The organism is Streptomyces sp. NPDC058274 (assembly GCF_042881375.1).
Classification (GTDB): Bacteria; Actinomycetota; Actinomycetes; order Streptomycetales; family Streptomycetaceae; genus Streptomyces.
The window spans coordinates 368,792-424,661 of sequence record NZ_JBHVXW010000003.1 but is presented as its reverse complement, the minus strand read 5'-3'; the positions used below and the strand labels follow the sequence as shown (position 1 = coordinate 424,661).

Below are 55,870 nucleotides of genomic sequence, written 5' to 3'. Positions count from 1 at the left end.
GCCACGAGCGGAGCCCGGAGCCGCGTTGACGGTCACGCCACGTCGGTGAGTGCCTCCTCGCGCAGCCGGTCGCAGCAGCCGCTGAGCAGCCGGGAGACGTGCATCTGTGAGATGCCGAGCTCCTCGGCGATCCGGCTCTGCGTCATTCCGCAGAAGAACCGCAGGTAGAGGATGGTCTGCTCACGCTCCGGCAGCGCCCGCAGACAGGGCTTGACCGTCTCGCGGTCGACGACCAGGTCGAATCCGGCGTCGGGCGCGCCGAGGGCGTCGCTCAGCGCGTAGCCGTCGTCACTGCCCGGGAGTTCGGCGTCCAGGGAGAGCGCCGTGAAGCTGTCGATCGCTTCGAGGCCCGTACGGACCTCGTCCTCGGTCAGCTGTGCCTCGGCCGCGATCTCGGCCAGGGTGGGGCGACGCCCCGGAGTCGTCTGCGACAGGTCCTTCACGGCCGTACGGACGCGATTGCGCAGGTCCTGGACCCGCCGCGGCACATGCAGCAGCCACATGTGGTCCCGGAAGTGCCGCTTGATCTCTCCGGTGATGGTGGGGATCGCGTAGCTCTCGAAGGCGTTCCCCAGAGCGGGGTCGTAGCGGTCGACCGCCTTGACGAGGCCGAGGGCCGCGACCTGGCATAGGTCTTCGGCGGATTCCCCCCTGCCGCGGAAACGGCCGGCGATGCGCTCGGCCATGGGCAGCCAGTCCCGGACCAGTCCGTCCCGCAGGGCCTGCCGCTCGGGGCCGTCGGCCAGTTCCGCGAGGCGCGCGAACGCGGCGGCGGTGTCGGGGGCGTCGTCGTGCGGGTGTTGCTTCGTACCGGCAGTGAGGTGCATGGCGCTGCAACTCCCTTCGAAAAGGTGAAACGTCACCACGGGAGGGCGCACACACGAACAGCTCGGGGACACACCCGGGATTCTGGTGAGCCAGCTCCCGCGGACATGCCTCCTGTCCGAAGCACTAAAGCCGCAATGCCCGCTTATCGGGCAGCCGAAACGCATTCCGCGAGGGGTTGACCGAGGGAAATCAATTGACCCTGGAGCGTAAGCGAATTCTCGAAATGGACCCACTATCCCGGGTGGAATATCAGGGGCGGAAACACCCGGGCGGACCGGGCGCACGCATCGAAGCGCCGCACAGCCGGCTCGCAGGTACCCCTGAGCCATTTCGCAGGAATGTGGGCCGAACGATCGACTGTTCGGCTCCATTGTTACGGTGCACCGGTGTCTGACTCTTCACGCGATACCCCCGACGGCGCCGGCTGGGGACCCGAAGACCGCGGCGACTACCGGCAGTTGATGCCACGTCAGGTGGAGAAGCTGTCGTGGCTCGACCCCAGGCTGCTGTGGCGGGCCCGCAACGGCGTGCTGGCCTCGTGGTTCGGGGACCCCACCGGCGGAACCCGCAACCGCTGGGTGGAGCAGCGGAGAACGGCCGGCGCACCCGCCGACGCGGTGATCCGGCGCGACGATCCGGACCACTTCTCGTTCATGGTCATCGGGGACACCGGCGAGGGTGACGACCCGCAATACGCGGTCGTACCGGGCTTCTTGAAGGCCGGAGAGGGCACGAAGTTCGCTGTCCTCGCCAGTGACGTGGTCTATCCGGTCGGCAGTACCGACGAGTACGGAACCAAGTTCTTCCGCCCGTACCGGGATTACCAGGCGCCCATCTATGCGATACCGGGCAATCACGACTGGTACGAAGACCTCCAGGGCTTCATGCGCGTCTTCTGCGAAGCGCCGCCGCTCGCGCCGCGGCCCGCGCCCCGTCGGCTGACGCCCGCCTGGCTGCGGTCGCTGCTGTGGCACACGGCGCGCACACCCGACGAGCAACGCCTAGCCGAGGCACGGACGTTGCGCGCGGCACCCGCCCAGCAGTCCGTCCAGCCCGGCCCGTACTGGGCACTCGACGCCGGGCCGGTGCGGATCATCGGCATCGACACCGGCCTGCTCGGCACCCTCGACGCCGAACAGGGCCGCTGGCTGCGCGAGGTGTCCACGGGACCCGCCCCCAAGATCCTCGTCACCGGCTCACCCCTGTACGTGGACGGCGAACACCACCCGTGCGCCATCGAGGGCGGCGGCACGGTCGACGACATCGTCCGCGATCCCGCCCATCACTATGTCGCGGCGATAGGCGGCGACATCCACAACTACCAGCGCTATCCCGTCCCGGTGGACGGCCGCACCATCCAGTACGTGGTCGCGGGCGGTGGCGGAGCGTTCATGCACGCCACCCACACCATTCCCCGGGTCGGCATCGCCCGGGTCACCGAGGAGGACTTCCGCTGCTATCCCCTGCGGGGCGACTCGCTGGCCTTCTACAGCAGGCTCTACGGTCGCCGGCTGCGCATGCGCCGGTTCTTCACCCTGACCGAGGCCGAGGCGACCGCCGTCGTCGCCGAGCGCCTCGGCATCACCCCGACCCGCGCCCAGGGGCAACCCGTGCGCCTCACCGCGCGCATCCGCCTGGTGGCCGCACTGCTGGGCGCGGGGCGGCGCACCGAACGCCGTGCGCGTTTCCGGCTGCCCGTCCGCAAGGCCTACACCCAGCTCTTCTCGCCGGGCTCGGCGACCTACAGCCCGCCCTTCTTCAAGTGCTTCCTGCGCCTGGACGTCACCCCGGACTCGATCCGGCTGCGCTGCTTTTCGGCCACCGGCAACCGCCGCGCGGAGGTCGAACCGCCCGTCGAGGACGAGGTGACCATCCCCCTGCGCTGAGGCGACCGTACGCCCGGGCGGGAGTGCGCATTGCCTGCCGAACCGTGCGCGACCGACCGGTCCGGGCACGCTCACGGGGCCCGCGTGATCGAAACGGAACATCACTGTCCGGTACCTGTCCTGTATCCGCCGGAAGACATCACAGTTTCCACTGATAATTTATGGGGGCCGCGATGTACCGAAAGGTCGGGGAGGGGGGCTCGCAGCCGCGTTCGCGGCAGCTGCATCTACCCACGCGAGCAAGGTTGAGTGCGGAGGGAGAAGCAGGCATGTTCATGCCATGGCGGTGCATATCTGAGGTGTGCCCCATAGGGGTTTCAGGCCCGGCAGCTGTCCATGGCTAGGCGCGACGAAGGCGACGACGCACCCGGTCGCCAGGCCGGCCCGGAACAGTCCGGATTCCGCCGCTTCCCGAGCGATTCCGACAGCGAGGACACGGCACCGCCGCAGCCCGGTACCGCCGATGAAGCCGACGCCCGTGACGCGGCCGGAACCGGCGCCCGTGACGCAGCCGCGTCGGACCCGAAGGAACGCACCGACCCCGAAGCCACCATGGCGCTGAGGTTCCCCGCCGACCCGTCCCGGACCATGGCCCTCAGAGTCCCCGCCGACCTCGCGTCTCTCACACCGCGCGCCATCCCGAAGGACCGCGACGCCAGGGACCGTAACGCCAGGGACCGCGACGCGAGCCACCGTGACTCCCGAGACCGCGACGCCAGGGAACGCGACTCCGGCGACCGCGACGCGCCCGACCGGGACAGAACCGGCCGCGCCGCGGCCGACCGCAGTTCGACGGACCGGGACGCGACGGACCGCGCAGCCGCCCACCGCGCCGCGGCCGAGCACTCGACCACCAGCCCCGTCGCGCCCGACCGGCGTACACCCGACCGCACCTCGACCGAAGACGCGCCGTCGGAGAGCCCGTCGGCCGATCGCGCATCGGCCGGCCGCGACTCGACCATGGCCCGCGGTGTCCCGGCCGACCCGGAGGCCACGATGGCGCTCCGGGTGTCCGACATACCGGCGCCGGCACCCGCTCCCGTGGCGCCGCGCAGCGGCCCCCGGCGCAAGCCCGGCCGCCCCACCGTCGCGGCCGGTGTCACCGCGCGGCTCGCTCCCCTCGTCGAAGGCATCAAGCCGCTCGCCCGCCGCCTCCGCCCGCATTACCCGCGCCCGGGGCGCAGTGGCTGGCGGCGCTGGGTGCCGTCGTGGCGCCAGTCGCTGGGGGCCTTCCTCACGCTCTTCGCCGTGACCGCTTCGCTGTTGGGCGTCGCGTACGCCACCACGGAGATCCCGGACGACCTCAACACGTACGCCACCCAGCAGGACAACGTCTACTTCTGGGCGGACGGCACACCCATGGCCCGTACCGGCTGGGTGCAGCGTCAGGAGATGCCGCTCAAGGACATCCCGGAGCAGGTGCGCTGGGCCGTACTGGCCGCGGAGAACGAGAGCTTCTACTCCGACCCCGGCATCTCCGTGAGCGGAATCACCCGGGCGCTGTGGCGCACGGTCGGCGAGGGCGACACGCAGGGCGGCTCCACCATCACGCAGCAGTACGTCAAGAACGTCTACCTCTCGCAGGACCGGTCGGTGAGCCGCAAGCTCACCGAGGCCATGATCGCCATCAAGCTCGACCAGCACATGAGCAAGGACCAGATCCTCGAGGGCTACCTGAACACCAGCTGGTTCGGTCGGGGCACCTACGGCATGCAGCGGGCCGCGCAGGCCTACTACGGCAAGGAGGTCAGCGAGCTGAACGTCAGCGAGGCGGCCTTCCTCGCGTCCCTGCTGAAGGGAGCCGGCCTCTACGACCCCGCGCTGAGCGCCAACAACCACAAGCGGGCCGTGGAGCGGTGGAACTGGATCCTCGACCGCATGGTGAAGATCGGCAAGCTGTCGGCGACGGAGCGCGCGAAGTACACCCACTTCCCCGAGCCGCTCAAGCAGTCCAAGGTCTACGACACCGGCCACCAGAGCGACTACCTCGTCGAGCTGGCGACGTCGTACGCCAAGAAGGCCGCGGACATCTCGGACCAGGAGTTCGACCTCGGCGGCTACCAGATCTACACGACCTTCGACCGCAAGCGGGAGAACGCCCTCACCAAGGCCGTGACCAGCGCCCGCAAGGACGCCAAGGAGAGCGACGCCGACCAGGCGAAGACCGCGCACTACGGGGCTTCGTCCGTCGCCGACGACGGCCGGATACTCGCCGTCTACGGCGGCCCCGACCACCGCAAACAGGGCTTCAACGAGTCCAACGCGACGACCGTCCCGGCCGGTTCGGCGTTCCTGCCGTTCGTCTACGCCGCCGGTCTGGAGCACGGCGTGCGCAAGGAGCGCGGGACGTCGACGACCGTCCCGGTCGGTCCGGACTCCGTCTACAACGGTGACGACGACGTCCCCGTCACCACGCCGGAGGGCCCCTACTGGGACCGCAGCGGGAAGAAGGTCACCGCCCACAACGACGGGAACAAGTCCTGGGGGCAGATCCCGCTGCACAAGGCGCTGGCCTCCTCCGTGAACGCGCCCTTCATGCAGCTCGGCATGGACACCGGCCTGGACAAGGTGCGCCTGACCGCGCAGGCGACCGGCATGCTCGCGTCCAGCATGGGCCCGCAGGTACCCGCGCTGACGATGGGCAGTTCCACGCCGAGCGCCATCCGCATGGCCAGTTCGTACGCCACGTTCGCCGCCGACGGAACGCACACCGAGCCGTACTCGGTGCGCCGCATCACCCGCAACGGCACCCGCGTCGAGCTGGACACCCCCGCCCCCCACCGCGCCGTCCGCACCGAGGTCGCCCGCCAGGTCACCGCGGCCCTGACGGAGGCCTTCCGCACCCAGCACCCCGACGCCGCCCCCGCCTCGGCGCAGATCGCGGGGAAGGCCGGCACCACGGACAAGGACACGGCGGCCTGGTACGTCGGCACCCAGCGGTCGGTCTCCACGGCGATCGTCGTCTACCGCATGGACCTGACCAAAAGCCTCGAGCCGCTGCCGCTGAAGGGCCTGGCCGGCTCACCCGCCTCCACCGTTCCCTACGACATCTGGTCGAGCGCCTTGAGTCCGCTCAGCTGACGCGAGCGGCGACGGCACCCTCCCGTCCCGCTCTCCCTCCTCGCAGAATGCGCCACCGATGAACTCCAACGCCCACCGCCGTCGCCGCCGGGGATTCAGCCGCGCCCGCGTCCTGGCCCGCCTCACCGCCCGCCCCCGGATACTGATCGCGGCGATCGCCTTCGTCCTCGCCTGCACCGCCGTTCCCCTGGTGGTGCAGGCGAACTCGGACGACGCACCGCCCTCGGACACGACGGCCGGCACGTCCTCGGAGGACGGAAGCGGCAAGGGGGAGGCGGAGCCGCAGTGGGACGGCAAGACCAAGGTGATCGGGGACGGTTCGACCTCGTACACCGGGCCGCAGCGCGACGAGCTCAAGCCGGTGCCGCTCAAGCCCGGCGAGAAGCCGCCGCAGTTCGTCGTCTTCTCCTGGGACGGCGCCCTGCAGGGCGACGACAAGCTCTTCTCGCACTACCGGGAGCTGGCCAAGGAGTACAACGCCCATATGACGTTCTTCCTGACCGGCATCTATCTGCTGCCGAAGGACAAGAAGACGCTCTACCACCCGCCGATGCACGACCCCGGCGACTCGGCCATCAGCTATCCGACCGACGAGCACATCCGCACCACGCTGGCGGAGCTGGGCAAGGCCTGGGAGGAGGGGAACGAGATCGGTTCCCACTTCAACGGCCACTTCTGCGGCTCGAAGGGCGGCGGGGACTGGAGCGTCGCGGAGTGGAAGAGCGAGATCAAGCAGTTCTACTCGTTCGTGGAGAAGTGGAAGACCAACACCGGGTACACCGATCTGTCGCCCCTTCCCTTCGACCCGCAGCGGGAGATCATCGGGGGCCGTGCGCCGTGCCTGGAGGGCCAGGCGAACCTGCTCAAGGCGATCAAGAGCTTCGACTGGCGCTACGACGCGAGTTCGGCGGGCGACTTCCAGATATGGCCCGCCAAGAAGAACGGCATCTGGGACTTCCCGCTGCAGATGCTGCCGTACGAGGGCGGCAAGTACCAGGGATTGTCCATGGACTTCAACTTCCTCTACAACCAGTCCGACGGTGAGACCGACGGTGACCCCGCCGACTACGAGAAGTGGCGCAAGGAGACCGCCGATTCCTATCTCGCCGGCTTCGACCGGGTGTACTACGGCAGCCGGGCGCCGCTGTTCATCGGCAACCACTTCGAGGACTGGAACGGTGGCATCTACATGAAGGCCGTCGACGACGTCATCAAGAACGTGTGTGTGCGCAAGGAGGTCCGCTGCGTGTCCTTCCGCGAGCTGGCCGACTGGATGGATGTGCAGAAGCCGGAGGTGCTGGAGCGGTTGCGCAGTCTGGACCCCGCGCAGTCGCCGGACTGGTCGACCGTCGTCAAGTAGGTCCGGACCAGGGGGCCCTGCCGGAAGTGAGCGGGCACACGCAGGTCCGCGGTCTCCACAGGATCTTCATCAATGAGGTGTACATGCGAAGATTCCCTCCCCGGGATTCCCGCCCGGGGGTCAAGGAGAATCCCTGTGAGATCAAAGAAGTTGAGCCGTAGCTGCTCAGCCCTGGCCGCGGTCGCGTTGTCGAGCGTGCTGCTCCCGATATCCGCCGCCCACGCCGCCGGTGCGCCGACGTCCACCCCCCCCCCCACCGTCGACCGGGTGACCCTCGACGCCTTCGGGCGCGTGGCGGACGCCGTGCTGAGCGAGCGCACGGACGCGCTGGTCGACCGCGAGCAAGGGGCGGGTACGGCACCGCACTTCGCGGGTGGCGTACGGCTGTCCTCCGCGCTCGCGCGGACGGAGGACTCCGCGGTGTCCTCCCTGCACGGCAGGAAGTCGCGGCTCGCCGCGCTGGGCGAGGCCTACAGCGCCGCCGACACCAAGGTGGCGGTGAACGGGACCCGCGTCGAGGGCAACCACGCCAAGGTCGAGGTCACCGAGACAACGACCTTGACGTACAAGAGGATCCGGGGCGACGAGCCCGCCACGACGGGCTTCACGGCGCACCACGAGCTGACCTTCACCGCCGGCTCGAACGGCACCTGGCAGCTGTCGGGTCTGCGCTCCACGGACAAGGGTCCCCGCGCGGTCAACGAGCCCGCGCCGGTGGCCACGAAGGCCGCCACGGCCCAACCCGAGGCGACTCCGGCGTCCACCGCGTCGCCGGCTCCGGCCAACCGCAAGGACCTCGGCGGCACGTCGGGGTACAACTACACGGCGATGGCCACCTACGCGGAGAAGTACTGGAAGAACTACAACCCCGCGTACCGCAACTTCAACGCGGCGGGCGGCGACTGCACGAACTTCGTCAGCCAGTCCCTCAACGCCGGCGGCTGGACGTTCGTGTCCGGTACGACCACGGACTACACCAAGTGGTGGTACGACTCCGCGAACCAGTCCGACTCGTGGGTCGGCGCCAACGAGTGGTCGTGGTTCACGCTGTCCGCGAAGCGGGCCACGAACCTGGCGTACGTCTATCAGCTGGACGTCGGTGACGTCCTGCAGATGGACTTCGACAAGGACGGGTCCAAGGATCACACGATGCTCACGACCTACCGCAGTTCGAGCGGCGTCCCGTACGTGACGTACCACGCGACGGACACCTACCGCAGGTCGGTGGCGAGCCTCATCTCGTCCTACCCGAACTCCGCGTACTACGCGTACCGCACCTGACCCGGCCGGCGGTGCCCGGTCCGGCGAGGCCGGGCACCGCCGCTCGGACGCCCGTGAGACCCCTGGCGTCACGGACGACCCCGCACAAAAGGCGTAACCCCTCCAAAGATGGAAACCTGGAGACAACGGTCCCACGCGTACACACCGAGAACACCGGGTTCCCCTGGAGGGATGCATGGCGGCACGGCATCAGCTCATCAAGACACCTCCCCACCGGGTGTGGTCCGTGCTGGCCGACCCGACGTGCTACAGCAGGTGGGTGGTCGGCACCGCCAGCACCCGGCCCGGTGAGGGGCAGTGGCCCGAGGTGGGCTCGTCCTTGAGTTTCGACGTACGGCTGGGCCCCTGGACCGTGAGCAACGAGACGGTCGTACGGCGCTGTGAGGCCCCGAGCGAGCTCGAGCTGGAGGCCCACTCCGGCCCCCTCGGCACGGCCCGGATCGCCATCGAGGTCCGCCCCTGGGGCGAGGACACGCTGGTGATCGTCGACGAGCACCCGTTGCGGGGCGCGGGCGGCACCCTGCACAACGCGCTCTTCGAAGTGCTCTTCCAACTGCGCCACCGCGCCATGCTGGGCAGGCTGGCCAAGCTGTGCGAGAGGCGCTGAACAGGAGCGAGTCATGCCGGAAGCGGTGGTGATCGGCGCCGGGCCCAACGGTCTCGTCGCGGCCAACCTGCTGGCCGACGCCGGCTGGAGCGTGGAGGTTCTGGAGGAGCAGAGCGAACCGGGCGGTGCGGTCCGCCACGACCGCGGTGTGCACCCCGACTACGTCAGCGACCTCTTCAGCTCCTTCTATCCCCTGGCCGCCGCGTCACCGGTGCTCGCCCGTCTGCATCTGGAGCGCGAAGGGCTGCGCTGGAGCCATGCCCCCTACGTTCTGGCCCATCCGCTGTCCGACGGCCGCTGCGCCCTGCTCGGGCGGAACATCGACGACACCGCCGCGGCCCTGAGCGCCTTCAGCCCGGGCGACGGCGACGCGTGGCGGGAGCTGCACCGGGTCTGGGAGCGGCTGGGGCCGGACCTCGTCGAGGCATTGTTCACCCCCTTCCCGCCGGTGCGCGCCGCCGCGCGCCTGGCCGTACGGCTGCGTGGATCGGGCGGGCTGCGCCTGGCCCGGTCCATGATGCTGCCGGTCAGGCGCCTGGGCGAGGAGGAGTTCGAGGGCGAGGGCGGCAGGCTGCTGCTCGCCGGGAACGCCCTGCACGCCGACCTGGCGCCGGAAGCGGCCGGCAGCGGCGGTTTCGGCTGGCTGATGTCCATGCTGGGCCAGACGCACGGTTTTCCCGTGCCGGTCGGAGGCTCCGGGGTCCTCACCCAGGCGCTGGTCCGCCGGCTCCGGAAGCGCGGCGGCGTGGTCCGCTGCGGTGAGCGCGTCAGCCAGGTCGTGGTGCGGGGCGGCCGGGCCGTCGCCGTACGGACCGCCGGCGGGGAGACGGTCCCCGCCCGCCGGGCCGTGCTCGCCGACGTGTCCGTCCCCCTGCTGTACGGCGGCCTGGTGGACGAGGTCCATCTGCCGCCCCAACTGCTCGCCGATCTGCGCCGGTTCCAGTGGGACTTCGCCACCTTCAAGGTGGACTGGGCCCTGAGCGGTCCCGTTCCGTGGAGCGCGGCTCAGGCGGCCACGGCGGGGACCGTCCATCTCGCGGACGGGGTGGACGAGTTGACCCGGTTCGCCGCCCAGATCGCCATGCACCTGATCCCCGACCGGCCGTTCGCCCTCTTCGGCCAGATGACCACCACCGACCCGACCCGCTCCCCGCTCGGCACCGAGTCCGCCTGGGCGTACACGCACATCCCGCACGAGGTGACCGGTGACGCCGGCGACGACGGCCTGACCGGCAGCTGGGACACGCGGGAGCAGGAGGTCATGGCCGACCGCGTCGAGGCGCAGGTCGAGCGCTTCGCCCCGGGATTCCGGGCCCTGGTGCGCGCTCGCCGGATCCTGGCGCCGCCCACCCTGCAGAGCCTGAACGCCAATCTGCACGGCGGCGCCATCAACGGTGGCACCACCGCGCTGCACCAGCAGCTCGTCTTCCGTCCCGTCCCGGGCACCGGCCGTCCCGAGACGCCGGTCAGGGGCCTGTACCTCGCCTCGGCCGGCGCGCACCCGGGCGGCGGCGTGCACGGAGCGCCCGGGGCGAACGCCGCGCGTGCCGCGCTGCGCGGACACCTGCCCACGGGGCTGAGCCGGGCCCAGCGCGTCCTCACCCGCCGCGACCGGAAGGGCGTCCGGCCGTCCTCGCAGTGATATGACGCGGCCACGGGAGCGCCCCCGCTCCCGATGTGACGCAGGCCCGGCGACCCGGGACAGGGCTCCGTCGGCCCACCGTGACATGCTGGAACCGCGGATCATGACAGCGAGCGAGGACGTACGGCAGGGTGAGGACAGCGACACGGCCGAGCTGGAAGAGGACCTGGGACCGGTTCACGGCATCCGACCCCGGGCTGCTCCGGCTGATGGCGGGACTGCGGACCGTGGGTGCCATCGCGCTCACGCTGCTCGTCCTGGCGCTGCTCGGGGCCGATGTGACGCACATGGTGGCGGGCTCCATGGCGGCCATGGTCGCCACCTTCGCCATCCGGGAGAAACAGCGGCGCGCACAGGCCCTCACCCTCCTCCTCGGCCTGCCGGTGGCCCTCGCGGCGATGTCACTGGGGGCGCTGCTGAACACCCGTGTCGTCGCGGGCGATCTCTTCTTCCTGGCGCTGATCTTCGCCGCGGTCTACAGCCGTCGGTTCGGCGACCGTGGCACGGCGCTGGGCCTGATCGGGTTTCAGATCTACTTCGTCTCCCTGTTCGTCCGCGCCTCCGGCTCCACGCTGCCGGGGCTGTGCGGCACGCTGGTCATCGCCTTCGTCTGCAGCGCCGCGGTGCGCTTCGGCCTGATCGCGGAGTCACCCGAGCGCATCCTGACGCGGCTGCGCGCGGCGTTCCGGGCACGGCTGGCCCAGTTGGTGGACGCGCAGATCGAGCTGCTGGACGCCGGACCCGACCGCGTCGAGAAGGCGCTGGAGGAGCTGCGGCAGCACACCGCCCGCCTCCATGAGACGGCCATGATGATCCAGGGCCGGCTGGCGGACGGGACCAGCGACAGCGCCACGGCCTCGCTCGTGCAGCGCCGTATCGCGGATGCCGAGATCGCCGCGGAGCGGCTCGGTGTCCTGCTGCTCACCGCGCGCAGCGCCGAGCGTGCCGACACCCTCACCCTGCATCTGCCGAACGCCCCGGTGCCCGCGCCGGGCAACCGGCTGCGGGCGCAGGACGACACCACCGCCACCCTGCGACGGGACCTGGCCGCGCTGCGGGTGCTCGTCGCCCGCCCGGTCGCCGACGATCGCGGCACCGCCGTGGCCCATGTGCGCAACCGGCTGCTCGGCTACCGCGACGAGGAGAACCTGCCGCGCACCTCGGCCGCCGTCCAGGACGTCTTCCGTGGCATCGGTGAGGCGGCGCGCTCGGTGCTGGGCCTGCGCATGGCTCTCGACGGGCCCCAGGACGAGTCCGACGACACCCCCTCGACGACCCGTTCCCGCGAGGAACTGGACGCGGAGGACATCGCCGTCGCCGCGGCCGAGGGGAGCGAGACCAAGGACGACGACCGCACGGGGCTGGAGCGGCCCACGACCCGCGCCGCGGTGCAGGTGGCGGTGGGGTCGGCCCTGGCCATCGTCGGCGGCGAGTTCCTCTCCAGCCAGCGCTGGTACTGGGCGGTGCTGACCTGCTGGGTCGTCTTCCTGAACACGGCTTCCACCGGCGAGATCCTGGTCAAGGGCTACCGGCGGCTGCTGGGCACCGTCTTCGGGGTCGTGGCCGGAGTCCTGCTGGCGGGCGTGGTCGGCAACCACACCTGGACCGCGTTCGCACTCGTGCTGCTGTTCATCTTCGCGATGTTCTTCACCGCGCCGCTGTCGTACGCCCTGATGTCCTTCTTCGTCACGGCGATGCTGGGCCTGCTGTACACGCTGCTCAACACCTACAGCGCCGAGGTCCTCGTGCTGCGCATCGAGGAGACCGCGCTCGGCGCCGCCTGCGGTGTCATCGCGGCCGCGCTGATCCTGCCGGTGCACACCGACCGCCGTACCGACGAACTCCTCGCCACGGTGCTGAGCCGGCTCGGTGACGTGACCGACGCGGCCGTGGAGCAGCTGAGCGGCGGGCCCGCGCTCGATCTGCTGGACAGGGCCCGGGATCTCGACACGGCGCTGGACGATCTGCGGGCCTCCATCCAGCCGTTGACGCATCCGATCACCCCGCTGCGGGCCCGGCGGCAGACCGCCCGTTACCTGGTGGCGCTGCTGGAGACGTGCGCGTACCACGCGCGTTCGCTGGCGGCCACGGCCGAACTCCTGCCGCACAGCAAGACCGTCGCGGCCGACCCGCGGCTGAAGCGGGCGGGCCGGCGCATCGCCCACAACATCGCCGTACTCGTCGCGCATGTCGAGGACCAGCAGGACGCGGGCGAGGTCGAGACCGGCGCGAGTCTCGCGTCGATGCTGGAACCCGATGGCCCGGACGGTCCCCGCCACGACCGTGTCACCGGGCGCGTGCTGCGTCATCTGCAGCGGCTGGACGAGGGAGTGGTCGGTCTCGCCCGCCCTCTCGGTGTGCCGGTCTCGACGCCCGACTCGAAGACGTCACCCCACGCGGCGTCGTTGTGAGGTGCGGAGCCGGTCAGACGGACGCCTTGTTCCGCGCGTGCTCGAACGCGGCCAGTGGATCCCCGCCGCTCTGCCAGGGCCAGCTGGTGACCCGGGATCCGATCGCCTCGAAGACGGGAGCCGCCTGCCGTCGCCAGTCGGCGGCCATCAGCGCGTAGGCGAGCAGGTTGAGATCGGCGAGTGCCGCCGCGTGGTGGAGGAACTCGGGCTGCGGCCAGGCGTGGTGGGCCCGCTCCAGTGACGCGGTCGCCTGCGCGTTCGTCCAGTGGTTGCGGGCCACGAGGGCGTCCACTCCCCCTCGGTCGAGCGCCGCGTGGTACTGCATGACCTGGGCGGTGAGTTCCACGGCCGCGCACGGGGCGTTGGCCGGCATCCGGGTGCGTACGGAATCGATGAAGTCGAGGACCTGCACGCGCGACCCGGCCTCCTCGGGAGAGAGATAGGCGAGCATGCTCAGGTAGGCCTCGCGGTGCCAGCGGTCGCGCGCGAGGATCTCGTTCCACGCCGCGAAGACGTCCGCCTGCGCATAGCGTTCCACGCGCGCGATGCCCAGCAGGACCACCCACGGGGTGGGGTCCTGCGGGTCGAGGTCCGCCGCCAGCAGGCACTGCTTGGTCATGCCGGAGGCGTCCGCCATGGCTCCGGAGGCGTGGCCGCGCACCAGTTCCGTCCAGGCGTTGAGGACCAGGGCGCTGGTGTTGCACGGTTCCCGTGTCACCCAGGCGGACGGCAGATGAGACGCCGACAGGTAGCCGGCCAGCACGGACAGCCGGTGCGACCTGCGGTCCCAGTCACCCTGCTCCTGTTCCTGGTCCAGCAGCCGGGAGAGCTGGGCCACGCACAGGTCCGTCGTGCCGATCGTGCCCGACCTGGTCGTCGCGCGCAGGGACTTCAGCAGCCTGCCGAGGTCCCCGTCGTCGAGCTCGGGGGCAAGGCGCGGCTTTCTGCGGCGACTTGAGAGAAATGACATGATCGCATGCTATGAGTGGCGAGAGATGCCACAAGGTCTCGGGCCCGATCGTTACCGGATGCTCTCCTCGGCCCTCATTACCGGTTCGTACGGCGAGACGGCCGTCGCGGTACGGAACGGGTCCGGTGTATCCCGCGGCACGCTGACTGACGCCGGGCGATCGGCAGTTGTCGCTTTGCACCGTAGGCAGTTGTCGCTCTGCACCCGTAGGCAGTTGTCGCTCTGCCCCATAGGCAGTTGTCGCCTTCAACCGTCGGCTGTTCAATTATTCAACGCCGGGAAATTGAAGGCCGTGGTGCCGCCGGATTCCTTTGCGTGACCCGGGCGACCGACCCTCTTCTCACGTACCGGCCACAACACCTCTGACATCCGTTTTCCCCATGCCCCGAGCGCCGCAGCGGCCTCCTCGCGCCGCTCTCCTTTTGCGCATACCCGGCAGGCGCGTTCAACTGGATGGGAGAAGCTCGTATGTCTCGCAAAGGGGATGGTGGTATGTCTTCCACCGAATTTCTGATCGACGACGTCGCCGAAGTCCGCAGCGTGGACGTCGAAGCGGCGCTCGACCCGGCCGAAGCCGACGGCTGCTTCCGCGACAGTCGCGAATGCGCGGCGCTCGCCCTTTCCTCCGGGACGGGCAACCTGCTGCTGTCGCCACCGACACCGCGACCGAAGAAGGGCTGACGGGAGCAACTGGATGGAGCAGTCAGGCACGTCGACCCGCTTGACGGGCGCTGTGCAGGACCTTGCCTCGGAGGTGGTCTCCGCTCTTCGGAGCGGGGGCCCCTTGCGGTTGGCGGGCAGAACGACGCAAGCCGACGGAGACGAGGCGGGACCCGACGGCACCGCGACGGGCGACCTCACTCTCGCCGCCGTACGCGTGCTGGGAGCCGACGTCCTGCTGCCGGCCGTCCTGCGCGGCTCCCCGCCCGGCCCCGACGACCTCGCCGTGTTCCGCAGGGCCGTGCATGCCTTCCCCCCGCCCGCCCATGGCTCGCCCACCTCGGTGTGGAGCCACTGGGCGATGCGGCGCACGCTGCTGCGGCTGGACGCGTCCCTCGACGGAGCTTTGGCCGACGACGGCGCGGAGCCTGCGGGTACGTGGCTCGACGAGGCCTCGTGGCAGTACCTGACCCATCAACTCGCCGTGCTCGCCCCGCTCGCGGTGCCCGGGGGCGACTGCGCGGTGTCGCGCGCGGCCCGTCGGCGCCCGGTCGACGTGGCCCGCGGTTTCGTCCGGGCGGTCCGCCGCCGTGACTGGCTGCAGGCGGCCGGCGCCGGACGCTGGCTGGTCCTCCTCGACGGGGTGCCGGCGACCCTCGGTCTGGAGACCGGGCTCGACTTCGTGGCGCAGATGGACGGCGCCGACCCGCGGGTGGCCCTGCACATCGAGGCGGCGCGGCTGATGCGGGCCGGAGCGACGGTGTGACGGCGCCCGGCATCCGGGCGCTCGGCGAGTCCGCTCTCGCCTGGGTGTCCGCCCATCGCGACGGCTTCGCGCTCGACGACAGCGCGCTCGCCGAACACGGTGATGTGAACGCCAGCTGGAAACCCCTCGGGGAGCTGGCGCAGGTCTGCGGGTGCGTCCGCCGGCACACCGAGCCGCAGGATCCGCTCCACCGGGCCGCCGGCGACCTGCTGTCGTTCGCCTGGGAGGAGACCGGCCGCGGCGCCCTCTTCCTCGAACTGCAACGGCTCGAACCCTTCGCGACCTACCCGCTGGAGGTCTACGCGGCGTTCGCCGCGGCCGGCCTGCGGCACGCCGGGTACGAGCGTGCCGCCGCGACGGTGGCCCGCACCCGCGGGTGGCAGGTCACGGAGCAGGAGCCGAACCGCCGGCTCAGCGTGCTCAACTCGGAGCGCCGCAGCGGGATTCCGGAGCATACGGAGATGTCGTGGGCCCTGCGCAGCACCTGGCTGGGCGGACTGCCGGAGCCCTGGACCTTCGAACGGGCCGCCGGTTACACGCTCACCCATGTCGTCTTCCACCTCACCGACTGGGGTGCGCATCCGCAGGGCGTGCCCCCACAGGTGGCGGCCTACCTCCGGCACTGGCTGCCGCCCTGGCTCGACACCTGCCTGGAGGACGAGCAGTGGGACCTGAGCTGCGAACTGCTGGCCGTGGCCGCCGGCCTGCCCGGTCCGCCCGAGCGGGCCGTGCTCCAGGACGCCTGGGCGCGACTCGCCACCGCGCAGGACGACTCGGGCGCCGTCCCCGAGGTGGGCCCCGGACGGAGCGGGCGCGCGGCGGCCCAGGGGTTCACCGGCTGCTACCACTCGACACTGATGGCGGCCTTCGCCGCCGCGCTGACCCTCGACCGGCTGCGCGAGGACGGCGGAGCCGGACCGGCGGCGGCCCGCCCGCGCCCCCTCGCACACGCGGCGCGCGCGAGACGAGGCGGACAAGGAGCACCGGCATGACCAGCACCCGGCTCATCCACACCGTCGGCGTCGGCGCCATCGAGTGGCTGCACGCCCACCGCGACGGATTCCGGCTGGAGCCGGACGTCGACCCCGAAGTGGGCTTCCTGGAACGCTTCAAACCGGTCGGCGAACTGGCCCTGATCTGCAAGGTGTTGTTCCGCGAAGGGGTGGCCGGCTCACAACAGGCCCAGCTGGCACGGCAGTTGCTCGACCACGCCTGGCGGCACACCCTGGACGGCGGCCGGATGCTGGTACGCGCCCAGCGCACCGAACCCGTCTCCCCCATCCCCTTCGAGGTGTATCTCCCCTTCAAGGAGCTGGGCTACAGCCAACCCGAGGTCGAGCGGGCGATCCGGCTCAACCACCGGCTGGAGAGCTGCGCCGCCTTCGAGATGCCACCCGTGCGGCGACTTGGACTGTCCGCGTTCCAGCGGCGCTTCGGTCTGCCGCCCCGGCCCCCGGAGTCCGAGGTCGTCGGCAGCACGTGGCTCGGACGCACCCCCGAGCCGTGGACGGTGGAAGGGCACATCGCCTACGACATCACCCACACCGTCTTCCACCTCACCGACTGGGGAGAGCGGCCGGACGCCCTGCCGTCCCGTATCGCCGAGTACCTCGCCGACTGGCTGCCGGTCTGGCTGGACGACTGGCTCGACCTGCAACGCTGGGACCTGCTCGGCGAACTGCTCGTCGTCGACGCCTGTCTGCCCCGGCCCACCCTCGACGAGCGGGCCTGGGCGGGCTTCGCCGCGGCCCAGCAGCCCGACGGTGCGATGCCCGCCCTGCGCACCATGCCCCAGGGCTCTCCCGACGAGGTCTTCGACAGCGTCTACCACCCGACGCTGGTCGCCGCCTTCGCCTCCGTACTGGCCACCTCGCGCGCCCTGACGCAGCTGGCGCACGCACCGGCATGACGACGCGATCCGCTCCCTGGCCGGGAGGGTCACTCGGTGCCCGGCCACCCGAGGAGACACCGGAAGGCGTACCCCCGGACGACGAGGCGGTACGGCAGCTGCTCGACGCGGCCGTCGGCGCCGTGGACGCGCCCGATGTCGTCTTCGCGCTCTCCCGGGGCGGCCGGCGCACCGTGCGCTGCGGCGGCACCGCGCCGCCCGGACCCGTCGAACGCCACCGGCTGCGGTACGAGATCGGGTCGGCCTCCAAGACGTTCACCGGGCTGCTCCTCGCGGAACTGGCGCAGTCGGGCCGGGTGTCCGCGGGCGAGCCGGCCGCCGCCTTCCTCGACCCCGGGCACCGGTACGGCCAAAACCCCGTGACGCTCGCGCATCTGATCACCCACACCTCCGGACTGCCCGCCCTGCCCGCCGACTTCTTCGTCCGGGCGCTGCCCGCCTGGCACACCAATCCCTACGCCGGCTATCCGGCCGAGCGGGTGACCGACGCCTTCCTGCGCCGCCGGCCACGGCACCGGCCCGGCACTCGGTGGCACTACTCGAACTTCGGTGTCGCCGTCCTCGGTCACGCGCTGGTGGCGGCCACCGGGACGCCGTGGGACGAGCTGCTCACCGGGCGGGTGTTGCGTCCCCTGGGCCTGCACGGCGTCGCCCTGCGCGCCGGCACTCCGGACACCGACGCGACCGGACACCGCAAGGACGGCGTGACCTCCACTCCCCCGCTTGTCGTCGGCGGCTTCCAGGCGGCCGGCGCCGTCCGGGCCACGCCGCACGATCTGCTCACGTTCCTCGAAGCACATCTGGATCCGGCGGGCTCGCCCGCGGCCGACGCGCTGTGGGCGGTGCGCCGACCCGTCCTGCGGCGCGGGCTCGGGCACCGGCACGTGCACACCGTGGCCTGGTTCCAGCACCCCACCGGGCACGGCCCGATGTACTTCCACTGCGGGGCGACGCTCGGTCAGCAGGCCTTCCTGGGTTTCTGCCCGGGCACCGGCACCGCGCTGGCCGCCGTCTGCACCCGCCGCTTCCGCGCGCGCGACACCTTCGTGCCGACCGCGTACGCACTGCTGGCGGGGGCTTAGGGCCTGTCCGACGCGGCGCGGCGCGAGGCCCGGCCCCGAAACCGGTGCCTCGCGCCGCGGTCCGGGACGGATCGTCAGACCCGCTGCCACAACGCCGGGGTGAGCGCCGGCTGCCACACGCCCTGCGCCTGGTGCGGCTGGAGACACTGGTACGAGACGCCGTCGTACGTCACGCGTGTCCCGGTGTCATAGACGCGGCCCGTCGCCCAACTGCCGGCCTGACCCTCCTGGGTGGCGGGGGCACCGGTCCCTGCCGCGCTGGTCTTGAGGGTGAGCCCGAACGTGCTCAGCAGCGGGTTGATGGGCTGGTAGAAGGTCGTGCCACCGGTCTTGCAGTCCCCCGAGCCGCCCGAAGTGACGCCCTGCGCCTGGGTTCCCGAGACATAGGAACCGCCGGAGTCGCCCGGCTCGGCACACACCGTCGTGCGGGTCACGCCCTCGACGGTCCCCTCGGCGTAGGTGACGCTGGTCTCGTGCTGTTCGACCGTGCCGCAGTGCCAGCCGCTGGTGGAGCCGGAGCGGCAGATCGCGGCCCCCACGAGGGCCTGCACGGAGCCGGTGATCTGGACGTCCTGATCGCCCTCGCCCTTGACCTTGGGGGTGGCGGTCCAGTCGCTGTTCACGCCCACCCAGGACATGTCGTGGCCGGGGAAGGTGGAGGCCTGGAAGGTCCCCTGGGCCACCTGGTTGAAGCCGGTGGTCGTGGCGCCCGCCTTGCCGCAGTGCCCGGCGGTGGCGAAGCCCTGCTGGGTGTCCTTGGTGACGGAGAACCCGACGGAGCAACGGGCGGCGTTGTCGATGTAGAACGCGTCGCCGCCACGGACGTCGTGCAGGGCGCGCGGCCGGTCCGCCGACACCTTGACGGCCACGAGGGCGCGGTCGGCCCCGGCGGCAGCGAGGAGTGTGTCGGCCGCGGCGGCGGTCGTGGCCTGGAGCGTCACCCGGTTGGCCCGTACGTCGACGTAGCGCACCGGCGCGGCGAGGGCCTTGGCGCCGGTCGCGGCGGCGTCCAGCTTCGCCTTGACGGCCCTGAGGTCGTCGAGTCCCTTCTTGACGACCGTGGCCTGCGCGCCGCCGGCCTTGATGGCGGGGACGTCCGCGGCATCGGTGGTCGCGACGGTGAGGTCGGCGGAGGTGGCGCCCCGCACCCAGGCCCCGGCGAAGTGCTTGCCCAGCGCGTTCTGCAGCCGGCCCGCGCGCGTGCCCGCCTCCGCCTCGTTCACCAGACGGGTCCTGGCCTGCGTGGCCGTCAGGCCCAGATCGCGTCGCAGGGCGCCCAGTACGGTGGCCGGCGGGCTGGTGGCGCCGAGCGTCTCGGCGGCGGAGGGTGCGGTCGTCGGAGCAGGGGGCTCGGCGGCCGCGGCGTGCGGCAGCCCGGTCAGCACGAGCGTGCCGAGCACGGTCAGGGCAGCGGCACAGCCTGCTCCGGCATGTCTGTGGGCCATCAGGTGTTCTCCTCGGGTCCGGTGGCGTCGGGTTCGGTGGCGAAAGGCCTCGAAACCGTAGGTTTTTCCGAAAAGTGCTCAGAGGATGTCTGGTTCCCGGCCGTTCGGCGCTTTGGCCGACACGAAGGGTCCGCCCGGCGGAGCCTCACGCGGGCTTGAGGCCGGGGTTGCCCGCCTCGGTCACGAAGGAGGCGGCGGTCGTGATCGGCGCGTCCGCCGTCGTCACGGCGGAGACGGTCTTGAAGTCGGCGCGGGCCGACTGCCGGTCCAGCTCGACCCGCACATAGCCGCGGCGGCCGTTGTAGAACTTCAGATGCGGGTTGGCCTTGGTGTACGTGTCCCAGTTGGCCGGCTTCTCGGCGCCGTCCTTGCCGCTGGCGATCGAGGTGGCGACGATCTCCGTGCCCAGGGTCTTGGACGCCGGGTCGTCGAAGACGTCCTTGATGTCGAAGGCGTACCCCACGTGGACGTCGCCCGTGAGCACCATCAGGTTCTGGATTCCGGCCGACTTCGCCCCGGCGAGCACCCGGTCGCGTGAGGCGCGGTAGCCGTCCCAGGCGTCCATGGACACCTTCGCCGCGGCGTTCAGGTCGAGTTTGCGCTGCGAGAAACAGACCTGCTGCGGCATCACGTTCCACAGGGCCGCGGACGCGCGCCAGCCGTTGATCAGCCAGTTCTCCTGTGCCGCGCCCGTGATGGTGCGGGCCGGGTCGTCCGACTCGGGTCCTGGGACGTGCTGCACATCGCCGTACGCCTGGTCGGAGCGGTACTGCCGGGTGTCCAGGACGTCGAACTGGGCCAGCGTGCCCCACTGGAGCCGACGGTAGAGCTGGGCGTCGGGGCCGCTCGGCAACTGTGCGCTGCGCAGCGGCTGGTTCTCCCAGTACGCGCGGTAGGCGGCGGCGCGCCGCACCAGGAACTGCTCCGCCGGGTCGCCCTTCTCGTCGACGGCACCCGCGTAGTTGTTCTCGGTCTCGTGGTCGTCCCAGGTGACGATGAAGGGGTGGGCCGCGTGGACCGCCCGCAGGTCCGGGTCGCTCTTGTAGAGCGCGTACCGCAGCCGGTAGTCCTCCAGCGTCATGGTCTCGCGGTTGAAGAGGTCGGGCAGCTTGCGGTCGGTGTAGTTGCGGGCGCCGCCCGCCGAGTTGACGGCGTACTCGTACAGGTAATCGCCGAGGTGGAAGACGACGTCGACGTCGTCCTTGGCGAGATGGCGGTGCGCCGTGAAGAACCCGTCGTGGTACGCCTGGCAGGAGACGGCGGCGAAGCGGAGGGCCGCGACGGCGGCGGTGGTGGCGGGCGCCGTGCGGGTGCGGCCGGTCTCACTGATCCAGGTGCCGGTCTTGAACCGGTAGTAGTAGACGCGGTCGGATTCGAGGCCGTCGACGTCGACGTGCAGCGTGTGGTGGTACTCGGGGAAGGCGGTGGCGACACCACTGCGCACGACCAGGCTGAACTTCTCGTCGGACGCCACCTCCCACTGCACGGCGACGAGCTCCTGAGCGAGGCCTCCGTCCGGCTCGAACGGGGCGGGGGCGAGGCGCGTCCACAGCAGTACGGAGGTGGGCAGCGGGTCCCCGGAGGCGACACCGAGCGTGAAGGGGTTGTCGGTGATCCGCGCCGCGTCCAGTTCGCGGGCGCTCGCCGCGCCCTGGGCGGGCAGATTCGTGGTGAAGGCGAGGGCCGCGGCGGCGGCGGTGAGGCTGAGAAAGCGGCGGCGCCCGAAGTGCCGGGCCGCCTCGCGCAGTTCGAGGTCGGGGTGGGAGGGGGAGCGCTGCGACAGCGATCTCCGACGGTCTGCTGGGGGCATGTGGTCTCCTCTCGCGGTGGGTGCACAAGGCCCCATGCGATCCGTGGTCGAACGCCATGGGCAGCGGGCTTCTGAATGCTAATCAGACAAAGTTCACAATTGCCGCAGGCGTGCGGTGGCCCGTGAGTCCGTGCCGCCCTCGCGGGGAGGGCCCTGACCCGGGGCCCCGGCACAGTTGACGCCGTGTCGGCAGTTACGGGGGTGTGCACCAGCGGCGAAGACGACGCCGTTCCGGCCGGCGTGGGGCGCGCCCCGAGCCCGTGGCCCCGGCACAGTTGACGCCGTGTCGGCAGTTACGGGGGTGTGCACCAGCGGCGAAGACGACGCCGTTCCGGCCGGCGTGGGGCGCGCCCCGAGCCCGTGGCCCCGGCACAGTTGACGCCGTGTCGGCAGTTACGGGGTGTGCGCCTCCGGCGGAGTCGACATCGTGCCGGATGGCGTGGGGCGCGCGACCTGCGCGCAGCTCCGGCGGAGTCGACGCCGTGCCGGCTCATCCGGCGTGCGGGTGGCCGACACGCGCCCCGACCGAGGCCCGCGTCCCCGCCGTGCGGTGCGCCGGCCGGTAGTGGTGGACGTCCACGCCCGTCCCTGCCGTCCGGACGCCGGCCGCCTCCCTCCGCAGGACCGCGCCCCGGCTCCGTCTCACCGGTGCGGCGCCCGGTCTCGCGGCGGGGTGCGGCCGGAGTGCGCCGCACGCCCGGACGGAGGAGCGTGGTGACTCAGGAGGAGTGTTCATGGGCGTGACCGGGTCCCGGCGCCGGGACGGCGAGGAGCGGGGCTGGCTGCGCGGCGCGCCGCCGCCACGCTGGGTGCGAGGCCTCCCGGTCCTCCTGCTGGCAGGGGTCTGCGTCGCGGAGCTGGTCAGTCACCAGCCGCTGGACATCGGCTTCCTGCTGGGTGCCATTCCGTCGCTGGCCGTGCTCTCGTACGGACCCCTGGCGACCGCGGCCTTCGGCTGTGTCGTCATCGTCCTGCTGAACCTGCCGGCGCTGCACCTGAACCACCCCGGCAACACCGACCTGCTGACCATCTCCTTCGTCGCGGCTCTGAGCGTCTTCGTGTCCCTCGTACGCAGCCGGCGCGACGCCCACCTGGTCACGGTGCGCACCGTCGCGGAAGCCGCCCAGCTCGCCGTCCTGCCGCCCCTGCCCGAGCGCATCGGACCGGTGCGCTGCGCCGGTCTGTACCGGGCGGCCCAGCGCGGCACGCTGGTCGGCGGGGACTTCTTCGAGGTGCGCGCCGGCCCCTGCGGAGTACGGGCCGTGATGGGGGACGTACAGGGGCACGGGCTCTCGGCCGTCGGTACGGTCGCCTCGCTGCTCGGGGCGTTCCGGGAGGCGGTGCTCGACGAACGGAACCTGGAGGCGGCGGCCCGCCGTCTCGAACGCAGACTGGTGGTGGACTCGAGCGCGACCGAGCACGCCGAGCTGTTCGCGACCGCCCTGCTCATCGAGTTCTCCGGGGATGCCTCCACCGTGCGGATCGTGTCCTGCGGGCACCCGCCTCCCCTGCTGATGCGGGACGGTCAGGTCGTCGAACTCGAGATCGAGCCGGGCGCTCCCATCGGCCTCGGCCTCTTCGACGTCTCTCCCCCGAAGGAGCGGACCGTCCCGCTGCGGCACGGCGACCGGCTGTTCCTGGCCTCGGACGGAGTGACGGAGGGCCGGAACCGGAGCGGCGACTTCTATCCCCTGCCCGAACGCCTGGTCAAATTCGCCGACGCGGAGCCGGCCGCCCTCACCGACCGGGTGTGGGAGGACCTTGTTCGGTTCTGCACCACGGTGCGTGACGACGTGACCATGCTGGTCCTCACCCCGCAGCCGGAGACCGTTCCCTGAGGACCCCCGAGCCGGACAGGACGTATCCGTGACGGCCGGGTGCGCCTGCCGTGAGTGTTCCGGGGCATACGGACGCCGATGGGGAGGAGAAGTGTCATGTATCTGGCACGTGGATCGACTGACGATCCCGAGGCGTGGCTGTGGGCGCTGGCCGCGCTCGCGCTGTACGTCCTGATCAGCTTCTGGCTGCAGTACCGGGCACGCGCCCGGCGTGGGTCCAGGCATCCGGCCAGTGACGCCCTGCACGATCTCAAGGACCGCGAGGACCGTCAGCCGGCTCCGAAGTACTTCCTCAGCCTTCTGATCATGTTCGGCGGAGGAGCGGTCGTCGGTCTGGTCGCCTACACCACGTCCGGCGCACTGCGCGTGGTGGCCGTCGTGCTCACCGCCGTGGTGGCGGTGACCGCGTGGGCGTACTACGACCACCGCACGGAGAGGCGCATCCCGCAGGACACCTGAGGCGAGGAGCGCGTCGACTGCGACGCGAGGAGAGGAGGGCCCCGGTCGGGGCCCTCCTCTCCTCGCGTCGTCCCGCACGGGATCACGGACCCGGGCCGGGGTCCGGCCGCACGGCCTCGGTGATCCCGGCGCGGGCCGCCTCGAGCTGGGCGGCGAACGCGATGCCCAGGAAGAGCGCGACCCCGGTCAGATTGGCCCACAGCAGCAGGGCGACGAACGCGGTCAGGGGGCCGTACACGGCACCGAAGGACCCGCTCTCGGCGACGTAGAGGGCGAGCAGCCAGGTGGCCACGACCCACAGGACCAGATGCACGGCCGAGCCGAACGCGAGCCAGGTGTAGCCGGGTTGGTCCCGGCGAGGGGCCCAGCGGAAGATCACCGCCGAGGCGATCCAGGCGAGCGCCACGCCCAGCGGTACCTGGAGCGCGCCCCACCAGTCGAGCGCGCCGCGGGACCATCCGAGAGCGTCCACCACCGAGTCGCCCACGGCCTCCCCCGCGACGAGGACGAGGAACCCCAGGACCATGGGCATACCGGCGGCGAGGGCGAGCAGCAGGGACCGGCCGTACTTCGGCAGGAACGGCCGGTCGCGCTCGATGCCGTAGATCCGGTTGGCCCCCCGTTCGACCTGGCCCATCGCCGAGGCCAGGTTGAGCAGCGCGAAACCGAGGCCCACCCACATGGCGACGGCGTTCCAGATCCCGGAGCCGGCGCTGCGTTCCGTCCCCGCCAGCGCGTCCTTGACGAGGTCCGCACTGGCGCCGGGCACGATCCGGCTGAGGGTGAGCTCGATGATCCGGCCGACGCTCTCGGTGTGCACGGTGGTGGCCACACCGACCAGGGCGATGGTGAACGGCACCATGCCCAGGACCACTTGGAAGCCGAGGGAGCGCGCGTTGGTGAATCCGTCCGCGTAGCGGAAACGGGAGAACGCGTCGATGAGGAGCCGGCGTCCTCCGTAGTGGCGCAGCGCGGTCAGCGCCTCGTCGCCGGAGAGCTCGTCCCCGATCATGTCCCGGGTCTGCGGGACGTGCACAGTGGTGCCCATGGCGTGCGTCTCCTCATGTCGTGCGTCCGGCGGCGGCGCCCGGGCCGCCCACCGGCGGACACGGCCCGGAATACCTTCTCCCCAGGCTCGGCGGATTCAGCCGCCCGCGCGGGCGATCCGCACCGCGACCGCCGCCGTGACGACCACCACACCGGCCGCGTCCGGGTGACCGTCCGCCGACGCGCAGGAGGAACGGCCGCGTGATTGGCTGCGGTTCATGCAGACATGGTCAGGACGCCCCTATCCGCTCGGAGCCTCCTACGACGGCTCCGGCACGAATTTCGCCCTGTTCTCGGAGTGCGCCGAGAAGGTGGAGCTCTGTCTGATCGACGACGCAGGGCGCGAGCGGCGGATCACGCTCCCGGAGGCGGACGGCGGTGTCTGGCACGGCTATCTGCCCGGCGTGGGCCCCGGACAGCGCTACGGCTACCGCGTCCACGGCCCCTGGCGGCCCGCCGAGGGTCTGCGCTGCAACCCGGCGAAGCTGCTCCTCGACCCGTACGCCACGGCCGTGGACGGCCAGATCGACGGTGACCCCTCGCTGACCGGGCACCGCCTCGACGACCCCGGCCAACCCGACGAACGCGACAGCCTGGGCCATGTCCCGCTGGGCGTCGTCACCGACCGTCGCTACGACTGGGAGGGCGACCGGTCACCCGACCGGCCGTATCACCAGTCGGTGATCTACGAGGCCCACGTCAGGGGAATGACCCGGCTCCACCCGGACGTGCCCGAGGAGATCCGCGGCACCTACGCGGGTCTGGCGCACCCGGCCGTCGTGGACCATCTGCAGCGGCTCGGTGTCACGGCACTGGAGCTGATGCCGGTGCACCAGTTCACCCAGGACGGCTTCCTCACGGACAAGGGCCTCTCGAACTACTGGGGTTACAACACCATCGGCTTCTTCGCCCCTCACAACGCCTACTCCTCGGCCGGCAGCCGCGGCGGCCAGGTCGACGAGTTCAAGTCGATGGTCAAGGCGCTGCACCGGGCGGGCATCGAGGTCATCCTCGACGTCGTCTACAACCACACGGCCGAGGGCAACGAGAACGGGCCGACCCTGTCGTTCCGCGGTATCGACAACCCCTCCTACTACCGGCTCGTGGACGACGATCCCGCGCACTACTTCGACACCACCGGGACCGGCAACAGCCTGCTGATGCGGCATCCCAACGTCCTTCAGCTGATCATGGACTCGCTGCGGTACTGGGTCACCGAGATGCATGTCGACGGCTTCCGTTTCGACCTGGCGGCGACCCTGGCCCGCCAGTTCCACGAGGTCGACCGGCTGTCCGCGTTCTTCGACGTGGTCCAGCAGGACCCGGTGATCAGCCGCGTCAAGCTGATCGCCGAGCCCTGGGACATCGGTGACGGCGGCTACCAGGTCGGCAACTTCCCCGCGTTGTGGAGCGAGTGGAACGGCCGGTACCGGGATACCGTGCGCGGCTTCTGGCGGGGCGAGGACCACACCGTAGCCGAACTGGCCGGGCGTCTGCTCGGCTCGTCCGACCTGTACCAGCGCGACCGGCGCCAACCGCGCGCGGGCATCAACTTCGTCGTCGCACACGACGGTTTCACCCTCCGGGACCTCGTCTCGTACAACGACCGCCGCAACGAGGCGAACGGTGAGGACGGCCGCGACGGCGAGAGCGACAACCGCTCCTTCAACTGCGGTGCCGAGGGACCCACCGACGACGCGGAGATCCTGCGGCTGCGCGCCCGCCAGCAACGCAACCTGCTGACCACGCTGCTGCTGTCGCAGGGCGTACCGATGATCGCCCACGGCGACGAGTTCGGCCGCACCCAGGACGGGAACAACAACGCCTACTGCCAGGACAGTGAACTCTCCTGGATGCGCTGGGACCTGGACGAGGAGCGCCGCGGGCTGCTCGCCTACACCCGGAAGATCGTGGCGCTGCGCCGGGAGCACTCCGTGCTGCGCCGGCGCCGCTTTCTGCGCGGGCCGGCGGAGGGCACCCCGCCCGAGCGCGCGGACGTGGTGTGGCTGCGGCCCGACGCGAACATCATGGCGGACGAGGACTGGCAGCGCGGCGACGCCCACACCCTGGGGGTCTATCTGTGCGGTGACGAGATCGGCGAACGCGGGCCGGAGGGCGAGCGGTTGAGCGACGACTCGTTCCTCGTCCTGTTCAACGCCTGGCACGAGCCGGTGGAGTTCCGGCTGCCGCCCGCGCCCTTCGGCGAGCTGTGGCGGGCCGTGGCCGACACGGCGGACCCGCTGGGCGAGGAGTCGGACGAGACGGAGTTCAAGGCGGGCGTACGGCTGACGCTGGAGGCCCGCAGCATGCGCGTCCTCAGCCGGCCCTGCCGCGCCCTTGACGACTGAACCGCGGTGCGCCCCCGGCGCTCAGGTGCCCTCCATCCGGCGCCGGTCCTGCTCGTCCCACTTCGTCGTGTCACGCGGTTCGGCGTACGGCTCCTCCTCCGGCGGATGGCCCCCGGCGACCGCGCGCTGCCGCACGGTCTCCGCGTCGAACTCGAGGCCCAGCAGGATCGCCAGGTTGGTGATCCACAGCCACACCAGGAACACGATCACGCCCGCCATGGTGCCGTAGGTCTTGTTGTACGAGGCGAAGTTGGCGACGTAGAGCGCGAAGCCGGCGGAGGCGATCATCCAGAGGACCAGGGCCAGGAAACTGCCCGGCGTGAGCCACCGGAAGCCGCGGACCTTGGCGTTGGGAGTGGCCCAGTACAGCAGCGCGATCATGAGCGTGACCAGGATGACGAGGACGGGCCACTTGGCGATCGACCACACCGTCAGGGCCGTGTCCCCGATCCCCAGCGCGGCCCCCGCCTGACGGGCCAGACCGCCCGTGAAGACCACGATCAGCGCGCTGATCACGGCGAGCACCATGAGCACCACGGTCACCCCGACCCGCACCGGGAGGATCTTCCACACCGGGCGCCCTTCGGGCATGTCGTAGACGGCGTTGGCGGTGCGGATGAACGCGGCGACGTAGCCCGAGGCCGACCAGACGGCCAGCACCAGACCGAGGACGGCCATGACCGAGCCGGTGCCGCCGTTGCCCTGCAGCTGGTCGACCGCCCGCGTGATGATGTCCCGCGCGGACCCCGGAGCGAGCTTTTTCAGGTTGTCCAGGACCTTGTCGGTGGCCGACTCGCCGACGACGCCGAGCAGGGACACGAGCACGAGCAGGGCCGGGAACAGCGACAGCACGCCGTAGTAGGTCAGGGCGGCCGCCCGGTCGGTCAGCTCGTCGTCCTGGAACTCCCGCAGCGTGCCGCGCAGGGCGGCCCACCAGGACCGCTTCGTCAGCTCCGTGAGCGAGTCCGGCGCCGCCCGTTCGACCTCCGGCCCGGGTCCGTACTGCTCCGGCTCGGAGTCCGGCATCTCGCGTTCGGCCTCCGGAGCGGGCCCGTGCTCCGGCTCGGAATCCGGCACGCCGCGTTCGGCCCCCGGACCCGGTCCGTACTGCTCCGGCTCGCCCTGGTTCTTGTCGCTGCTCTTCGGAATCGGCGCCATGCCCGTGCGAGTATCCCTGCGCGGTTCCGCTCACACGTCCCGGTGCACCACATGTCCGCCGGTGACGGTCAGCCGCACGGGAGCGCCGGACGGCTCGTCCGGCGGGGCCGCCCGCACGTACGGCGACCCGTGGTCCGGACAGCTCACCTAGCCCGCCACCTCCCGCATATGGGGCACCACGCGGGTCAGCCGCAGCACGCCCCAGAGGATCAGGCCGGCCCCGATCGCCTCCGGAACCAGCCACCAGCCGGTACGGATGGTCTCCCCGAACAGGCTCATGCCCAGCAGCAGGCTGACCGTCGCGTCTCCGATGGTCAGCGCGGGCTGCGACGCCGCGAGGGAGCCGGCCTGCAGCGCGTTCTCCAGCAGGAGGATGGCGCCGACACCGGTCAGCGCGAACCCGTACGTCTGCCACACCCCGAGGAACGCGTCGAAACCGCTGTGCGCGAGGGTGCCGGTCGCCGACTTCAACAGCGCGGCGGTCAGGGCGTTGCTGACGGCGGACGCCGACCCCAGGACCGCGGCCCGGAAGAGGGGCGGGCGGCCCGAACGGGCCAGTGCGACGGCCACGGCCACCGCGCCCAGGCACAGCACCAGCACCGGGATCCACCGCACCATGCTCGCCTGGTCCTGCGCCCCGCTGGGAGCCGCCGCCGCGAGGACCAGGGCGAGCCCGGCGACCACCCCGGCGACGGCCCACCAGCCGGCGCGCGGCAGCCGTCGGTGCAGCAGCGGGATGGCGATCAGCAGGGCGAAGGGGAGCTCCAGGATGAACAGAGGCTGCACTAGGGCGAGCGGCCCGTTCACCAGCGCCAGCGCCTGGAACACCGCGGCGCCCACGACGCCGGCGATGCCGATCAGCCAGGCGGGGCGCCGCGCCAGGTCGAGCAGCAGCCGCAGACCGCCGCCGCGCGCGACGGTGGACGCCGCCTTGCGCTGGAACGCCGTGCCCACGGCGTTGCTGGCGGCCCCCATGACGGCGAACATCGCGGCCAGAAGGATCACCCCTCCACCATGCCCGTCGTCGGCACGCTCGGCCTCTCCGGGCACCCCTCCCGTCGGGCCGGCGCACCTCTCCCCTGTCCGCCGTGTCTCCCCTGTCCGCCGCGACGCACCGGCGCGGAGAGGTCCTCGACGTACCAGCACGGCCACCACCAGCGCGGGCACCGGACAGGGGGTCCGGCGAACCACCGCTTCGGGCCTGGCACTGCTGGACGCGGGAGTTCCGGCCAAGATGGGGATCCCGCCGGCTACATAACGGGCGACAATCTGATCGCCTCCGGCGGCATCGGCGTCCACACCCGCCCCATGCAGGCGTCCACACCCGCTCCACCACGTGTGAAGGGGCACGCATCTCAGCGTTCGCGCGAGGCGCGGGGGCTCACTCGGCGACGGCCGACGCCCTCTCTGCCACCGAGGTGTCGTGCACGCCGAGGCGGAGGTGCTCGACGTGGTACAGGGCCTGGTCGAGGAGTTCGGCGACGTGGTTGTCGTACAGGGCGTAGACGATGGAGCGGCCCCGGCGCTCGCCGGTGACCAGGCCGAGGTTGCGCAGCAGTCGCAGCTGGTGGGAGCAGGCTGAGGCTTCCATGCCGACGGCCTCGGCGAGGTCGCCGACCGCGCAGGGGCCTTCCTGAAGGCGGGCGAGGATGTGCAGCCGGGACGGCGTGGTCAGGGCCTGGAGGGTCGCGGCGACGTCAGCGGTCCCCACGGCGTCCAGGCGTTCGCGGGTGGTGGCGGTGTTCTTGTCGTCCATTCCGTGGCCCATGGCATCCATCCTATCGATTACACCTGAAGACCTCTTCAGATATTCCTGTACGGTGAACAGGTAGCCGTCCTCCGCCCGTGAAGGGTTGTTTTGTCATGCCTTCTGTCCTGCTCCCGCGCCCCGAGCGGGCAGCACCGACCGCTTCGGCGACCGTTCCGCGGCGTCGCACGCGGCTGTTCGCCCTGGCCGAGGCCCGTTGGGCCGGGACGGCTCTGGCGCTGTTCCTGATCGCGCTGCCACTTCAGCTGACCGGCGCCCCGGCCTGGGCGTGGGGCCCGCTGTACACCCTCGCGTATGTCACCGGCGGCTGGGAGCCGGCCTGGGCCGGGCTGCAGGCGCTGCGGGAGAAGACCCTGGATGTGGACCTGTTGATGATCGTGGCCGCGATCGGTGCGGCCTGCATCGGGCAGGTGATGGACGGCGGGCTGCTGATCGTCATCTTCGCCACCTCCGGCGCCCTGGAGGCACTGGCCACCGCGCGCACCCAGGATGCGGTCCGCGGCTTGCTCGACCTCGCGCCGGCCACCGCCACCCGCCTGGCCGACGACGGCAGCGAGCAGACGGTCTCGACGGCCGAACTGGCCGTCGGCGACACCATCCTCGTCCGGCCCGGCGAAAGGGTCGGCGCCGACGGCCGCGTCCTGGACGGGGCAAGCGACGTCGATCAGGCCACGATCACCGGTGAGCCGCTGCCGGTGGCGAAGGAGCCTGGTGACGAGGTCTTCGCCGGGACCTTGAACGGCACCGGCGCGCTGCGGGTCAAGGTCGAGCGGGACACCTCCGACTCGGTGATCGCCCGGATCGTGGTCCTGGTCGAGGAAGCGTCCCGGACCAAGGCCCCCACCCAGTTGTTCATCGAGAGGGTCGAGCAGCGGTACTCCCTCGGCATGGTCTTCGCCACCCTGGCCGTCTTCCTGGTCCCCCTCGCGTTCGGCGCGGACCTGACGAGCTCGCTGCTGCGCGCCATGACGTTCATGATCGTCGCCTCGCCGTGCGCGGTGGTGCTGGCCACCATGCCCCCGCTTCTGTCCGCCATCGCCAACGCCGGGCGGCACGGCGTCCTGGTGAAGTCCGCCGTCGTCATGGAAGGCCTCGGGCAGGTCGATGCGGTCGCCCTGGACAAGACCGGCACCCTCACCGAGGGCACGCCCCGGGTCACCGGCATCCACCCCCTGGCCGGCACCGGCCTGAGCGAGGACGCCCTGCTGGCCCTGGCGGCAGCGGCCGAGCACCCCAGCGAGCACCCGCTGGCCCGCGCCGTTGTCGCCGCCGCCCGTGAACGCGGCCTTGGTATCGCGGGCATTCAGGGCTTCGCCTCTGCCCCCGGCACCGGGGTCACCGCCACCGTCGACGGCCGTACGATCGCGGTTGGCGCCCCCGACCGGCTGCTGGACGGCGCGGGTGATGCCGCCTCGGCCCGTGCCGCCGTGGTGGCCGGCGGACTGGAGGACGACGGCCGCACCGCGGTCCTGGTCCTGCGCGACGCGGTTCCGGTCGGTGTGCTGGGCATTGCCGACCGGCTGCGCCCCGACGCCGCCCGCACCGTCGCCGCCCTGACCGCACTGACCGGCCGCACTCCGATGCTGCTGACAGGCGACAACGCGCGCGCCGCCGCCCACCTCGCCGATGAGGTCGGCATCACCGACGTCCGCGCCGGCCTCCTGCCGCAGGACAAGGTCACCGCCGTCCGCGAGCAGGAGGCGAACGGACGCAAGATGCTGGTCATCGGCGACGGCGTCAACGACGCCCCCGCTCTGGCCGCCGCCCACACCGGCATCGCCATGGGCCGCGCCGGATCCGACCTCGCCCTGGAGACCGCCGACGCCGTTGTCGTCCGCGACGAACTCACCACTGTCCCCGCCGTCGTGAGCCTGTCACGGGCAGCACGACGGCTGGTCGTGCAGAACCTGGTCGTCGCCGGGGTGTTCATCTCCGGCCTGGTCATCTGGGACCTGGCAGGTCACCTGCCGCTGCCGCTCGGCGTCCTCGGCCACGAGGGCTCGACCGTCATCGTCGGCCTCAACGGTCTGCGCCTGCTGCGCGACGCCGCCTGGAACCGGGCGGCCGGGGACATCCGGTGAGCCACCGCGGCGAGCAGGCCGCCCCGCCCCGGGGACGGACTTCGCCGGCGCGATCGCCCTCAGGCCACAACAAAACGCCGAAGAGGGGCAGCCCCATCTCGCGAGAGCCTGCGCCCGCGGGAACTCCAGGTCACCGAACCCTTCCGCGCGGTTTCAGCGGCCCCGGCGGGAGTTCGGGAGCAGGCAGGGGATCACCGTCGTACCCCTTGACCTCACCGAATCGAGAGCCGGTCATCCAGTCCGAGCGTGCCTGTGCGATGTCCTCGTTGGATCGCCCGATGAAGTTCCACCACATGATGAGCTCCTCCTCGAAGGGCTCGCCGCCGAGGAGCATCAGGCCCGCGTCCGAGAGGGCGCGGAGGGGGAGTTCGGTGCGGCCGCAGCCGAGGTAGAGCATCGAGCCGGGGAGCAGCGGTACGCCGTCGACGTGGGCCTCACCCGACATGGCGAGCACGGCGTACTCGAAGTCCGGCTGCAGCGGCAGCCGTACGTCTGCGCCGCTCGTCAGCGCGAGGTCGGCACCCACGATCGGGGTGTACGTCGTCCCGGGTGAGGTCGTGCCGTCGACGCTGCCGAGGAGGAGTGTGGCGGTGAGGCCGGGTGCCGTGACCGTGGGCAGTTCGGCGTGGTGCTCGAAGCGTGGGTCGGTGTGCCGGTGACCGTCCGGGAGGGCCACCCACAGCTGCGCGCCGTGCAGCAGGCGGGCGTGCGACCTGGGGCTCTCCTCGGAGTGGCTGATGGCCCGGCCCGAGGTCATCAGCCCCAGCTCGCGCGGGCGGATCGTCTGCAGGCTGCCGGTCGAGTCGCGGTGCAGCACCTCGCCCTCGTGCAGCCAGCTGACCGTCTGCAGGCCCATGTGCGGATGCGGCGGAACCTGCATGCCGGGCTCGTCGGCGATGTCGTCGGGCCCGTAGTGATCGACGAAGCACCACGCACCGACCATGCGCCGGCCCAGGTTGGGCAGCAGACGGCGGACCTCGGTGGACTCACCGAGCTTGACCCGCCGGGGGCTGAGGAGTTCGCGCACCGGCTCCGCCACCACGAAACCGCGGCCACCGCACAGCGCGGGCACCGCCTCGCGATCAAGATTGCTCATGCCGCCCAACCTAGACCCGTCGACGACCCGCCGTCAGGCCATCGACCCGCCCATTGCGGGGCACTTCGCTCAGATCACCGCGGGCCTAGGACCGAGGGCGGAGGGGCGTACGCCCTTGGCCGGATCCGCCGGAAAATAGTAGCCATGGCTATAGTAGCCATGTACTGTTTCCAGCATGAGTTCGGTATCCGAGGGCGCTACGCCCGGCTTTCTCGTCTGGCGCCTGTCGATGAAGTGGCGCGTGGCGGTCGACCGTGCGGTCGCGCCACTGGGCCTGACCCACGCGCAGTACTCGCTGGTGGCGTCGCTCTACGGCATGGACAGAGCCGGCCGGCGGCCCAGCCAGCGCCGGCTCGCCGATCACACCGGGCTCGAACCGCTGTACGTCTCGAAGCTGGCCCGCGCACTGGAGACGGCCGGGATCATCGACCGGACCCGAGACCCGGCCGACCCGCGGGCGGTCCAGCTGTCCCTCACGAAGGAAGGGCGAGAGGTCACCCGACGGGCGATCCGAGTGGTCCAGAGCCTTCTCGACCAGCTGCTCGAACCGCTCGGCGGACTCGACGGGGAGCACACGAGGGCATTCAGCCACGAGCTGCTGACCCTGCTCGACGTACCCCTCGGCCTCCAGCCCGACGCCGATGCCCATCCCGAGAACGACACCCACCCGAAGGAGCAGTCATGACCACCACCCCAGTCCTCCTCAACGGCCAGGTCATAGGCCTCGCCCACTATGCGAGCCGCGCCGCCCTGGAGGCCGTCCTGGCCCGCACCGGAAGCAGCTTCAGCCAGTCGGTGGCCCTCCGGGCCGTCTCGGACAACGGCGGGACGGTCGAGCGCGACCGGCTCGTGGACCGTCTGGTCGGCGCGCTGAAGATCGACGAGTCGGCGGCGCGGGAGACCGTCGAGGAGTTGACGGCTCTGAAGCAGCTGGAGACCCCGGCGCCCGGGCAGGTGTCGCTGACGGACAGCGGCCGGGAGCTCTACGAGAGGATCCGCGCCGGTGGCAACGAGATCGCCGCCCGGCTCTACGCCGGCATCCCGGCCGAGGACCTGGCGGTCGCCGGCCGTGTCCTGACGCTCGTCACGGAGCGGGCCGACGCGGAGCTGGCCAACTCGTAGGGCGCGGGGCGGACACCCCTTCGACCCGGCCGTCCAGGTCATGGAATTTTCAACAAACCTCCGCGGTTACGAGCAGCGAGGGAGGTCAGCAGTGGACACGACGTACTACGACCACGGAACGGCCGCGGAGCGCTGGGAGCGGGCGCGGATGTTCTTCGACGCCAAGGACTACGCGGCTGCCGCGAGGGTTATGGACGGGCTGGTCGACGAGGTGCCGGAGCAGGTCGGCCCCCGGCTGCTCCTCGCGCGTTCGTACTACCACTCCGCCCAACTGCGGCGCGCGGAGGCCGAGTTGCGTGTGCTCGTCGAGCGTGACCCGGTCGAGCACTACGCCCGGCTGATGCTCGGCCGCACCCTGGAACGCCAGGGGCGCGCGGAGGAGGCGGAGACGCATCTGCGGATCGCGTCGGCGCTCGCGGGCGACTTCGGGCAGCCGTCGTCACCCCGGGCGACGCCCGCCCCGTAAGGGCTGTACGAGGAGGCCGGGCGCCGGAGGCGCCGGCCGGTCACCGAAGTGACCGGCCGGCCCCGGCACCCGGCCTCCTCGCGTGCGCCTGCGCCCGCCCGACGGTCAGCCGCTCTCCCCCGGTCCCACCACGCGGGCCCCGTAGGAGCGCTTCCCCCGCCGGTACGCGATCTCGCCGAGGACCACGTCCACGGCGACGAAGACCGCCAGCGGGATGCCGAGCAGGGGGACGAAGTAGCCGAGGACCGCGACCGCGGCCATGAGCGGTACGAGGATCTGCGCGGGGATCTGCTGCCAGGACCCACGGGGGACCGGGCGGCCGAAGGCGGAGGCACGGCCGCGCTGCCACCACATGCGGTAGCCCCACAGGATCAGCAGGACCAGCGAGAGGGCCAGGGCCATCAGGACGATCTGGTTGACGAGGCCGAACAGGAGACCGGTGTGGGCGTCGATGCCCCAGCGGGTCAGCTTCGCGAGGAACGGGTAGTCGGCGAACCGGAGTTCGTCGGTGACCCGGCCGGTCGCCGGGTCCACGGACACCGAGTCCTGCTTCTCCGGCCAGCTGCGCTGCACCTGCTTGACGACGTACGCGGACGAGGCGTCGGCGGGCGGGACGATCTCGACGGGGTCACCGAGTCCCTTGGCCCGGGCCGCCGCCAGGATCTCGTCGATGCCCACCACGCCACCGCCGGTCTGCTCCCCCGCGCCGGGCGCGTCGCCATGGCCCGCGTGCTCCCCGCCGGCCGCCGCCGAGACCGACGGCGTGGCCTGGCCGAGCGAGGTCCTGAGCACGTCGATGTTCGCGCCGGCGTAGGTCGACCAGGTCAGACCGGTCGCCGACAGGAAGATGAAGCCGGCCGCGGCCCAGACGCCGACGGTGCCATGCAGGCCCAGGGTGCGGCGGCGCCCGCTCACGCCCCGCACCTTCCGCTGCGCGCGCCGGCGCCCGAACCACAGCACGAGCCCGCCGCCCGCGATCACCCACAGCCAGCTCGCGGCGAACTCGCTGTAGAGCCGGCCGCTCTCGCCGAGCTGGAGGTTGGCGTGCAGTCCGTCGATCCAGGTGCGCAACGGCAGCGCGCCGCTGGACCCGTACTGCTCCAGCGCCCCGCGCACCTTTCCGGTGTACGGGTCGACGAAGACCGCCAGCGTGCGGTCCTCGTCCACGCCCGGCACCCCGGACAGCAGCACCCTGGTCGTCGCGTCCGCCTCCGGTGAGGGGCGTACGGCCGAGACCGCACCCTCCGGGTGGGCCTTCCGGGCGGCGGCCACTTGCTCGGACAGCGGCAGCTTGCCGTCGCCGACCGGGACGGTCAGTTCATGCGCGTACACGATCTTCTCCGCCTGGAAGGAGGCGGCGTACAGAAAGCCGGTCAGAGCGGCTATCAGCAGGAACGGGGCGACGAGCACTCCGGCGTAGAAGTGCAGGCGCAGCACGAGTGCGCGCAGCGGGGCCTTTCTGGAAGGGGGCGGGGCGTCGGACGGCGAAGACGCGTCCGTGAGGGTCGTGGGAGCGGTGGACATCGGCGGGGCTCTCCGTGGGGTGGGGACGGACTCGGGCCGCGGACAGGGCAGTTCGCCCGTGGCGGTCCAGTAGTCGGAGCGCGGCGGCGTCGAGTTCCCGCGGCCGCGCGTGACGTGGGTCACACCGACAGGGCGGGGGCTCGCCCGGCTCCGCCTCGCACCGCGAGGGTCCGGCTTGGCATCCTGGCGCGATGGCATCCGAACGTGACCCCGGCACGACCCGCCCCCTGAGCGACCGGGTCGAGGAACTTCTCTCCCACGACGGCCCGTTGCCGATCGTGGCCGCCGGCGACCCGGTACTGCGTCGGGGCACCGAGCCCTTCGACGGTCAGCTGGACCCGGCGCTGCTGGCCCGCTTCGTCGCCGCGCTGCGCGAGACCATGCGCGCGGCCCCCGGTGTCGGTCTCGCGGCACCCCAGGTCGGCGTGCCGCTGCGGATCGCGGTCATCGAGGACCCGGCACCGGTGCCCGACGAGGTGCGGCTGACCCGCGGCCGGGTGCCGCAGCCGTTCCGGGTACTGGTGAATCCGTCGTACGAGCCCGTCGGCCCCGCCCGGGCCGCGTTCTTCGAGGGCTGCCTGAGCGTCCCGGGCTGGCAGGCCGTGGTGGCCCGGGCCGCCGAGGTGCGGCTGCTGGGGCAGGACGAGAACGGCCGCGGGCTCGACGAGGTCTTCACCGGCTGGCCCGCCCGCATCGTCCAGCACGAGACCGACCACCTGGACGGGACCCTCTACCTCGACCGCGCCGAGCTCCGCTCCCTGGCCTCGAACGAGGCGATGGCGGAGCGATGGGCGCAGCCGACACCGGCGCACGCGGCGACGGCCCTCGGCTTCGAGCTGCCCGGCTGACGGGCTCCACCACAGCTGACGCCGAGGCACCCGTCCCCGGATGCGGCGCGCGGGCTACGCGTCCCGGTACGCCTCCAGCAGCCGCAGCCACACCTCGCTCACCGTCGGATACGACGGCACCGCGTGCCACAGCCGGCTGATCGGCACCTCGCCGGCGACCGCGATGGTCGCCGAGTGGATCAGTTCGCCCACGCCGGGGCCGACGAAGGTGACACCGAGGAGGATCTCGCGGTTGATGTCGACGACCATGCGGGCCTGTCCGCGGTAGCCGTCGGCGTACAGGCTCGCGCCCGCGATCCTGGAGAGGTCGATGTCGACGGCGCGGACGCGGCGGCCGGCCTGCTCCGCCTCGGCGAGAGAGAGGCCGACGGACGCGGCCTCCGGGTCGGTGAAGACGACCTGCGGGACGGCAGCGTGATCGGCGGTCGCGGTGTGGGCGCCCCAGGGGTCCGTCTCCAGGAGGGGGACGCCGGAGGCGCGGGCGGCGATGGCCGCGCCCGCGATCCGGGCCTGGTACTTGCCCTGGTGGGTGAGGAGCGCGCGGTGGTTGACGTCGCCCACCGCGTACAGCCAGGCGCTGCCCGTCACCCGCAGGGAGTCGTCGACCGACAGCCACGAGCCGGGCTCCAGGCCCACGGTCTCGAGGCCCAGGTCGTCGGTGCGGGGCTCGCGTCCGGTGGCGAAGAGGATCTCGTCGGCCTCGATGCGGTCCGCGGTGTCGGTGAGGGCCACGACCGTCGGCCCCTCGCGCGTCACGGCGGTCACCGACGTGCCGGTGCGCACGTCCGCGCCCGCCTCCTTCAGGGACTCGATGACGAGCTCCCCCGCGAAGGGCTCCATCCGGGGCAGCACGCCCTTGCCGCGGACCAGGAGGGTGACCTGCGAGCCGAGGGCCTGCCAGGCGGTGGCCATCTCGACGGCGACCACCCCGCCGCCCACCACGATCAGGCGGCCAGGCACGGCCTGCGCGCTGGTCGCCTCGCGGCTGGTCCAGGGCTTGACCTGGGCGAGTCCGGGCAGGTCGGGGAGGGCCGCGCGGGTGCCGGTGCACACGGCGACGGCGTGCCGGGCCGTGAGCACCCGCCGCTCGCCGTCCGGGCCCTCGACCGTCACCTCACGCGTGCCGGAGAGCCTGCCCTGGCCGCGGTGGAGGTCGGCTCCGATGCCGTCCAGCCAGGCGACCTGGCCGTCGTCCTTCCAGTGGGAGGTGAACTCGTCGCGGTGGGCGAGCACCGCGGCCGCGTCGAGCGGGCCCCGCACGGCCTGGCTCAGCCCCGGGACGCGGCGCGCGTCGGCGCGGGCGATGACCGGGCGCAGCAGGGCCTTGCTGGGCATGCAGGCCCAGTAGGAGCACTCGCCGCCGACCAGCTCGCTCTCCACGACCGCGGTGGAGAGACCGGCCGCACGGGTGCGGTCGGCCACGTTCTCCCCCACGGGCCCCGCACCGAGCACCACGACGTCGTACGCGATGGATTCCGTTTCCGTCATGGGGCCAGTCTGGTAGCTGGTGTGCCCACTGGCCACACGGGTACGTGCGCGGAATACGCCACCGTGGAGCGGCGTTGTGCCAAGCGGCTTGCCCGAGCCCCGACAGCAGGAAGCGAGAAAGACGCCATGAGCAGCACCGTGGAGCTCACCAAGGAGAACTTCGACCAGACGGTCACGGAGAACGAGTTCGTGCTGATCGACTTCTGGGCGTCCTGGTGCGGACCGTGCCGGCAGTTCGCCCCGGTCTACGAGAAGGCCGCGGACGCCAACCCGGATCTGGTCTTCGGCAAGGTCGACACCGAGGCGCAGCCGGAGCTGGCGCAGGCCTTCGGCATCCAGTCGATCCCCACGCTCATGATCGTCCGTGACCAGGTCGCCGTCTTCGCGCAGCCGGGCGCGCTGCCCGAGGCCGCCCTGGAGGACGTCATCGGCCAGGCCCGGAAGCTGGACATGGACGAGGTCCGCAAGTCGGTCGCCGAGCAGCAGGCGCAGCAGACCGAGGCCGGCGAGTAAGCAGACGTACGACGACGAACGGGCCCCGGCGGGTGGAACGGCCGGGGCCCGTCGCCGCTCACAGGGCGAGGGGAAGTCCCGTGTAGTTCGCGGCCAGTTCGGCGGCGGCCGGCCGGGACGAGGTGATCCGGCGCAGCCGGGTGAGCTGCAGTCGGTCCTCGAAGGCGTCCCCGTCGGGCTGCTGGTGCAGCATCCGGGTCATGTCGTACGAGAAGCGGGTCGCCTGCCACACCCGGCCAAGACACAACTCCCCGTAGCGGTCGAGGAGTTGGGTGGAGCCGGTGAGATGCAGCTGGACGAAGCCGCGAGCCAGGACACGGACGTCGGACACCGCCAGGTTGAGCCCCTTGGCGCCCGTCGGGGGCACGATGTGGGCGGCGTCCCCGGCCAGGAAGAGCTGTCCGTGGCGCATCGGTTCGTGGACGTAACTCCGCATGGTCGTCACGGCCTTGGACGTGATGGGGCCGCGTTCCAGTGTCCAGTCGGCGTCGATCGCGAAGCGCGCGGAGAGCTCGTCCCAGATCCGGTCGTCGGGCCAGTCGCCGGGGTCCGTGTCGCTGGGGACCTGGAGATACAGCCGCGAGACGGACGGCGACCGCATGCTGTGCAGCGCGAAGCCGCCGTCACCCCGCGCGTAGATCAACTCCTCGCAGGACGGCGCCACATCGGCGAGGATCCCGAGCCACGAGTACGGGTAGTCGTGCTCGAACGTGCGGCTCACTTCGGCCGGGAAGGTGCCGCGCGCGATGCCGTGGAAGCCGTCGCAGCCCACCACGTAGTCGCAGGTGAGGGTCTGTTCCTGCCCCTCGTGCACAAAGCGCACCCGGGGCGATTCACTCTCCGGCCGCTCGATGGCGAGGGCCTGAGCCTCGAACAACAACGGTGGCCCGTCCGCGAGTTGGAGAGCGACGAGGTCCTTCACGAGCTCGGTCTGCGCGTAGATGGTGACCGTGCGGCCGCCGGTGAGGACCGGGAAGTCGAGGTGGTGGCGTTCGCGGTCGAAGCGCAGCTCGATGCCGTGGTGGACCAGGCCCTCGATCTCCAGCCGCTCGGCGGCGCCGCACGCGCGTAACGCGTCGACCGTGCCCTGCTCCAGCATTCCGGCGCGCTGGCGCTGTTCCACGTAGGCGCGCGTCCTGGATTCCAGTACGACGCAGGCGATTCCCGCCTGGTGCAGCAGCCGGGCCAGAAGCAGCCCGGCGGGGCCCCCGCCGATGATGCCGACCGTCGTCCGCATGACGCGCCTCCCCAGTGTTCAGCTCGATTCGCGGTGCACGACCCTCGCTCCGAGCACCTCGTGCGCCTCCGGCGTGCCACCGGGTTCGCGCACCGCCCGGTCGACCAGCTCCGCGAGGTCACGGCCGGCCGGCAGCTCGATGTGGACCGTGCTCAGACGCGGCCGCAGCAGCCTGCCGAGCATCAGGTCGTCGGCACCGATCACGGCCGTCTCCTCCGGAACGGCGATGCCCTCGTCCTGGAGGGCCCGCATCAGCAGCATGGCGTACTCGTCGTTGTACGCGAACACCGCGTCCAGGCCCAGTGACCGCCAGTGCCCGGCGAGTCGGGCCGCGGCCTCCTCCTCGTAGGCGAGCGGCAGCTCGGTCACGGTGGCGTCGGTGCCGCGCAGGGCGCGCCGTACCCCTGCGAGACGGGGCCCGGAGAAGACGTCGAGGCCCGGCTCCTCGGGCACGACGACCCCGATACGGCGCCGGCCGCGGGCGAACAGGTGCGCGCCGGCACTGTGCCCGACCCCGGCGTGGTCCATGAGCAGCGCGTGGGCGCCCTCGACGCGCTCGGTGCCCAGCGTGACGACGGCCCGGGCGCCGGAGCGCTTGAGGACGGCCACCCCCTCGGGGCCGAGCTCGCTGCCGGGCACCAGTACGGCGACCGGCCGCAGCTCCGCCCAGGCGCGGGCCGCCTCGTCGCCGTGCAGACCGACGCTGCCGTACTGCACCACGGTGTAGTCGAGGCGGCCGAGCGCCCACTGCAGCTCGCTCAGGAACTGGCTGTAGAGCGGCCCCGCCGGCACGTCAGGGGCGGGCATCAGGACCATGCGGGTGTGCCCGGCGCGCAGACTGCGGGCCGCGGCGTGGGGTACGTACCCGAGCTCCTTGGCGGCCTCGTGGACACGGCGGCGGGTGGGTTCGCTGATCCGGACGGCGCTGGTGTTGTTCAGGACGTACGAGACGGTCGCCCGCGAGACACCGGCCAGGCGGGCCACATCGGCGCTCGTCGGCACGGGGTGTGGTGCGGGCGACGGCGGGGCGGGGTCTTTCGGTATCTGCACCATGACGACCGCATCTTTGCAGAAGCCCGGCGCGCCGCTTTGTGCGGGGGAAGTTCCGGTGGCACGGCACGGATCGCCGGTGTTCCGGAAGGTGTCGCCGGTGCTGGTGAGGGGCGCCCGCGGCACGGTGCGGGCCGGCCCACGGAGCGGATGAAGGGTGGCCCCCGCACCGGAACTCGCCGCTCCGCAAAGGAAGTTCACCCTCCCTATCGCATCGGGCCCCCGGACGTTACCGTGCGGTAGACGCCGTGCGACCGGAGGTGCCCGATGGCTGACGACCGTGCCCCTGGCCTGGCCGAGTGCGCTCGGGCCCTCGCCGCCGGGGAGATGACCTCACGCGCCGCCGTCGAGCAGGCGCTGGCCCGGATCGAGGCGAGCCAGCCCTCCCTGAACGCCTTCCGCAGGGTGCGCGCCGAGGCGGCGCTCGCCGAGGCGGAGGCGGCCGACAAGGAACTGGCCGCGGGTGGGCGCCGGCCGCTGCTCGGGGTGCCGGTGGCCGTCAAGGACGACATGGACGTGGCCGGCGAGCCGACCGCCTTCGGCTGCCGCGGTGAGTACCCGGTGCAGGCCGAGGACGGCGAGGCGGTGCGCCGGCTGCGTGCGGCCGGCGCCGTGATCGTCGGCAAGACCAACACCTGCGAACTGGGCCAGTGGCCCTTCACCGAGGGCCCCGCCTTCGGCGCCACCCGCAACCCCTGGCACAGCGATCACACCCCCGGCGGTTCCTCGGGGGGTTCGGCGGCCGCCGTGGCGGCGGGCCTGGTGCCGGCCGCACTGGGTTCGGACGGCGCGGGCTCGGTCCGGATCCCGGCCGCCTGGACGCACCTGGTCGGCATCAAGCCGCAGCGCGGCCGGATATCGACCTGGCCGCGCCCCGAGTCGTTCCAGGGCATCACCGTCAACGGCACGCTCGCCCGCACGGTCGCCGACGCCGCCCTGCTCCTGGACGCGGCGAGCGGTCAGCACGCCGGCGATCTGCACCACCCGCCGGCGCTGCGCGTGTCCGACGCGGTGGGCCGGGATCCCGGCCGGCTGCGGATCGCGCTCTCGCTGAAGCCGCCGTTCACGGCGCTGCGCGCCCGGCTCGACCCCCGGATACGGGCCCGGGTCGTCGCCCTCGGGGAACGTCTCGCCGCTCTTGGCCACGTCGTCGAGGAGGCGGAGCCGCGCTACGGGCAGATCGGGCTCACGTTCCTCCCGCGGGCGACCGCCGGTATCGCCGAGCGGGTACGCGACGTGCCCTTCCCCGACCTCCTCGACCGGCGCACCCGGGACACCGCCCGGCTGGGCCGGCTGCTCGGCGGGACCCCGCTGCGGGTCGCCCGGCGGGCGGAGGCCACCCTGCACCGGCGCATCGGCGCGCTGTTCACGTCGTACGACGTCCTCCTCGCGCCGACGACCGCCGCTCCCCCGCCGCGGATCGGCGCCATGGTGAACCTGAACGGGCTCGGCACCGACCGTGCCATGGTCGCCGCCTGCCCCTACGCCTGGCCTTGGAACGTGCTGGGCTGGCCCGGCGTCAACGTCCCCGCCGGCTTCGTCGGCGACGGGCTCCCGGTCGGCGCCCAGCTCCTCGGACCGGCGCACAGCGAGCCGCTGCTGGTCTCCCTGGCGGCCCAGTTGGAGGCGGACCTGCGCTGGCACGAACGGTGGCCGCCGCCCGCGGCCGCGGCGGATTCCCCCGCGGCGTAACGGAGTTCGCCGCACACGCGGTGACCAGCGTCTTCTGCCCGTACGCTGAGGCCATGGGCGATGCGTCGATGATCGGGTTGATGGGGCGGGTCACCGGCACGGTCGGGCCCGGGCTCGTCGGCGAGGTGATCGTCCGCGTGCGCGGCGGCGCGGAGCACTTCCTCGCGTATCCCGCCGCCGCGAAGGAGCGCATCGAGCCGGGCACGGTGGTGATGGTGGTGGAATACCTGCCGCCCCGCACGGTGTACGTGTCGGCCGCGTACGACAGCTGACAGACGCCGCAGGGACGGCTGTCGCCCCCGCCCATACGACAGTTGAGCCCCTGGCTGCCCAGGTGAGGGCCGTAGGCGTCAAGATTGCAACAAGGATTCGTCAGCGTCTGTACCCCGGCCCTGCGCAGGAGCACACTCCGTTCGTTCGGTGCCGATAGGGCACCATCCAAAGGGGGCGTATGCCGATGGTTGTCGGCGTCGTGGCGGGGGCGGTTGTCCTCGCACTGATCTTCATCGTTGTGGTCTTCAAGCTCATGTGGCGAGTGGCTGAGCCCAACGAAGCACTGATCATCTCCGGTTCGAAGCATCGGACCGAAGGCCTTGAAGAAGGCATGGGATTCCGCATCGTGACGGGGCGCGGCACGCTGGTGCTGCCGGGTGTGCAGGCGGTGCGCAAGCTGTCGCTCGATCTGAACGAGACCGAGCTGTCCGTGGACTGCGTGACCCACCAGGGCATTCCGCTCAAGGTGCGGGGCGTGGTCATCTTCAAGGTGGGCGACGACTTCGTGTCGATCGCCAACGCGGGCCGCCGCTTCCTCGATCAGCAGAAGCTGATGGCGGAGCGGGTGCACAACGTGTTCGCCGGCCATCTGCGGTCGATCGTCGGCGGGTTGACCGTCGAGGACATGATCCGCGACCGCGAGAAGCTGACCGGTCAGACCCGGGCGGCGTGCGGCACGGAGATGGAGAAGCTGGGACTGATCGTCGACTCGCTGCAGATCCACGAGATCGAGGACCCGACCGGATACATCAAGAACCTGGCCATGCCGCACGCCGCTGCCGTCCAGCGGGACGCGCGGATCGCGCAGGCGGAGGCGAACCGTCTCGCCACCGAGGCCGAACAGCAGGCCGCGGCACGGATGTCGGAGGCGACCCGGGACAGCGAGATCCTCCAGGCCGGCTACCAGGCCGAGCGCGACAAGGCGGGTGCCAAGGCTCTGCAGGCCGGTCCGCTCGCCGATGCCGCCGCCCGCCAGGACGTCGTCGTGCAGGAGACACGGGTCGCCGAACTCGAGGCCCAACGGCGTGAGCAGCAGCTCCAGGCGGACGTCCGCAAGCCGGCGGACGCGAAGGCGTACGAGACACGGGCGCGGGCCGAGGCGGAGCGCGACGCGCGGATCTCCGCGGCGCAGGCGAAGGCGAGGGAGACCGAACTCGCCGCCGCGGCCGAGGCGACCCGGGTCAAGACGGCCGCGATCGCCGACGCCGAGGCGACGAAGGCCCGGGGTGCGGCCGCCGCGATGGCGACCCGCGCCACGGGTGAGGCCGAGGCGGCGAGCCAGCAGGCCAAGGGGCTCGCGATCGCCGAGTCGACCCGGGCGAAGGGGCTCGCGGAGGCCGAGGCCATCAAGGCGCGGGCCGCTGCCCTGGCCGAGAACCAGGAGGCCGTGGTCGCGCAGCAACTCGCCGAGGACTGGCCGGAGATCGTCCGGGCGGGCGCGGGCGCCTTCAACAATGTCGAGCACATGGTGCTGCTCAACGGCGCCGAGGGGATGTCCGACATGTTCACCAAGGCGCTGACCATGGGCGGCACCGGCCTGGGCCTGGCCCGCCAGTTGCTCGCGTCGATGAACCAGAACGGGCCGTCGGCCCAAGGGACCGCCGGGCTCAACGGGTTCGTGCCACCGCGCAGCGAGAAGGTGCCGGTGGAGAAGGACGAGGGCTGACCCGCTGATGCGGTGACGAACTGAGACACCGCGGCTTCGGGTGTACGGGAGTTGACCTCCGTGCGCCCGGAGCCGCGCCCGTGCGGACCCGGCCGCCGGACACAGGCCCGCAGGCTCTACGGTGACCGCGTGAGTGCCTTTACCGATGAGACCGATGAGACCGACGCACCCGTCCCCGGCCGCTACGGCCCGTCGGCGACCACCGAGGCCGAGCCTCGCGAGGTCGGCCGGGTGAGGACGGAGTACGCGCCCGCGCACGACGGCGACCCCGACCCGGGCGAGATCGTCTGGACGTGGGTGCCCTTCGAGGAGAACGACGGCCGGGGCAAGGACCGCCCGGTGCTCGTCGTCGCCCGTGAGACCGGCGGCACGCTGCTCGCCGTACAGCTGTCGAGCAAGCGGCACGACGGCGACCGGGAGTGGGTGCCGATCGGCAACGGGCCGTGGGACCGCTCGGGTCGCGACTCATGGGTGGACGTGGACCGGGTGCTGCGCCTCCACGAGGACGGGATGCGCCGGGAAGCGTGCGCGCTGGACCGGATGCGGTTCAACCTCGTCGTGCACCGGCTGCGGGAGCGGTACGGCTGGCGCTGACCGCCTCACGGACGGGACGGCGGGGCTGCGCCGGGGCGAGCGGGCACGGCTGCTCCGGGACGGGACGGCAGGGGGCTCACGGACGGGACGGCAGGGCTGCTCCGCGGCGGAGCTCGCGTGCGAACGCCTGCTCGAATGGGGTGCGCGTCGCCGATCGGGCCGTACGGTCCAGGATCCCGAAGACCACGTGCTCGAAGGACCCCTCGAAACGGCCGCCGGACAGCAGGGCGTGAAAGGCGCCGGCGACCTGCGCCGGATCGTTCTGGAACACTCCGCAGCCCCACGCGCCGAGGACCAGCCGCCGGTACCCGTGGGCCGCGGCCGTCTCCAGCACGCGCTCGGCCCGCACGGCGAGGGCGCGCGGCAGCTCGGCCGCGCGCTCGGGTGCCGTACGCCGGACGACTCCGGCGTTCGGCGCCGCGGCCGTCAGGAATCCGGCGCTGTACGGCTCGTCCAGGAGGCGTCCCCGGTCGTCACGGAAGACGGGTACCCCGGGTGAGTGGATGACACGGTCGGTGTAGAACGGGTCGCGGTGGGCCCGGTGGTGGTCGTAGAACTCCCTGGCCCGCAGCACACAGGTGTAGAGCGCGGAGGCCCGGCACAGCGCCTCCTCCTGGGCCTGCGCGCCGTTGAGATAGCCGCCCCCGGGATTGCGCGCCGAGGCGAAGTTCAGCACGGCCACCGGGCCCGCGAGGCGGCGGGCGGCCTCCAGACTGCTCTCGCCCGTGACCTCGAAGAACGTGTCCACGGGGCTGTTCGCCGGGATCTCCACGGACTCCGGGCCGAACATCCGCGTACCGGCCCGTGCCGCCTCGACGGCCGCGGCGATCGACACCGGGCGACCGTCGGAGGCGCGGTATCCACCGGCCGCGACGATCTCCTCGGTGCCCTGCGCGATCCCGCGCAGGCGCGCGCTCACTGCGCGACCCCCGTACGCGCCGCGAACGCACCCTGCGTGGTCTCCCCCGTCGTGCCCATGAACGCATCGTGAGCGATGCTGGTCATGCGGCGCAACAGAGTTTCCCTGGCTCGCGAACATCGTCTTCCGGTCCCCAGAAGCGTCGATTTGCACTCTTGTGCGAACCGGCGCGGGTGGTCTTGGGTGGGACGAGCGATGCCGGTCCGGCCCACCGAAGCCGGGTCGGCGGCATGATGGAATCTCAGGAGGATCCCGACATGTCCGATTCGGTGAGTGACTGTACGGAGCACCACTCCGTTGTCACCGAGGCCGAGGTGGAAGCACTGGTCCGTGGCATCTGCTTCAAGACCGGACCGCCCCGCACCCTCGGTGTCGAAGTGGAATGGCTCGTCCACGAGCTGCGGCAGCCGCAGCTCCCGGTAACACCCGCAAGGCTCGAAGAGGCTTACGCCACTCTGCGGACCCTGCCCCTGCGTTCGGCGCTCACCGTCGAACCGGGCGGCCAGCTGGAGCTCAGCTCCCATCCCGCCGCCTCCCTGATGGAGTGCATCGGGTCCGTGTCCGAGGACCTCGCCGCCGTACGCGCGGTACTGCGCGAGGCGGGTCTGGGCCTCAGCGGATACGGCCAGGACCCCTGGAACCCCCCGAGCCGCTTCCTCCATGAGCCGCGCTACGACGCCATGGAGCGCTACCTCGACCGCACGGGTCCCGAGGGCCGCGCCATGATGTGCTCCTCCGCCTCCGTCCAGGTGTGTCTGGACGCCGGGTACGAGGAGCCGGGCCCGCTCGGCCACGGTCGGCGCTGGTGGCTGGCGCACCAGCTGGGCGCGGTCCTGGTGGCGGCATTCGCGCACTCCCCCATGGCCGCGGGACGGCCCACGGGCTGGCGCTCCACACGCCAGTCGCTGTGGGCGGCGATGGACCCGGGGCGGACCAGCGCGCCTTCCCTGGCCGGAGACCCGCGCGTCGCCTGGGCCCGGCATGTGCTGGACGCGCCGGTGATGTGCGTGCGCGCGCGCAGGGGCGCCTGGGACGTGCCCGAGGGCCTGACCTTCCGGGAGTGGACCCGCTCCGGCACACCACCGGACCGGGCGGACCTCGACTATCACCTGACCACCCTGTTCCCGCCCGTGCGCCCGCGCGGGCATCTGGAATTCCGGATGATCGACGCCCAGCCGGGCGACGACGGGTGGATCGTGCCGCTCGCCGTGACCGCCGCGCTGTTCGACGACGCGGAGGCCGCCGAGACCGCGTACCGGACCGTCAAGCCGCTGGCGGAGCGGGCCGGGTCGCGGCCCGCTCCCTGCAATCCGCTGTGGACCGAGGCGGCGCGCGGCGGCCTCGCCGACCCGGAGCTGCACGAGGCGGCGGTCACCTGTTTCGCGGCGGCGGCCGACGCCCTGCCGCGCATCGGCGCCACCCGCGAGGTGCAGGAGGCCGTGGCGGAGTTCACCGACCGCTATGTGGCCCGGGGCCGCTGCCCCGCCGACGATCTGCTGAGCCGGTTCCACGGGAAGGACATCCGCACATGACCGCCCCCGCATCCCTCACGGACCCGGAGTCGCTCCGGGAGCGCGCCCTGGCCGCGCTGACCAGGGCCCGGGACCGTACCGCGCTGCTCACCTCGTGCGTGGACGAGCCCGAACTGACCGCGCAGCACTCGCCGTTGATGTCCCCGCTGGTGTGGGACCTCGCGCACATCGGCAACCAGGAGGAGCTGTGGCTGCTGCGCGCGGTCGCGGGCCGGGAGGCGATACGGCCCGAGATCGACGGGCTGTACGACGCGTTCGAGCACCCGCGCGCCGAGCGGCCCTCGCTGCCGCTGCTGCCGCCCGAAGAGGCCCGCCGCTACGCCGCCGACGTGCGCGGGCGGGCGCTGGACGTCCTGGAGAGCACTGCCTTCCGGGGTTCCCGGCTGACCGAGGCGGGCTTCGCCTTCGGCATGGTCGCCCAGCACGAACAGCAGCATGACGAAACGATGCTGATCACCCATCAGCTGCGCAAGGGGCCCGCCGCCCTGACCGCGCCGGACCCGGTGGCCGCCCCCCCGTTCACCGGACCCGCCGAAGTCCTCGTGCCGGGCGGCCCGTTCACCATGGGCACCTCGGCCGAGCCCTGGTCGCTGGACAACGAACGGCCCGCGCACCAGCGCCTGATTCCGCCCTTCCGCATCGACACCACCCCGGTGACGAACGCCGCGTACCAGGCCTTCATCGAGGACGGCGGCTACGACGACGAGCGCTGGTGGACCCCGGAGGGCTGGGATCACATCCGCGGCCACGCCATCACGGCGCCGCTGTACTGGCGCCGCGAGGGCGGGCAGTGGCTGCGGCGGCGGTTCGGCGTCACCGAGCTCGTCCCGCCGGACGAGCCCGTGCTGCACGTGTGCTGGTACGAGGCCGACGCCTACGCGCGCTGGGCGGGCCGGCGGCTGCCCACCGAGGCGGAGTGGGAGAAGGCCGCCCGGCACGACCCGGCCTCGGGCCGCTCCACGCGCTATCCCTGGGGCGACGCCGACCCGACCCCCGAGCACGCCAACCTGGGCCAGCGTCATCTGCGCCCGGCGCCGGCCGGCAGCTATCCGGCGGGCGAATCGCCGCTCGGTGTACGCCAGTTGATCGGTGACGTGTGGGAGTGGACGTCGAGCGACTTCCTGCCGTACCCCGGGTTCGCGCCGTTCCCGTACAAGGAGTACTCGGAGGTGTTCTTCGGGCCGGAGCACAAGGTGCTGCGCGGTGGTTCGTTCGCCGTGGACCCGGTGGCCTGCCGCGGCACGTTCCGCAACTGGGACCTGCCGATCCGGCGGCAGATCTTCTCCGGGTTCCGCACCGCCCGCGACGGGGCCGCCTGATGTGCCGTCACCTGGCGTATCTGGGACCCCAGGAGCCGCTCGGCACCCTGCTCGTGGCCCCGCCGCACGGTCTGTACCGCCAGTCGTGGGCGCCCCGCAGGCAGCGGTACGGGACGGTCAACGCCGATGGGTTCGGTGTGGGCTGGTATGCGGAAGGGGACGCCGTTCCCGGCCGCTACCGGCGCGCCGGGCCCATCTGGGGGGACCAGTCCTTCGGGGATCTGGCGCGGGTGGTGCGCTCCGGCGCGCTGCTCGCGGCGGTCCGGGACGCGACCGTGGGCGGTGCGGACGGGGAGGCGGCGGCCGCACCGTTCGCCGCGGGCCGCTGGCTGTTCAGCCACAACGGGGCCGTCGCCGGATGGCCCCGGTCCCTCGCCCCGCTCGCCGCGACGCTGCCGGCGGCCGAACTGCTGTCGATGGAGGCGCGCTGCGACTCGGCGCTCGTGTGGGCGCTGGTCCTCAGCCGGCTGCGCGGCGGCGACGACGAGAGCCAGGCGCTGGCGGACACGGTCGTCGAGGTCGCCGAGGCGGCGCCCGGATCACGGCTCAATCTGCTGCTCACCAACGGCGAGACGATCACGGCGACCGCCTGGGGAGACACCCTCTGGTATCTCGCCGAGCCCGGCCGGCGCACCGTCGTGGCCTCCGAGCCCTACGACGACGACCCGCACTGGCAGGAGGTGCCGGACCGCACCCTGCTCGCGGCGAGCCGCACGGACGTCCTGCTGACCCCGCTGAAAGACCCGCACGAACACATGGCATCCGTCCCACCCAAGGAGCCGAGTACGTGAGCCCGTTCCTTCTCACCCGCACCCTCCCCGAGGACACCACGGACGCCGCTCTGCGTGCCGACGTGTCGCACGGCCTCACCCGCACGCCCAAGACGCTGCCCCCGAAGTGGTTCTACGACGCGCGCGGGAGCGAGCTGTTCGAGCAGATCACCGAGCTGCCCGAGTACTACCCCACGCGCGCCGAGCGGGAGATCCTGATCGCCCGGGCCGACGAGATCGCCGAGGCCACCGGCGCCCGCACCCTCATCGAGCTGGGGTCGGGCTCGTCCGAGAAGACCCGGCATCTGCTCGACGCGCTGCGGGAGTTGCACACGTACGTACCCGTCGACGTCAGCGAGAGCGCCCTCACCCAGGCCGGGGTGGCGCTGGCCGCCGAGCGTCCCGATCTCGACGTGCACGCGCTGATCGCCGACTTCACCGGCGGTCTCACCCTGCCGGACACGCCCGGGCCGCGGCTCGTCGCCTTCCTCGGCGGCACGATCGGCAATCTGATGCCCGCCGAGCGTGCGGCGTTCCTGTCGTCCGTACGCTCCCTGCTGGCGCCCGGCGACGCCCTGCTGCTCGGCACGGACCTGGTGAAGGACCCGTCGGTCCTGGTGGACGCGTACGACGACGCGGCCGGGGTGACCGCCGCGTTCAACAAGAACGTGCTGAGCGTGGTCAGTCGTGAGCTCGGCGCGGACTTCGACCTCGACGCCTTCGGTCATGTCGCCCTGTGGGACGCGGAGAACGAGTGGATCGAGATGCGGCTGCGCTCGCGCAGGGAGCAGACGGTGAAGATCCCGGCCCTCGATCTCGCGGTCGACTTCGCGGACGGCGAGGACGTGCGCACCGAGGTGTCCGCGAAGTTCCACAAGGAGGGCGTACGCAGCGAACTGGCCGCCGCCGGGCTGGACTTGGCGCACTGGTGGACGGACGAGGGAGGACGGTTCGCCCTGTCGTTGAGCGTGGCGCGCTGAGCGGCCGGCCGACGACTCGCCGGCTGGCCGGCTGGCCGGCCAACCGACTGGCTGGCTGGGACGGCCGGCTGCGCGCCGCGGCTCGGCGAGCTCGACGCCGGGCGAGTGCGACGCCGGGCGGGCGCGGCGTCGGGCGGGCGCGGCGTCGGGCGAGCGGGCGCGGCGCCCGACGGGCGTGCGGCCGACCGAGTGCGGCCGGCGCCCGGCGCGGACCGGCGGGGTTCACTCGCCGCCCGGCGCCAGTGCCTTCGTGATCCGGCGTGAGGCGCGGGCGGCCTCGGTCGCCGGGTCCGAGCCGGTGAGGACCTTGCTCATGTAGTCCTTGATCGGGTTGTCCGCCTCGACGGCCGCCCATTCGGGAGAGGACGGGGTCGCCCGGCCCTGCGCGGCGCCCGCCGCCATGGCCGCGACCCCCTCCTCGTCCGCGACGGCGCCCGCGAGGGTGGTCTTGTTCGGCACGTAGTTCATCGTCCGGGCCAGCTCCTTCTGCCACCTGGCGCCGGCGAGCGCGGCGATGACTGCGGTGGCGCCGTGCCGGTCGTCGGTGTTCTTGGGCACCACGAGGTCGGAGCCGCCGGTGAAGACGGCACCCGGCTCGGCGGCCGTCCTGCCCGGCACCGGGAAGAACCCGAGCTTGTCCTTGAGGGCGGGGTTCGCCTGCACGACGGCCTGGGCGAGCCCCGGTACCGCCACGATCTGCGCCACGCTCCCCTTGGCGAACACCCCTGACTGCGGCGGGTGTTCCTCGTCGGCGTTCGCGGGCCCCTCGCCGAGGGCCTGCAGCCGCCGGTAGAAGTCCATGCCGCGCAGTGCGGCGGGCGTCTGCAGAGCGCCCTGCCAGTTCCCCTCGGACTCGTCCGCCAGCTCGCCACCCTCGTCCCAGATGAACCCGGAGAGGGTGTACCAGTCCTGTCCGGCCAGGTAAATGCCCTGGGTGCCGCCGGAGTTGAGTTTCCGGGAGTCGGCGAGCCACTGGTCGCGCGTCCTCGGGGGCTTCTTGATCCCGGCCTGCGCGAACAGGTCCTTGCGGTAGATGACGACGCGGTTGGCCGCGTACCACGGGATGCCGTACTGGTGGGAGAGGTACTGCCCCGGCTCGGCCAGGCCCGGCAGCCAGTCGTCCATGCCCCAGTCGCGCATCGACTCCAGGGTCAGGTCGAGCAGTCCGCCGCCGGCGACGTACTGGGGAACCTGCGTGTTGCCGACCTCGATCACGTCGGGCGATCCGTCCGAGCCCCGCTTCAGCGCGGCCTGCACCTTGTCCCCGATTCCGGTCCACTCCTGGATGCGGATGTCGAGCTTGATGTCCCCGTGCGTCCGCTCGAACTCGTCGGTGAACCGTGACAGGAACTCCCGGGACGCGCTGTCCTTCATCAGCCACACGGTGACGGTCCGGCGCTCCGCACCTCCCTCCGGCAGCGCTCCGCACGCGGTGAGCAGAGACGCGGAGACCAGGGTGAGCGCGAGCAGCGGGACGACGGAACGACGACGTTTCACGAGGGGTCCTTTTCTGCCTTGCGGACAAGGGAGGGGAGCCCGACGTGGGGGGACGAGCGTTCAGCTCGCACGGGTGTTCTGGATTTTGGTATGGACCAATCGACCCGTCAAGGGCGGGCGGCCTCCGACGTCTCGCGGACGGCCGCCCCGTGGGGCACCGTGGAGTGACGCGTGGCACAGGCGCCACGGTGGAGAGGAGCACCCGCATGACCAACCACACGTACCGGGTCACCGAGATCGTCGGCACCTCGCCCGACAGCGTGGACCAGGCGATCCGCAACGGGATCGCCCGGGCCTCGCAGACCCTGCGCAACCTCGACTGGTTCGAGGTCACCCAGGTCAGGGGGCAGATCGAGAACGGCCAGGTCGAGCACTACCAGGTCGGCCTCAAGGTCGGCTTCCGGCTGGAGGACGGCGACTGACGCGACCCGTCGCGGCCTGCCGGGTCCGCCCGGCGGGCAGGCCCCTCAGGTCCGCCCCTCCCCCTCCTGGGCCTCCTTCAGCGCGGCCGACGTCGCCGCCCAGCGGGCTCGTACCACGGTGAATCCGGCCCGCTCGGCGTCCTCGCAGACGAGCTCGTCGTCGTCCACGAGGACGTGGATCGCGCGGTCACGGGCCAGCCGGCGGAGGATGTCCAGCTTGGTGCGGCGGGCGGGCCTGCGGTCGTCGTTCCGCCGCATCCAGATCGTTCCCCCGGGCAGGCCCTGGGCGGCGAGCCAGTCGACGGTGTCCCGCCGGCAGCGCTCGGGGCGGCCGGTGAGATAGACGACCTCGCACTCCTCGGCGCTCTTCAGCGCCAGCGCCACGCCCTCGGCCAGCGGCGGATCGTCCGGGGCGGCCGCGAAGAACGCGTTCCAGTCCCGTGGGGTGCGCTCCAGGAACCGCTGCCGGTGCGCGGTGTCGGCGAGCGTGCCGTCCAGATCGAATACGGCCAGTGGCCTGCTGTCCTTCGTCACCCGACCACCTTAGAAGCACCGCCGCGCTCAGCCGTTCCAGCTCTCGTCGTACGGATCGCGGGGAACCGGCACCGGCCGGGCCTCGCTCACCTCGAGATACGGGATCACCCCTCCGTTGACCGGGTCCTTGGCGCGCCGGGCGGTGTAGGTGCCGGTGACGGACAGCCAGGCGTCGGGCTGCAGGACGGGCGGGATGTGCCCGGACAGGCCGATCTTGACGGGCTGGGCGTCCGCCGCACAGCAGTTGAGAGCCATGCGCACCAGATAGGGCGAGCCGTCGGCACCGAGGGCGATGAAGCCGGTGATCTCGACGTGCCGGCCCTGGAGGGAGCGTCCGTGGTCGTAGGCCGCGCGGCCCGCGTAGTCCACGAGACCGAGCCGGAGGGGATCGCCGGCGGGGAGCGGTGGATAGCCGAAGGGCGCCTGCAGGGCCGTACCGGTGCGCACGGCGCTGTACGAGCCCAGCGCGGGCGGGGCGACCAGGATGAGCGCGAACAGGGGCAGGACGAGCAGCCAGGAGATACGCGGCTCACGGTGGGCGTGCCCGTGCCCGCCGGAGTCCCCCTGTCCGCCGGGGTGTTCGTCGCCCCCGCCGGAGTCCCCGTGCCCACCAGGCTGTTCGTCCTGCCCGGCGGAACGCTCGTACCCCCCTGAACCCTGCCGCTCGTCGGAGTGCTCCTGTCCCCCGGGTTGCCCTTGGGACTGCTCGCGGCCCGAGGAAGGCCGCCGCAGCTCGTACCAGACGGTGGCGACGGCGGCCGCGATCAGGACGATGCCGGCCAGGATCAGCAGCGGCCGCAGCCCCGCCTTCACGTACCGCAGATAGAGGTCGGTGAACGCGGCGTGCAGCACCGCGGCGCCGAGGAGGAACAGGACGGCCGCCTGCGCCTGCCGGTTCACAGCAGCACCGCCCCGACCAGGACCGACATCAGGACGGCCAGCGCGAAGGTGGCCGGCGCGAACCGCGCCGCGAACCCGCGCCCGAACGTGCCGACCTGCATGGCGAACAGCTTCAGGTCGATCATCGGTCCGACGACGAGGAACGCCAGCCGGGCCGTGAGCGAGAACTGGGACAGGGACGCGACCACGAACGCGTCGGCCTCCGAACAGATCGACAACAGCACCGCGAGGACCGCCAGGGCCAGCACCGACACCACGGGGTTGCCGGCCGCGGCGCTCAGCCAGCCGGCCGGCACCACGGCCTTGAGGGTCGCCGCGGCCATCGCGCCGACGACCAGGAAGCCGCCGGCGTGCATCACGTCGTGCCGTACGGACCCCCAGAACGCGGGCCCCCTGCCGAGGCCCTCGTACGAGGGCCGGGCCGGGGCGCGCATCCAGTCCGTGCGGCCCAGCCGCTGCCACAGCCAGCCCATCACGCACGCCACGAGCAGACTCGCCACGAAACGGGCGAGGACCATCCGCGGTTCGCGGGGGAAGGCTACGGCGGTGGCGGTCAGCACGATCGGGTTGATCGCCGGTGCGGACAGCAGGAACGCGAGGGCCGCCGCGGGGGTGACGCCCCGGCGCACCAGGGCCCCGGCCACCGGTACGGACGCGCACTCGCACCCGGGCAGGACCGCGCCCGCCATCCCGGCCACCGGCACCGCCAGCGCGGGACGGCGCGGCAGCGCGCGGGCGAAGAACGACGGCGGGACGAACACCGCGATGACAGCGGACAGCAGCACGCCGAGGACGAGGAAGGGCAGCGCCTGTACGACGACCGCGACGAACACCGTCATCCAGCTCTGCATCACCGGTGCCCCGAGCGCCCGGCGGATCGGCCCCTGGGCCACGATGACCAGGAGCAGGAGCATGGTCAGCACGAGCGGCGAGCTGAACTGCCACCCCTGCGGCTGGTCCACCGAGCGGGGTTCCACCCGCGTCGGTGGTT

At 72.0% G+C, this 55,870-nt stretch carries 49 protein-coding genes (1 of these 49 only partly in view); 30 read left to right on the top strand and 19 right to left on the bottom strand.

What is annotated here, in order from left to right; translation table 11 throughout:
• Window positions 1-32: 32 nt before the first annotated feature.
• The gene (locus ACFVYF_RS09135) at window positions 33-827 is read right to left on the bottom strand and encodes an RNA polymerase sigma factor SigF (protein WP_389453101.1); all 795 of its coding nucleotides are present in this window, start codon (window positions 825-827) and stop codon (window positions 33-35) included.
• A gap of 387 nt (window positions 828-1,214) precedes the next feature.
• Between ACFVYF_RS09135 and ACFVYF_RS09130 the strand changes: the two genes are divergently transcribed.
• From ACFVYF_RS09130 to ACFVYF_RS09100, 7 genes are all read left to right on the top strand, one after another.
• Window positions 1,215-2,714, top strand: a complete 1,500-nt coding sequence (locus ACFVYF_RS09130; protein ID WP_389453099.1) for a metallophosphoesterase family protein — start codon at window positions 1,215-1,217, stop codon at window positions 2,712-2,714.
• Between the two features lie 960 nt (window positions 2,715-3,674).
• On the top strand, window positions 3,675-5,795 hold the full coding sequence (locus ACFVYF_RS09125) for a transglycosylase domain-containing protein (protein ID WP_389453622.1): 2,121 nt from the start codon (window positions 3,675-3,677) through the stop codon (window positions 5,793-5,795).
• A gap of 58 nt (window positions 5,796-5,853) precedes the next feature.
• A complete protein-coding gene (locus ACFVYF_RS09120; RefSeq protein ID WP_389453096.1) occupies window positions 5,854-7,155 on the top strand; it encodes a hypothetical protein in 1,302 nt (433 codons plus the stop codon).
• Window positions 7,156-7,290: 135 nt separating this feature from the next.
• Window positions 7,291-8,436, top strand: coding sequence for an amidase domain-containing protein (locus tag ACFVYF_RS09115; protein ID WP_389453093.1), 1,146 nt, complete (start codon window positions 7,291-7,293; stop codon window positions 8,434-8,436).
• Window positions 8,437-8,611: 175 nt separating this feature from the next.
• A complete protein-coding gene (locus tag ACFVYF_RS09110) occupies window positions 8,612-9,043 on the top strand; it encodes an SRPBCC family protein (RefSeq protein WP_389453090.1) in 432 nt (143 codons plus the stop codon).
• 13 nt (window positions 9,044-9,056) lie between these two features.
• Window positions 9,057-10,685 (top strand): phytoene desaturase family protein, encoded by a 1,629-nt coding sequence (locus ACFVYF_RS09105; protein ID WP_389453087.1) that lies wholly within the window; start codon window positions 9,057-9,059, stop codon window positions 10,683-10,685.
• Between the two features lie 131 nt (window positions 10,686-10,816).
• Window positions 10,817-13,096, top strand: a complete 2,280-nt coding sequence (locus tag ACFVYF_RS09100) for an FUSC family protein (RefSeq protein ID WP_389453084.1) — start codon at window positions 10,817-10,819, stop codon at window positions 13,094-13,096.
• 13 nt (window positions 13,097-13,109) lie between these two features.
• On the opposite strand, the gene ACFVYF_RS09095 is transcribed toward ACFVYF_RS09100, so the two are convergent.
• Window positions 13,110-14,066, bottom strand: coding sequence for a hypothetical protein (locus ACFVYF_RS09095; protein ID WP_389453081.1), 957 nt, complete (start codon window positions 14,064-14,066; stop codon window positions 13,110-13,112).
• A 492-nt stretch (window positions 14,067-14,558) separates the two neighbouring features.
• Between ACFVYF_RS09095 and ACFVYF_RS09090 the strand changes: the two genes are divergently transcribed.
• Genes ACFVYF_RS09090 through ACFVYF_RS09070 form a run of 5 tightly spaced genes read left to right on the top strand, consistent with a single transcriptional unit; the run spans window position 14,559 to window position 18,483 of the window.
• A complete protein-coding gene (locus ACFVYF_RS09090; RefSeq protein ID WP_389453079.1) occupies window positions 14,559-14,747 on the top strand; it encodes a hypothetical protein in 189 nt (62 codons plus the stop codon).
• A 13-nt stretch (window positions 14,748-14,760) separates the two neighbouring features.
• Entirely contained in the window at window positions 14,761-15,492 is a 732-nt protein-coding gene (locus tag ACFVYF_RS09085) for a hypothetical protein (protein WP_389453077.1), read from the top strand.
• On the top strand, window positions 15,489-16,484 hold the full coding sequence (locus ACFVYF_RS09080) for a DUF6895 family protein (RefSeq protein ID WP_389453074.1): 996 nt from the start codon (window positions 15,489-15,491) through the stop codon (window positions 16,482-16,484). The genes ACFVYF_RS09085 and ACFVYF_RS09080 overlap by 4 nt, the downstream gene beginning before the upstream one ends.
• Entirely contained in the window at window positions 16,481-17,401 is a 921-nt protein-coding gene (locus ACFVYF_RS09075) for a DUF6895 family protein (RefSeq protein ID WP_389453071.1), read from the top strand. Before ACFVYF_RS09080 ends, ACFVYF_RS09075 begins: the two co-directional genes overlap by 4 nt.
• Window positions 17,398-18,483 carry a serine hydrolase domain-containing protein gene (locus ACFVYF_RS09070; protein WP_389453068.1) on the top strand — a complete coding sequence of 362 codons (1,086 nt, stop codon included), beginning with the start codon at window positions 17,398-17,400 and terminating at the stop codon, window positions 18,481-18,483. The genes ACFVYF_RS09075 and ACFVYF_RS09070 overlap by 4 nt, the downstream gene beginning before the upstream one ends.
• A 74-nt stretch (window positions 18,484-18,557) precedes the next feature.
• Here the strand turns inward: ACFVYF_RS09070 and ACFVYF_RS09065 are convergent, their stop codons facing one another.
• Window positions 18,558-19,928 carry a carbohydrate-binding protein gene (locus ACFVYF_RS09065; RefSeq protein WP_389453065.1) on the bottom strand — a complete coding sequence of 457 codons (1,371 nt, stop codon included), beginning with the start codon at window positions 19,926-19,928 and terminating at the stop codon, window positions 18,558-18,560.
• Between the two features lie 145 nt (window positions 19,929-20,073).
• A complete protein-coding gene (locus tag ACFVYF_RS09060) occupies window positions 20,074-21,738 on the bottom strand; it encodes an alkaline phosphatase D family protein (RefSeq protein ID WP_389453062.1) in 1,665 nt (554 codons plus the stop codon).
• Window positions 21,739-22,472: 734 nt separating this feature from the next.
• On the opposite strand from ACFVYF_RS09060, the gene ACFVYF_RS09055 reads away from it, so the two are divergent.
• Together ACFVYF_RS09055 and ACFVYF_RS09050 are read left to right on the top strand one after the other, a co-directional pair.
• Window positions 22,473-23,576, top strand: a complete 1,104-nt coding sequence (locus ACFVYF_RS09055; RefSeq protein WP_389453059.1) for a PP2C family protein-serine/threonine phosphatase — start codon at window positions 22,473-22,475, stop codon at window positions 23,574-23,576.
• A 96-nt stretch (window positions 23,577-23,672) separates the two neighbouring features.
• Window positions 23,673-24,035: a hypothetical protein gene (locus ACFVYF_RS09050; RefSeq protein WP_389453056.1), complete on the top strand. Its 363-nt coding sequence runs from the start codon at window positions 23,673-23,675 to the stop codon at window positions 24,033-24,035.
• Between the two features lie 82 nt (window positions 24,036-24,117).
• Here ACFVYF_RS09050 and ACFVYF_RS09045 read toward each other — a convergent pair whose 3' ends face one another.
• Window positions 24,118-25,083, bottom strand: a complete 966-nt coding sequence (locus tag ACFVYF_RS09045; RefSeq protein WP_389453053.1) for a YihY/virulence factor BrkB family protein — start codon at window positions 25,081-25,083, stop codon at window positions 24,118-24,120.
• Between the two features lie 96 nt (window positions 25,084-25,179).
• Window positions 25,180-25,302, bottom strand: coding sequence for a hypothetical protein (locus ACFVYF_RS09040; protein ID WP_389453050.1), 123 nt, complete (start codon window positions 25,300-25,302; stop codon window positions 25,180-25,182).
• Here ACFVYF_RS09040 and glgX point away from each other — a divergent pair.
• Window positions 25,301-27,430 carry a glycogen debranching protein GlgX gene (glgX, locus tag ACFVYF_RS09035; RefSeq protein ID WP_389453047.1) on the top strand — a complete coding sequence of 710 codons (2,130 nt, stop codon included), beginning with the start codon at window positions 25,301-25,303 and terminating at the stop codon, window positions 27,428-27,430. The genes ACFVYF_RS09040 and glgX overlap by 2 nt on opposite strands.
• Window positions 27,431-27,451: 21 nt before the next feature.
• On the opposite strand, the gene ACFVYF_RS09030 is transcribed toward glgX, so the two are convergent.
• From ACFVYF_RS09030 to ACFVYF_RS09020, 3 genes are all read right to left on the bottom strand, one after another.
• Entirely contained in the window at window positions 27,452-28,456 is a 1,005-nt protein-coding gene (locus ACFVYF_RS09030; RefSeq protein WP_389453619.1) for a YihY/virulence factor BrkB family protein, read from the bottom strand.
• A gap of 279 nt (window positions 28,457-28,735) precedes the next feature.
• Window positions 28,736-29,575, bottom strand: coding sequence for a DMT family transporter (locus ACFVYF_RS09025; RefSeq protein WP_389453616.1), 840 nt, complete (start codon window positions 29,573-29,575; stop codon window positions 28,736-28,738).
• Between the two features lie 394 nt (window positions 29,576-29,969).
• Entirely contained in the window at window positions 29,970-30,356 is a 387-nt protein-coding gene (locus ACFVYF_RS09020; RefSeq protein ID WP_389453044.1) for an ArsR/SmtB family transcription factor, read from the bottom strand.
• Between the two features lie 95 nt (window positions 30,357-30,451).
• On the opposite strand from ACFVYF_RS09020, the gene ACFVYF_RS09015 reads away from it, so the two are divergent.
• Complete coding sequence (locus tag ACFVYF_RS09015; RefSeq protein WP_389453041.1) at window positions 30,452-32,437, top strand: heavy metal translocating P-type ATPase; 1,986 nt, start codon at window positions 30,452-30,454, stop codon at window positions 32,435-32,437.
• A gap of 130 nt (window positions 32,438-32,567) precedes the next feature.
• On the opposite strand, the gene ACFVYF_RS09010 is transcribed toward ACFVYF_RS09015, so the two are convergent.
• The gene (locus tag ACFVYF_RS09010) at window positions 32,568-33,533 is read right to left on the bottom strand and encodes a pirin family protein (protein ID WP_389453038.1); all 966 of its coding nucleotides are present in this window, start codon (window positions 33,531-33,533) and stop codon (window positions 32,568-32,570) included.
• Window positions 33,534-33,708: 175 nt separating this feature from the next.
• On the opposite strand from ACFVYF_RS09010, the gene ACFVYF_RS09005 reads away from it, so the two are divergent.
• The 3 genes from ACFVYF_RS09005 to ACFVYF_RS08995 all read left to right on the top strand — a co-directional run bounded on the left by ACFVYF_RS09005 (window position 33,709) and on the right by ACFVYF_RS08995 (window position 35,121).
• Window positions 33,709-34,218: a MarR family winged helix-turn-helix transcriptional regulator gene (locus ACFVYF_RS09005; RefSeq protein WP_389453035.1), complete on the top strand. Its 510-nt coding sequence runs from the start codon at window positions 33,709-33,711 to the stop codon at window positions 34,216-34,218.
• Complete coding sequence (locus ACFVYF_RS09000) at window positions 34,215-34,655, top strand: MarR family winged helix-turn-helix transcriptional regulator (protein WP_389453032.1); 441 nt, start codon at window positions 34,215-34,217, stop codon at window positions 34,653-34,655. The genes ACFVYF_RS09005 and ACFVYF_RS09000 overlap by 4 nt, the downstream gene beginning before the upstream one ends.
• Window positions 34,656-34,746: 91 nt before the next feature.
• Complete coding sequence (locus ACFVYF_RS08995) at window positions 34,747-35,121, top strand: tetratricopeptide repeat protein (protein WP_389453030.1); 375 nt, start codon at window positions 34,747-34,749, stop codon at window positions 35,119-35,121.
• Window positions 35,122-35,226: 105 nt separating this feature from the next.
• On the opposite strand, the gene ACFVYF_RS08990 is transcribed toward ACFVYF_RS08995, so the two are convergent.
• Entirely contained in the window at window positions 35,227-36,645 is a 1,419-nt protein-coding gene (locus ACFVYF_RS08990; protein WP_389453027.1) for a PepSY-associated TM helix domain-containing protein, read from the bottom strand.
• 191 nt (window positions 36,646-36,836) lie between these two features.
• Here ACFVYF_RS08990 and ACFVYF_RS08985 point away from each other — a divergent pair, with 191 nt between their 5' ends.
• Complete coding sequence (locus ACFVYF_RS08985) at window positions 36,837-37,493, top strand: peptide deformylase (protein ID WP_389453024.1); 657 nt, start codon at window positions 36,837-36,839, stop codon at window positions 37,491-37,493.
• A gap of 54 nt (window positions 37,494-37,547) precedes the next feature.
• On the opposite strand, the gene ACFVYF_RS08980 is transcribed toward ACFVYF_RS08985, so the two are convergent.
• On the bottom strand, window positions 37,548-38,981 hold the full coding sequence (locus ACFVYF_RS08980) for a dihydrolipoyl dehydrogenase family protein (protein WP_389453021.1): 1,434 nt from the start codon (window positions 38,979-38,981) through the stop codon (window positions 37,548-37,550).
• A 126-nt stretch (window positions 38,982-39,107) separates the two neighbouring features.
• On the opposite strand from ACFVYF_RS08980, the gene trxA reads away from it, so the two are divergent.
• The gene (gene trxA, locus ACFVYF_RS08975; RefSeq protein WP_383272504.1) at window positions 39,108-39,494 is read left to right on the top strand and encodes a thioredoxin; all 387 of its coding nucleotides are present in this window, start codon (window positions 39,108-39,110) and stop codon (window positions 39,492-39,494) included.
• Window positions 39,495-39,552: 58 nt separating this feature from the next.
• On the opposite strand, the gene ACFVYF_RS08970 is transcribed toward trxA, so the two are convergent.
• On the bottom strand, window positions 39,553-40,731 hold the full coding sequence (locus ACFVYF_RS08970) for a 4-hydroxybenzoate 3-monooxygenase (protein WP_389453018.1): 1,179 nt from the start codon (window positions 40,729-40,731) through the stop codon (window positions 39,553-39,555).
• An 18-nt stretch (window positions 40,732-40,749) separates the two neighbouring features.
• Window positions 40,750-41,784, bottom strand: a complete 1,035-nt coding sequence (locus ACFVYF_RS08965; RefSeq protein ID WP_389453015.1) for a LacI family DNA-binding transcriptional regulator — start codon at window positions 41,782-41,784, stop codon at window positions 40,750-40,752.
• Window positions 41,785-42,048: 264 nt separating this feature from the next.
• Between ACFVYF_RS08965 and ACFVYF_RS08960 the strand changes: the two genes are divergently transcribed.
• The 4 genes from ACFVYF_RS08960 (at window position 42,049) to ACFVYF_RS08945 (ending at window position 46,006) form a co-directional block, all read left to right on the top strand.
• The gene (locus tag ACFVYF_RS08960) at window positions 42,049-43,473 is read left to right on the top strand and encodes an amidase (RefSeq protein WP_389453012.1); all 1,425 of its coding nucleotides are present in this window, start codon (window positions 42,049-42,051) and stop codon (window positions 43,471-43,473) included.
• A 53-nt stretch (window positions 43,474-43,526) separates the two neighbouring features.
• A complete protein-coding gene (locus ACFVYF_RS08955; protein WP_389453010.1) occupies window positions 43,527-43,745 on the top strand; it encodes a hypothetical protein in 219 nt (72 codons plus the stop codon).
• Between the two features lie 179 nt (window positions 43,746-43,924).
• Complete coding sequence (locus ACFVYF_RS08950; protein ID WP_389453008.1) at window positions 43,925-45,412, top strand: SPFH domain-containing protein; 1,488 nt, start codon at window positions 43,925-43,927, stop codon at window positions 45,410-45,412.
• 129 nt (window positions 45,413-45,541) lie between these two features.
• Window positions 45,542-46,006: a type II toxin-antitoxin system PemK/MazF family toxin gene (locus tag ACFVYF_RS08945; RefSeq protein WP_389453005.1), complete on the top strand. Its 465-nt coding sequence runs from the start codon at window positions 45,542-45,544 to the stop codon at window positions 46,004-46,006.
• Window positions 46,007-46,082: 76 nt separating this feature from the next.
• Here the strand turns inward: ACFVYF_RS08945 and ACFVYF_RS08940 are convergent, their stop codons facing one another.
• On the bottom strand, window positions 46,083-46,925 hold the full coding sequence (locus ACFVYF_RS08940) for a TIGR02452 family protein (RefSeq protein ID WP_389453002.1): 843 nt from the start codon (window positions 46,923-46,925) through the stop codon (window positions 46,083-46,085).
• A 257-nt stretch (window positions 46,926-47,182) separates the two neighbouring features.
• On the opposite strand from ACFVYF_RS08940, the gene egtA reads away from it, so the two are divergent.
• The 4 genes from egtA to egtD are packed head-to-tail and all read left to right on the top strand — an operon-like array spanning window position 47,183 to window position 51,526.
• Window positions 47,183-48,457 carry an ergothioneine biosynthesis glutamate--cysteine ligase EgtA gene (gene egtA, locus ACFVYF_RS08935; protein WP_389452999.1) on the top strand — a complete coding sequence of 425 codons (1,275 nt, stop codon included), beginning with the start codon at window positions 47,183-47,185 and terminating at the stop codon, window positions 48,455-48,457.
• Window positions 48,454-49,776, top strand: a complete 1,323-nt coding sequence (gene egtB, locus ACFVYF_RS08930) for an ergothioneine biosynthesis protein EgtB (RefSeq protein ID WP_389452997.1) — start codon at window positions 48,454-48,456, stop codon at window positions 49,774-49,776. The genes egtA and egtB overlap by 4 nt, the downstream gene beginning before the upstream one ends.
• Entirely contained in the window at window positions 49,776-50,567 is a 792-nt protein-coding gene (gene egtC / locus ACFVYF_RS08925) for an ergothioneine biosynthesis protein EgtC (protein WP_389452994.1), read from the top strand. Before egtB ends, egtC begins: the two co-directional genes overlap by 1 nt.
• On the top strand, window positions 50,564-51,526 hold the full coding sequence (gene egtD / locus ACFVYF_RS08920; protein WP_389452992.1) for an L-histidine N(alpha)-methyltransferase: 963 nt from the start codon (window positions 50,564-50,566) through the stop codon (window positions 51,524-51,526). The genes egtC and egtD overlap by 4 nt, the downstream gene beginning before the upstream one ends.
• A 222-nt stretch (window positions 51,527-51,748) precedes the next feature.
• On the opposite strand, the gene ACFVYF_RS08915 is transcribed toward egtD, so the two are convergent.
• On the bottom strand, window positions 51,749-53,023 hold the full coding sequence (locus tag ACFVYF_RS08915; RefSeq protein ID WP_389452989.1) for an extracellular solute-binding protein: 1,275 nt from the start codon (window positions 53,021-53,023) through the stop codon (window positions 51,749-51,751).
• Window positions 53,024-53,229: 206 nt separating this feature from the next.
• On the opposite strand from ACFVYF_RS08915, the gene ACFVYF_RS08910 reads away from it, so the two are divergent.
• On the top strand, window positions 53,230-53,445 hold the full coding sequence (locus ACFVYF_RS08910) for a dodecin (RefSeq protein ID WP_389452986.1): 216 nt from the start codon (window positions 53,230-53,232) through the stop codon (window positions 53,443-53,445).
• Between the two features lie 45 nt (window positions 53,446-53,490).
• Here the strand turns inward: ACFVYF_RS08910 and ACFVYF_RS08905 are convergent, their stop codons facing one another.
• The 3 genes in view from ACFVYF_RS08905 to ACFVYF_RS08895 are tightly spaced (at most 27 nt apart) and all read right to left on the bottom strand, a layout consistent with a single transcriptional unit that may run on beyond the window.
• A complete protein-coding gene (locus tag ACFVYF_RS08905) occupies window positions 53,491-53,979 on the bottom strand; it encodes a hypothetical protein (RefSeq protein ID WP_389452984.1) in 489 nt (162 codons plus the stop codon).
• A 27-nt stretch (window positions 53,980-54,006) separates the two neighbouring features.
• Entirely contained in the window at window positions 54,007-54,879 is an 873-nt protein-coding gene (locus tag ACFVYF_RS08900; protein WP_389452981.1) for a TIGR03943 family putative permease subunit, read from the bottom strand.
• Window positions 54,876-55,870, bottom strand: partial view of a permease gene (locus ACFVYF_RS08895; RefSeq protein ID WP_389452978.1) — the 3' portion only. 16 nt of this gene lie beyond the right edge of the window; 995 of the gene's 1,011 nt are visible here — the last part of the coding sequence; the start codon falls outside the window, past its right edge; it ends in the stop codon at window positions 54,876-54,878. Before ACFVYF_RS08895 ends, ACFVYF_RS08900 begins: the two co-directional genes overlap by 4 nt.

What these genes read in the sequence shown, in the direction of transcription:
- ACFVYF_RS09135 (WP_389453101.1), bottom strand. Translation starts at nt 827, where the DNA reads ATGCACCTCACTGCCGGTACGAAGCAACACCCGCACGACGACGCCCCC.
- ACFVYF_RS09125 (WP_389453622.1), top strand. Translation starts at nt 3,675, where the DNA reads ATGGCCCGCGGTGTCCCGGCCGACCCGGAGGCCACGATGGCGCTCCGG.
- ACFVYF_RS09120 (WP_389453096.1), top strand. Translation starts at nt 5,854, where the DNA reads ATGAACTCCAACGCCCACCGCCGTCGCCGCCGGGGATTCAGCCGCGCC.
- ACFVYF_RS09110 (WP_389453090.1), top strand. Translation starts at nt 8,612, where the DNA reads ATGGCGGCACGGCATCAGCTCATCAAGACACCTCCCCACCGGGTGTGG.
- ACFVYF_RS09105 (WP_389453087.1), top strand. Translation starts at nt 9,057, where the DNA reads ATGCCGGAAGCGGTGGTGATCGGCGCCGGGCCCAACGGTCTCGTCGCG.
- ACFVYF_RS09095 (WP_389453081.1), bottom strand. Translation starts at nt 14,066, where the DNA reads ATGTCATTTCTCTCAAGTCGCCGCAGAAAGCCGCGCCTTGCCCCCGAG.
- ACFVYF_RS09090 (WP_389453079.1), top strand. Translation starts at nt 14,559, where the DNA reads ATGTCTTCCACCGAATTTCTGATCGACGACGTCGCCGAAGTCCGCAGC.
- ACFVYF_RS09085 (WP_389453077.1), top strand. Translation starts at nt 14,761, where the DNA reads ATGGAGCAGTCAGGCACGTCGACCCGCTTGACGGGCGCTGTGCAGGAC.
- ACFVYF_RS09075 (WP_389453071.1), top strand. Translation starts at nt 16,481, where the DNA reads ATGACCAGCACCCGGCTCATCCACACCGTCGGCGTCGGCGCCATCGAG.
- ACFVYF_RS09070 (WP_389453068.1), top strand. Translation starts at nt 17,398, where the DNA reads ATGACGACGCGATCCGCTCCCTGGCCGGGAGGGTCACTCGGTGCCCGG.
- ACFVYF_RS09065 (WP_389453065.1), bottom strand. Translation starts at nt 19,928, where the DNA reads ATGGCCCACAGACATGCCGGAGCAGGCTGTGCCGCTGCCCTGACCGTG.
- ACFVYF_RS09060 (WP_389453062.1), bottom strand. Translation starts at nt 21,738, where the DNA reads ATGCCCCCAGCAGACCGTCGGAGATCGCTGTCGCAGCGCTCCCCCTCC.
- ACFVYF_RS09055 (WP_389453059.1), top strand. Translation starts at nt 22,473, where the DNA reads ATGGGCGTGACCGGGTCCCGGCGCCGGGACGGCGAGGAGCGGGGCTGG.
- ACFVYF_RS09050 (WP_389453056.1), top strand. Translation starts at nt 23,673, where the DNA reads ATGTATCTGGCACGTGGATCGACTGACGATCCCGAGGCGTGGCTGTGG.
- ACFVYF_RS09045 (WP_389453053.1), bottom strand. Translation starts at nt 25,083, where the DNA reads ATGGGCACCACTGTGCACGTCCCGCAGACCCGGGACATGATCGGGGAC.
- glgX (WP_389453047.1), top strand. Translation starts at nt 25,301, where the DNA reads ATGCAGACATGGTCAGGACGCCCCTATCCGCTCGGAGCCTCCTACGAC.
- ACFVYF_RS09040 (WP_389453050.1), bottom strand. Translation starts at nt 25,302, where the DNA reads ATGAACCGCAGCCAATCACGCGGCCGTTCCTCCTGCGCGTCGGCGGAC.
- ACFVYF_RS09030 (WP_389453619.1), bottom strand. Translation starts at nt 28,456, where the DNA reads ATGCCGGACTCCGAGCCGGAGCAGTACGGACCCGGGCCGGAGGTCGAA.
- ACFVYF_RS09025 (WP_389453616.1), bottom strand. Translation starts at nt 29,575, where the DNA reads ATGTTCGCCGTCATGGGGGCCGCCAGCAACGCCGTGGGCACGGCGTTC.
- ACFVYF_RS09020 (WP_389453044.1), bottom strand. Translation starts at nt 30,356, where the DNA reads ATGGGCCACGGAATGGACGACAAGAACACCGCCACCACCCGCGAACGC.
- ACFVYF_RS09015 (WP_389453041.1), top strand. Translation starts at nt 30,452, where the DNA reads ATGCCTTCTGTCCTGCTCCCGCGCCCCGAGCGGGCAGCACCGACCGCT.
- ACFVYF_RS09010 (WP_389453038.1), bottom strand. Translation starts at nt 33,533, where the DNA reads ATGAGCAATCTTGATCGCGAGGCGGTGCCCGCGCTGTGCGGTGGCCGC.
- ACFVYF_RS09005 (WP_389453035.1), top strand. Translation starts at nt 33,709, where the DNA reads ATGAGTTCGGTATCCGAGGGCGCTACGCCCGGCTTTCTCGTCTGGCGC.
- ACFVYF_RS09000 (WP_389453032.1), top strand. Translation starts at nt 34,215, where the DNA reads ATGACCACCACCCCAGTCCTCCTCAACGGCCAGGTCATAGGCCTCGCC.
- ACFVYF_RS08990 (WP_389453027.1), bottom strand. Translation starts at nt 36,645, where the DNA reads ATGTCCACCGCTCCCACGACCCTCACGGACGCGTCTTCGCCGTCCGAC.
- ACFVYF_RS08985 (WP_389453024.1), top strand. Translation starts at nt 36,837, where the DNA reads ATGGCATCCGAACGTGACCCCGGCACGACCCGCCCCCTGAGCGACCGG.
- ACFVYF_RS08980 (WP_389453021.1), bottom strand. Translation starts at nt 38,981, where the DNA reads ATGACGGAAACGGAATCCATCGCGTACGACGTCGTGGTGCTCGGTGCG.
- trxA (WP_383272504.1), top strand. Translation starts at nt 39,108, where the DNA reads ATGAGCAGCACCGTGGAGCTCACCAAGGAGAACTTCGACCAGACGGTC.
- ACFVYF_RS08970 (WP_389453018.1), bottom strand. Translation starts at nt 40,731, where the DNA reads ATGCGGACGACGGTCGGCATCATCGGCGGGGGCCCCGCCGGGCTGCTT.
- ACFVYF_RS08965 (WP_389453015.1), bottom strand. Translation starts at nt 41,784, where the DNA reads ATGGTGCAGATACCGAAAGACCCCGCCCCGCCGTCGCCCGCACCACAC.
- ACFVYF_RS08960 (WP_389453012.1), top strand. Translation starts at nt 42,049, where the DNA reads ATGGCTGACGACCGTGCCCCTGGCCTGGCCGAGTGCGCTCGGGCCCTC.
- ACFVYF_RS08955 (WP_389453010.1), top strand. Translation starts at nt 43,527, where the DNA reads ATGGGCGATGCGTCGATGATCGGGTTGATGGGGCGGGTCACCGGCACG.
- ACFVYF_RS08950 (WP_389453008.1), top strand. Translation starts at nt 43,925, where the DNA reads ATGCCGATGGTTGTCGGCGTCGTGGCGGGGGCGGTTGTCCTCGCACTG.
- egtA (WP_389452999.1), top strand. Translation starts at nt 47,183, where the DNA reads ATGTCCGATTCGGTGAGTGACTGTACGGAGCACCACTCCGTTGTCACC.
- egtB (WP_389452997.1), top strand. Translation starts at nt 48,454, where the DNA reads ATGACCGCCCCCGCATCCCTCACGGACCCGGAGTCGCTCCGGGAGCGC.
- egtC (WP_389452994.1), top strand. Translation starts at nt 49,776, where the DNA reads ATGTGCCGTCACCTGGCGTATCTGGGACCCCAGGAGCCGCTCGGCACC.
- ACFVYF_RS08910 (WP_389452986.1), top strand. Translation starts at nt 53,230, where the DNA reads ATGACCAACCACACGTACCGGGTCACCGAGATCGTCGGCACCTCGCCC.